This window comes from Ensifer sp. NM-2 (genome assembly GCF_003024455.1).
Classification (GTDB): Bacteria; Pseudomonadota; Alphaproteobacteria; order Rhizobiales; family Rhizobiaceae; genus Ensifer; species Ensifer canadensis.
The window spans coordinates 1-46,488 of sequence record NZ_PVZR01000038.1; the positions used below are offsets into that span (position 1 = coordinate 1).

General features: G+C 61.0%; 42 protein-coding genes, 1 tRNA gene and 1 pseudogene. 22 read left to right on the plus strand and 22 right to left on the minus strand.

All coding sequences use genetic code 11. From position 1 onward, the window contains the following. Nucleotides 1-17 precede the first annotated feature (17 nt). Nucleotides 18-94 (plus strand) — tRNA-Met (locus C6558_RS37175). 267 nt (nucleotides 95-361) lie between these two features. Here C6558_RS37175 and C6558_RS37185 read toward each other — a convergent pair. From C6558_RS37185 to lysA, 9 genes are all read right to left on the minus strand, one after another. Next, the gene (locus tag C6558_RS37185; protein WP_057208415.1) at nucleotides 362-754 is read right to left on the minus strand and encodes a hypothetical protein; all 393 of its coding nucleotides are present in this window, start codon (nucleotides 752-754) and stop codon (nucleotides 362-364) included. A gap of 225 nt (nucleotides 755-979) precedes the next feature. Further along, entirely contained in the window at nucleotides 980-1,393 is a 414-nt protein-coding gene (locus C6558_RS37190) for a hypothetical protein (protein ID WP_057208413.1), read from the minus strand. Then, a complete protein-coding gene (locus C6558_RS37195; protein ID WP_025431471.1) occupies nucleotides 1,347-1,862 on the minus strand; it encodes a L,D-transpeptidase in 516 nt (171 codons plus the stop codon). Before C6558_RS37195 ends, C6558_RS37190 begins: the two co-directional genes overlap by 47 nt. A gap of 25 nt (nucleotides 1,863-1,887) precedes the next feature. Next, nucleotides 1,888-2,862: an ABC transporter ATP-binding protein gene (locus C6558_RS37200; protein WP_025431470.1), complete on the minus strand. Its 975-nt coding sequence runs from the start codon at nucleotides 2,860-2,862 to the stop codon at nucleotides 1,888-1,890. Beyond that, on the minus strand, nucleotides 2,859-3,857 hold the full coding sequence (locus C6558_RS37205; RefSeq protein WP_107028704.1) for an ABC transporter ATP-binding protein: 999 nt from the start codon (nucleotides 3,855-3,857) through the stop codon (nucleotides 2,859-2,861). The genes C6558_RS37200 and C6558_RS37205 overlap by 4 nt, the downstream gene beginning before the upstream one ends. 11 nt (nucleotides 3,858-3,868) lie before the next feature. Next, nucleotides 3,869-4,759, minus strand: coding sequence for an ABC transporter permease (locus C6558_RS37210; protein ID WP_025431468.1), 891 nt, complete (start codon nucleotides 4,757-4,759; stop codon nucleotides 3,869-3,871). Beyond that, nucleotides 4,756-5,694 (minus strand): ABC transporter permease, encoded by a 939-nt coding sequence (locus tag C6558_RS37215; RefSeq protein ID WP_057208409.1) that lies wholly within the window; start codon nucleotides 5,692-5,694, stop codon nucleotides 4,756-4,758. The genes C6558_RS37210 and C6558_RS37215 overlap by 4 nt, the downstream gene beginning before the upstream one ends. Nucleotides 5,695-5,826: 132 nt before the next feature. Continuing rightward, nucleotides 5,827-7,413, minus strand: coding sequence for an ABC transporter substrate-binding protein (locus C6558_RS37220; protein ID WP_057208407.1), 1,587 nt, complete (start codon nucleotides 7,411-7,413; stop codon nucleotides 5,827-5,829). A 106-nt stretch (nucleotides 7,414-7,519) separates the two neighbouring features. Next, a complete protein-coding gene (lysA, locus tag C6558_RS37225) occupies nucleotides 7,520-8,911 on the minus strand; it encodes a diaminopimelate decarboxylase (protein WP_082523644.1) in 1,392 nt (463 codons plus the stop codon). A 184-nt stretch (nucleotides 8,912-9,095) separates the two neighbouring features. On the opposite strand from lysA, the gene C6558_RS37230 reads away from it, so the two are divergent. Further along, on the plus strand, nucleotides 9,096-10,019 hold the full coding sequence (locus tag C6558_RS37230) for a LysR family transcriptional regulator (RefSeq protein WP_025431465.1): 924 nt from the start codon (nucleotides 9,096-9,098) through the stop codon (nucleotides 10,017-10,019). A 154-nt stretch (nucleotides 10,020-10,173) separates the two neighbouring features. On the opposite strand, the gene C6558_RS37235 is transcribed toward C6558_RS37230, so the two are convergent. After that, nucleotides 10,174-10,398 (minus strand): hypothetical protein, encoded by a 225-nt coding sequence (locus C6558_RS37235; protein ID WP_057208405.1) that lies wholly within the window; start codon nucleotides 10,396-10,398, stop codon nucleotides 10,174-10,176. A gap of 19 nt (nucleotides 10,399-10,417) precedes the next feature. Further along, entirely contained in the window at nucleotides 10,418-10,678 is a 261-nt protein-coding gene (locus C6558_RS37240; RefSeq protein ID WP_234908109.1) for a hypothetical protein, read from the minus strand. Nucleotides 10,679-10,901: 223 nt separating this feature from the next. On the opposite strand from C6558_RS37240, the gene C6558_RS37245 reads away from it, so the two are divergent. The 3 genes and pseudogenes from C6558_RS37245 to C6558_RS37255 all read left to right on the plus strand — a co-directional run bounded on the left by C6558_RS37245 (nucleotide 10,902) and on the right by C6558_RS37255 (nucleotide 12,214). Beyond that, the gene (locus C6558_RS37245; protein ID WP_057208403.1) at nucleotides 10,902-11,204 is read left to right on the plus strand and encodes a hypothetical protein; all 303 of its coding nucleotides are present in this window, start codon (nucleotides 10,902-10,904) and stop codon (nucleotides 11,202-11,204) included. Beyond that, nucleotides 11,201-11,632 (plus strand): PIN domain-containing protein, encoded by a 432-nt coding sequence (locus C6558_RS37250; protein WP_057208401.1) that lies wholly within the window; start codon nucleotides 11,201-11,203, stop codon nucleotides 11,630-11,632. Before C6558_RS37245 ends, C6558_RS37250 begins: the two co-directional genes overlap by 4 nt. Nucleotides 11,633-11,668: 36 nt before the next feature. Further along, nucleotides 11,669-12,214: pseudogene (locus C6558_RS37255) on the plus strand (DUF5131 family protein). 165 nt (nucleotides 12,215-12,379) lie between these two features. On the opposite strand, the gene C6558_RS37260 reads toward C6558_RS37255, so the two are convergent. The 4 genes from C6558_RS37260 to C6558_RS37280 form a co-directional block, all read right to left on the minus strand. Further along, nucleotides 12,380-14,059 carry a GMC oxidoreductase gene (locus C6558_RS37260; RefSeq protein ID WP_082523643.1) on the minus strand — a complete coding sequence of 560 codons (1,680 nt, stop codon included), beginning with the start codon at nucleotides 14,057-14,059 and terminating at the stop codon, nucleotides 12,380-12,382. A 731-nt stretch (nucleotides 14,060-14,790) separates the two neighbouring features. Continuing rightward, entirely contained in the window at nucleotides 14,791-15,711 is a 921-nt protein-coding gene (locus C6558_RS37270) for a carbonic anhydrase (RefSeq protein WP_107028706.1), read from the minus strand. A gap of 249 nt (nucleotides 15,712-15,960) precedes the next feature. Next, nucleotides 15,961-17,013: a D-alanyl-D-alanine carboxypeptidase family protein gene (locus tag C6558_RS37275; protein ID WP_057217331.1), complete on the minus strand. Its 1,053-nt coding sequence runs from the start codon at nucleotides 17,011-17,013 to the stop codon at nucleotides 15,961-15,963. Between the two features lie 165 nt (nucleotides 17,014-17,178). After that, nucleotides 17,179-18,048: a LysR substrate-binding domain-containing protein gene (locus C6558_RS37280; protein ID WP_057208390.1), complete on the minus strand. Its 870-nt coding sequence runs from the start codon at nucleotides 18,046-18,048 to the stop codon at nucleotides 17,179-17,181. Nucleotides 18,049-18,179: 131 nt separating this feature from the next. Here C6558_RS37280 and C6558_RS37285 point away from each other — a divergent pair, with 131 nt between their 5' ends. Further along, nucleotides 18,180-19,541 (plus strand): aspartate aminotransferase family protein, encoded by a 1,362-nt coding sequence (locus C6558_RS37285; protein ID WP_107028707.1) that lies wholly within the window; start codon nucleotides 18,180-18,182, stop codon nucleotides 19,539-19,541. Nucleotides 19,542-19,737: 196 nt separating this feature from the next. Here C6558_RS37285 and C6558_RS37290 read toward each other — a convergent pair whose 3' ends face one another. Beyond that, nucleotides 19,738-20,649, minus strand: a complete 912-nt coding sequence (locus C6558_RS37290) for a LysR family transcriptional regulator (RefSeq protein ID WP_057217325.1) — start codon at nucleotides 20,647-20,649, stop codon at nucleotides 19,738-19,740. Nucleotides 20,650-20,762: 113 nt separating this feature from the next. Between C6558_RS37290 and C6558_RS37295 the strand changes: the two genes are divergently transcribed. From C6558_RS37295 to nuoG, 16 genes are all read left to right on the plus strand, one after another. After that, complete coding sequence (locus C6558_RS37295) at nucleotides 20,763-22,115, plus strand: MFS transporter (protein WP_107028708.1); 1,353 nt, start codon at nucleotides 20,763-20,765, stop codon at nucleotides 22,113-22,115. A 44-nt stretch (nucleotides 22,116-22,159) separates the two neighbouring features. Next, a complete protein-coding gene (locus C6558_RS37300) occupies nucleotides 22,160-22,558 on the plus strand; it encodes a nuclear transport factor 2 family protein (RefSeq protein ID WP_107028709.1) in 399 nt (132 codons plus the stop codon). A 181-nt stretch (nucleotides 22,559-22,739) separates the two neighbouring features. Continuing rightward, nucleotides 22,740-23,240: an NADH-quinone oxidoreductase subunit J gene (locus C6558_RS37305; RefSeq protein WP_025431456.1), complete on the plus strand. Its 501-nt coding sequence runs from the start codon at nucleotides 22,740-22,742 to the stop codon at nucleotides 23,238-23,240. After that, nucleotides 23,240-23,542: an NADH-quinone oxidoreductase subunit NuoK gene (gene nuoK / locus C6558_RS37310; protein ID WP_025431455.1), complete on the plus strand. Its 303-nt coding sequence runs from the start codon at nucleotides 23,240-23,242 to the stop codon at nucleotides 23,540-23,542. Before C6558_RS37305 ends, nuoK begins: the two co-directional genes overlap by 1 nt. A gap of 4 nt (nucleotides 23,543-23,546) precedes the next feature. After that, entirely contained in the window at nucleotides 23,547-25,010 is a 1,464-nt protein-coding gene (locus tag C6558_RS37315) for a monovalent cation/H+ antiporter subunit D family protein (RefSeq protein WP_025431454.1), read from the plus strand. Beyond that, entirely contained in the window at nucleotides 25,007-25,261 is a 255-nt protein-coding gene (locus C6558_RS37320) for a hypothetical protein (RefSeq protein WP_057217318.1), read from the plus strand. Before C6558_RS37315 ends, C6558_RS37320 begins: the two co-directional genes overlap by 4 nt. After that, the gene (locus C6558_RS37325) at nucleotides 25,254-27,014 is read left to right on the plus strand and encodes a Na(+)/H(+) antiporter subunit D (protein ID WP_107028710.1); all 1,761 of its coding nucleotides are present in this window, start codon (nucleotides 25,254-25,256) and stop codon (nucleotides 27,012-27,014) included. Before C6558_RS37320 ends, C6558_RS37325 begins: the two co-directional genes overlap by 8 nt. Nucleotides 27,015-27,022: 8 nt before the next feature. Beyond that, complete coding sequence (locus C6558_RS37330) at nucleotides 27,023-28,498, plus strand: NADH-quinone oxidoreductase subunit M (protein WP_025431451.1); 1,476 nt, start codon at nucleotides 27,023-27,025, stop codon at nucleotides 28,496-28,498. Continuing rightward, the gene (locus C6558_RS37335; RefSeq protein ID WP_107028711.1) at nucleotides 28,495-29,937 is read left to right on the plus strand and encodes an NADH-quinone oxidoreductase subunit N; all 1,443 of its coding nucleotides are present in this window, start codon (nucleotides 28,495-28,497) and stop codon (nucleotides 29,935-29,937) included. The genes C6558_RS37330 and C6558_RS37335 overlap by 4 nt, the downstream gene beginning before the upstream one ends. A gap of 149 nt (nucleotides 29,938-30,086) precedes the next feature. Next, nucleotides 30,087-30,452, plus strand: a complete 366-nt coding sequence (locus C6558_RS37340) for an NADH-quinone oxidoreductase subunit A (RefSeq protein WP_025431449.1) — start codon at nucleotides 30,087-30,089, stop codon at nucleotides 30,450-30,452. Beyond that, nucleotides 30,440-30,943, plus strand: coding sequence for an NADH-quinone oxidoreductase subunit B family protein (locus C6558_RS37345; RefSeq protein WP_025431448.1), 504 nt, complete (start codon nucleotides 30,440-30,442; stop codon nucleotides 30,941-30,943). Before C6558_RS37340 ends, C6558_RS37345 begins: the two co-directional genes overlap by 13 nt. Continuing rightward, nucleotides 30,940-31,476: an NADH-quinone oxidoreductase subunit C gene (locus C6558_RS37350; protein WP_107028712.1), complete on the plus strand. Its 537-nt coding sequence runs from the start codon at nucleotides 30,940-30,942 to the stop codon at nucleotides 31,474-31,476. The genes C6558_RS37345 and C6558_RS37350 overlap by 4 nt, the downstream gene beginning before the upstream one ends. A 29-nt stretch (nucleotides 31,477-31,505) precedes the next feature. Then, nucleotides 31,506-32,720 (plus strand): NADH dehydrogenase (quinone) subunit D, encoded by a 1,215-nt coding sequence (gene nuoD / locus C6558_RS37355; RefSeq protein WP_057208367.1) that lies wholly within the window; start codon nucleotides 31,506-31,508, stop codon nucleotides 32,718-32,720. Nucleotides 32,721-32,737: 17 nt separating this feature from the next. Further along, nucleotides 32,738-33,250, plus strand: coding sequence for an NADH-quinone oxidoreductase subunit NuoE (gene nuoE, locus C6558_RS37360; protein WP_107028713.1), 513 nt, complete (start codon nucleotides 32,738-32,740; stop codon nucleotides 33,248-33,250). 4 nt (nucleotides 33,251-33,254) lie between these two features. After that, nucleotides 33,255-34,520 (plus strand): NADH-quinone oxidoreductase subunit NuoF, encoded by a 1,266-nt coding sequence (gene nuoF / locus C6558_RS37365; protein WP_107028714.1) that lies wholly within the window; start codon nucleotides 33,255-33,257, stop codon nucleotides 34,518-34,520. A 30-nt stretch (nucleotides 34,521-34,550) separates the two neighbouring features. Beyond that, nucleotides 34,551-37,169, plus strand: a complete 2,619-nt coding sequence (gene nuoG, locus C6558_RS37370; protein ID WP_107028715.1) for an NADH-quinone oxidoreductase subunit NuoG — start codon at nucleotides 34,551-34,553, stop codon at nucleotides 37,167-37,169. Between the two features lie 22 nt (nucleotides 37,170-37,191). Here the strand turns inward: nuoG and C6558_RS37375 are convergent, their stop codons facing one another. From C6558_RS37375 to C6558_RS37400, 6 genes are all read right to left on the minus strand, one after another. After that, complete coding sequence (locus C6558_RS37375) at nucleotides 37,192-37,632, minus strand: CBS domain-containing protein (protein WP_057217299.1); 441 nt, start codon at nucleotides 37,630-37,632, stop codon at nucleotides 37,192-37,194. A gap of 45 nt (nucleotides 37,633-37,677) precedes the next feature. Beyond that, nucleotides 37,678-38,244, minus strand: coding sequence for an NADH-quinone oxidoreductase subunit I (locus C6558_RS37380; RefSeq protein ID WP_057217297.1), 567 nt, complete (start codon nucleotides 38,242-38,244; stop codon nucleotides 37,678-37,680). A 10-nt stretch (nucleotides 38,245-38,254) separates the two neighbouring features. Beyond that, nucleotides 38,255-39,256 carry an NADH-quinone oxidoreductase subunit NuoH gene (gene nuoH, locus C6558_RS37385; protein WP_057208356.1) on the minus strand — a complete coding sequence of 334 codons (1,002 nt, stop codon included), beginning with the start codon at nucleotides 39,254-39,256 and terminating at the stop codon, nucleotides 38,255-38,257. Nucleotides 39,257-39,594: 338 nt separating this feature from the next. After that, a complete protein-coding gene (locus C6558_RS37390) occupies nucleotides 39,595-40,770 on the minus strand; it encodes an ABC transporter substrate-binding protein (protein ID WP_158269007.1) in 1,176 nt (391 codons plus the stop codon). Between the two features lie 53 nt (nucleotides 40,771-40,823). After that, entirely contained in the window at nucleotides 40,824-41,189 is a 366-nt protein-coding gene (locus tag C6558_RS37395) for a hypothetical protein (RefSeq protein WP_057217293.1), read from the minus strand. 78 nt (nucleotides 41,190-41,267) lie between these two features. Continuing rightward, the gene (locus tag C6558_RS37400) at nucleotides 41,268-46,454 is read right to left on the minus strand and encodes a VCBS domain-containing protein (RefSeq protein WP_210205724.1); all 5,187 of its coding nucleotides are present in this window, start codon (nucleotides 46,452-46,454) and stop codon (nucleotides 41,268-41,270) included. Nucleotides 46,455-46,488 lie beyond the last annotated feature (34 nt).

Consider the following 46,488-nt stretch of genomic DNA (forward strand, 5'->3'; position numbering starts at 1 on the left):
GCGGTTTACCGAGATGGCGCGGGGTGGAGCAGCCCGGTAGCTCGTCAGGCTCATAACCTGAAGGCCGCAGGTTCAAATCCTGCCCCCGCAACCAAATCAAAAAAAAAGCCCGCGAGACCGAAAGGTCGGCGGGCTTTTTGTTTGTCTCGTAACGGCGCGACGAGTTGAGCGCCTCAAAAGCGGCCCGCAAGCAGGCGCAAGCCGACGAAACGGCACAGAAATGAACGCGAAACCAACTCTGTGTTTCGGCCGTCGGGAGTGAAAGTGCCGGTCATTCTGCCATCAGGCCCGAACCGCACGGCGACACCAAGAAGATGACCGACGATATCATCAAGGCCCTGCACGCGGCAGGCTTGTGCGATCACCGAACGCGTTGGTAGCTGATCTTTCGTTGGAGCCAGCAGCCGACGGTCAGGTCGGTCACGATACCGCCTGCGTCCCGATGGGCCTGAACCGACCAATCGCCAGGCGGGGCGGCGTCCATCAAGCGCCTTGTCGTTATTGTCCAGATTTCGTCGGAGAGCGGATATATCGGCTCCATCGGACCAGTGCCCAACATGCCTTCGAAGACCGCGTAGGTGGCGCCGTCGCGGGTCTCGATCCCGAGATAGGTTTCCAGTTCCTCCGACCAATAGCGTCCAGCAATCCCGCCTCGGCCGGCCCATTTGACAGGGGGAAGCGAGCGGGCGACCACGTCTAGGTTTTCGCTCTGGCGGCGCATGACCTTCCTTTTGAAGCGTGAGCCCTTGGTCATGGGCGACACCGTCTGCGGTGACCATAACCCCTGCCGCCGACGGCGCATAATGGAGCTTGACGCCGGGCGGATCCTGAACGGTTATGACGACCAGCCCTTGTTCGTCATTCAGTCAAAGTCCGTCCCAATCTTCGGCGCGGACAGGCTGGGGACTGGTAACGCGGCCGGGAGCCGCGTCCAGAAGGGCTGTGGCGGCCGAGAGTGTGCTGGTGTCATGGTTGAACATCAACACCACCGAAAGCCGCTCCGCCGCCGCGTGCAGCCACTGAAGCCGCGCAGACCGCTGCCAAGATCGGTCACCTTGATGCCGCCGACGTCATCCCAGCGCAGGCCATACCCGTAGCTGGCGGGAGATTCGTCGCGAAAAGTCACCGGGGCCGACAAGCGGTTGTAGAGGCAGCTCGGGTCGTCGATATGGGTTTCCCAGGTCTGCATGTCGTCGAGCGAGGCCGCAATACCGGCATCGCCGAACCCGTGGACGCCGTTCTCAGCCGACAGGAAACCGTCGTCGTTGCCCTCCGTGAGAGTAGGCAGCCCATGCGCGGTCGGGATGGGAACGGGTGCGGGTGTCTGAGATGGCTGCTGACCGAGATCATGCGGATCGACGGTGAAAGCACAGATGCGAGGTAGGTTCGGCAATTGCCAGAAAGGCGAGCAGATCCTCTTTCGAGAGCGCGGCGCAACCCGCAGTCGGCGAATAGGTCGGTCGGGCGACATGCAGAAAGATCGCGCTGCCCGCGCCGGCGACCGGCGGGTCGTCATTGTGTCCCAATACGACAACAACGTCATAGAGATCGTCCTGTCGCCAAAGCTCTTCATGGCTCGCGGCGAAGGGTAGCTTCACCTGGCGATTGTAGTCTGGGTGCGAGGGGGCGTCGCACCAGCCGTCCAACCTGTCGATCTCATGGCAGGGGAACCGCGTTGTCGGCTTGGCCATCCGGTCTGCCCGGTAGAAAATCTGGCGGATCGGCCAACGGCCCATGGGGCTGACGCCATCGCCCTCGACCTTGTCTGTATGCAAGCCGCCGCGGCCAACGGCGCAGCGCCAGCGCTTGTCTCCAAATGTGGCCTGCCAGCCGTCCCCGTCTCGCGAAACGATCAGATCCACGCTCAGCTCCTTCCTTCTTGAAATCTCACAGACCCAGGGGAAAATGACACGCGACTGGCCGGCCGCCCTGATCGGACAGGGCCGGTTCCTCCGTCCTGCAGATCGCCTGAGCGTAAGGACAGCGCGTCTGAAATCGACATCCGGTCGGCAAGTTCATCGGGCTCGGAATGTCGCCGACGAGCAACGGCTTTTCGCGGTTCCGCTGATGTGGATCGGCGCGCGGAACCGCCGAAATTAGAAACATCGTGTAGGGGTGACGCGGATTGGAAAATATCTCCTCCGTCGTGCCGACCTCCACCATCCGCCCCAGGAACATCACGCCGACGCGGTCAGCGAACTGGCGAACCACGCTCAAATCGTGCGTGATGAACAGATAGGTCAGCTTCAGCTGCTCCTGAAGATCGCGGAGCAGGTTCAGGACCTGCGCCTGAATCGAGACGTCCAGCGCCGAAACGGCCTCGTCGCAGACCACGAATTCAGGGCTGTTGGCGAGAGCGCGGGCGATGCCGATGCGCTGCCGTTGCCCGCCGCTGAACTGATGCGGGTAACGGCGCAACAAGGTTCGCCGCAGCCCGACCATGTCGAGCAGTTCGCCGCAGCGTTCCTCGATCTGGGCCTCTGTTCCGAAGCGGTGCGTGCGCAGCGGTTCGGCCAGAATGTCCTTGATCCGCATCCGGGGATTGAGCGAGGCAAACGGGTCCTGAAAGACGATCTGGAGCTTCTTGCGCATCGCCCGCATCGCTGAATCGTTCAGCGCGTGAAGGTCCTGGCCGCGATACCGCACGGTGCCTGCGGTCCGGTCGAGGAGCCGCAGCATGACACGGCCAAGCGTGGTCTTGCCGCAGCCCGACTCGCCCACCAGCGCGAATGTCTCTCTCTCGTAGATATCCAAACTGACGCCGTCCACGGCACGGATCACCTGATCCCGTCGGCCGAAGAAACTTGTACCGATAGGATAGTGCTTGCTAAGCCCGTCGGTTGAGATGAGGACTTCGCTCACAGCTTTCCTCCCTGTTTGTCGTGAAGCCAACAGCGGGCCTTGTGACCATTGCCGAGATCCGTCAGTCCGGGTTGCTGCACCCGACAGATGGGCATCGCGTCCCCGCATCGGGGATTGAAACGACAGCCCGTGGGAAGTTTGGCGAGGTTGGGCACCACACCCGGAATGCTGTTCATGCGTTCCGCCGAGCGCTTTTCCGTCGCCTTCGGGATCGATGCGAGAAGTCCGCGCGTATAGGGATGCGATGGCCGGTCGAAGAGGTCGAAGACGTTGGCTTGCTCGACGATTTGGCCCGCATACATCACGTTCACCTCGTCGCACATCTCTGCGATGATACCGAGATCATGGGTGATCATGACGATCGCGGTGCCGACCCTGTCGCGTAGCGCCATCATCAGCCGCAAGATTTGCGCCTGTGTCGTCACATCCAGCGCGGTCGTCGGCTCGTCCGCGATGAGAAGCTTCGGTTCGCAAATCAGTCCCATGGCGATCATCGCCCGTTGCCTGAGACCGCCCGACAGCTGGTGCGGATAGACGTCGAGACGCGCCGCAGGTTCCGGTATGCCCACCGTTTCGAACATGTGCAGAACCTTGTCGCGGATAGCACGCCGACCGAGATTCGTGTGAATCGAAAGAGGCTCTCCGACCTGCTGGACCATGGTTCTCACCGGGTTCAGGGATGTCATCGGCTCCTGGAACACCATCGATAGTTGACGGCCGCGGTTGCGCCGCAGTTCTTCGGCGTTCAGCCGTGTCAGGTCGGTGCCGTTCAGCATAATGCTGTCGGCGCTTACCTTTCCCTGGGGGGATGCCACCAGCCCCATCAGCGACAGCGCCGTCACGCTCTTGCCGGAGCCGGATTCTCCCACCAGTCCCACTATTTTGCCACGGCCGACGTCGAACGACACGCCGTCGACAACCTTGACGGAGCCGCGCTGGGTCTGGAATTCCGTGCGCAGGTTGCGCACGCTTAACAATATGCTCTGATCTGTCATCGCAGCGCCCGCTAGTCTTTCATGTAGGGATCGAGCGCGTCGCGCAGCCCGTCACCGACAAAATTGAACGCCAGCACCGCGACCAGGATTGCCACCCCCGGAATGATCGCGACCAGCGGTGCCGAGAAGAGGTATTCCTTGCCCTTTGCCACTAGCAACCCCCAGCTCGCTTCGGGTGGCTGGACGCCCACGCCGAGGAAGCTGAGGCTCGATTCCCACATGATCGCCTCGGGAATGCTGAGCGAAAACAGGACGATCAGCGTCGGGATGACATTGGGGAAGAGGTGGCGAACCATGATCGTCACTTTGCTCGTGCCGTTCGCGCGCGCCGCCTCGATGTATTCCTTCTCCTTGAGGGCGAGCGTTTGGGAGCGCACGACCATCGCCACACCTGCCCAGCCGACGAGGCTCAACGCGATGAAGATGTTGAAGAGGTTTGCGCCCAGCGTGTACATCACGACCATCGCCAAGAGCAGCGACGGGAAAGCGAGCATGGTATCGGCCAGGCGCATGATGAGGACATCGGTCTTGCCTCCGAAATATCCGCTGATGATGCCCATTACGGCCCCGATCACCAGAGAGATGAAGCTCGGCACGATGCCGACGACCAACGAGATCCGGGCGCCATAGAGAATCCGTGTCAGAAGATCCCGGCCAAAATTGTCTGTCCCGAGCCAATAGGTGGTGGACGGCGGCAAGAACTGTTCGTCCAGCGCGACGCGATAGGGATCGTGGGGGCTGATAAGCGGAATAAAAATCGCAACGAAGACCAGAGCGCCGACCAGGATCAGCCCGATCACCGCCATGCGGTTTCTGCAAAAGACCCTGACCGTCTCACGAAAGAAGCTGTCGCTCTCGCTCGTATCGGCAAAGTCTTCCGTTGTTTCGGAAAATTGCGTCACTTCGATCCTCCCTTCATTTGGTATCGAATGCGGGGGTCGAGAATGGAGTAGAGAATATCGGCAATCAGATTCCCCATAATGACAAGGGTAGTCGCAAAGAGGACCGACCCTTGTAGAAGCGGCATATCGCGCGCCTGAATGGCGTTGACGGAGATGCGGCCGACGCCGGGAATGCCGAAGATCGCTTCGGTGATGACCGCGCCGGACAGAAGGGTGGCAACCTGGATCGCCATGATAGCCACCACGGGAATGAGCGCGTTCTTGAGTGCATGCCGCTGAATTACCAGGATCTCGCGAAGTCCCTTGGCCCGGGCCGTTCGGATATAGTCAAGGCGCATCACTTCCAAGAGGCTGGATCGAGTCAAACGGGCGATCACGCCTGCGGAGCTCCACCCCAGAACCATGGCGGGCATGATCACATATTCGAAGCCGTAGAACCCCGATACCGGCAGCCATTTCAGTTTCAAGGCGAAGATGTACTGCATCAGCAGGGCGGACCAGAAGATCGGCATCGACACGCCCAGAAGCGAGAAGCCCATGAAGAAATGGTCGAGCTTGGAGCCCCGCCGAACCGCCGACAGAATCCCCACGGGGATGCCGATGACCCAGGAAACGATCGCCGCGCTGGCTGCGAGGAGGAGCGTATTCGGGAAGGCGTGGAGTATGAGTGTCGTCACGTCCCGGTTGAGCTTGATCGACACGCCGAGATCGCCCTGCAGCGCGGCGAAAAGGAACCTGAAATACCGCGTGAGCAGCGGATCATCGAGGTGCATCTGGGCACGTACGCGGTCGATCACGTCGGCGCTCGCATGTTCCTTCATCATCAGCGCAATGGGATCGCCGGGGATCACATTGAGCATGATGAAAAGCAACGCCGTGATGGCGATCAGAACGGGGATCGAAATCGCGATGCGCTTTATCACGAAGATCAGCATCGAAAGAAATCTTTCATTGGGTCTCACTGAGGCGAGAGCTGCAAGGAGATACCTGCCAGAGAAGGCGCACTGGCGACAAGCGCGCTCAGATGGGGCGGGCACCGATGAACAACGCCCGCCACCTCGAATGCCTTATTCGACTTCCATCTTATAGTAGCTCATGTCGCTCCAGCCGTTCCACGGCACCACGAAGTTCTTCACCCGCGGCTGCACGACGTAGGCGTGATCGAGGCTGAACATCGGCACCCAGGCCGCGTCTTCCTGCACGATCCGATCGGTCATCTTCTGATAGAGTGCGCAGCGTTCCTCGGGATTGGTCATCGACCGTGCCTTGTCGAGAGCCGCGAAGACTTCAGTATCGTTGTTGTTGTAACCACGAACCGCTGTCCCGCTCTTGCTGAAGAACGTGTAGAAGAAGTTGTCCGGATCGTTGAAGTCAGCGGACCAGTTTTGCGTGTAGTTGTCGACCGTCCCGGCCTTGCGGCTCGCAAGATAGGCCGACTCGTCCATCGTGTTGATCTGGACGTTGAAGCCGGCTTCCTTAATCTGGGCCTGAATGATCTGGTTCATGTCAGACCATTTCGAAGACCAGCTGCTGACCTGCGCAAGCTTGATGTCCACGCCGTTGGGATAACCCGCTTCGGCCAGAAGTTGCTTGGCCTTGCTCGGATTGTATTCGATGGGCGTGGCGGCGGCGTAGCAGGTAAGGCCACGCGGCATCACGCCGTTTTCAACCATGCCCTTGCCGTAGAAATTCTTCTGGAGAATTTCCTCGCGGTTGATGGCCATCTGGAATGCCTTGCGGACGCGCACGTCGTCAAAGGGCTTCAGCGCCTGGTTGATGTGATAGTAGTACATGCCGACGCGCGGACCCGCCCGGACCTGGCCCTTCCACTGATCGCTGCTGGTGAAATAAGGCAACTGCGTCGGAGCGTAGTCAACGTCGAAGACGTCCAGTTCGTCAGATTCAAAGAGAAGCCGCAAGGTCTCCGAATCTGCGACAACGCGGATGATGATCTGGTCGAGCTTGGGACGACCACGGTAGTACTGGTCGTTGGCTTCGAGAACCTGATTGTCGTTCAGATTGTATTCCGTCAACTTGAACGGACCAGTGCCGTTGGTCGTTTCAGGCGTGAGACCGTACTGGTCGCCCAACGGTTCGGTGAACTTCCGATTGTAGATCGAGGCGGCCGGGGCGGCCATAAGAGCGGTGAAGGCCGCGTAGGGGTCGCGCAGAATGATCTTGACAGTGTATTTGTCTACCGCCTGCAATCCACGGACGGTGGTGGCCGTGCCGTCCAGACGCTCCCTGGCGCCATCGACGAAGTCGAGAATATCGGTGCTAAGGGCCTTGGTCTTGGGGTCGAGCATCCGGTCGAAGGTGTAGACGACGTCATCGGCCGTCAGTTCCTCGCCATTGTGGAAAAGGACTCCCTTGCGCAGATGGAACGTATAGGTCTTGCCATCCTCCGAAACTTCCCAGCTCTCGGCGAGGCCGGGCACCAGCTTCGATTGGCCAGGGCCGCTCGTTTCCGCTTCGATAAGCCGGTCGTAAACATTCAGCGGCAGGGTGTAGAAATCCTGCGTCATCTGCACGTCGACGGTCTTCGGATCCTCTTGGTAGGCGATTCGCAATACGTGATCTGCCGCCAGTGTGGGCGAGGCCAGGGCAAGCGTGACCAGCCCCGTCGCCATTAGAAATTTGACCTTATTAAGCATTTGTCCGTCCTTCTTCCTTTTTCTTGGTTCCCCATCCGGGTCGACGTGCACGACGAATGTCGCCGCGTGCCTCCCCGACTGTTCCGTTTCCGGATCAGTTTCCAGTTCAGTTTGTGCCGATTGTCACCGGCGTCCTGAGCGCCTCGTCCGAGACCGGTTGAGCTGACCTGGTCGCTTCCTGCCCTTCCGGAACAGGAAACTGCCACCTTCCCGCTTGCTCGAGCCTCAGCATCTCGCTGATATTTTGCCTACGCCGTATCGTCCGGAACCGGCTGCCCTCCACGAGGACCTCGGCCACGAGATCACGGGAGTTGTAGGTCGAGGCCATCGACGCGCCATAGGCGCCGGCGCAATCGAACGCCAGCAGATCGCCCGCGCGCATCTCGCCAAGTCTATTATACGTCCCGAATTTGTCGGAGCTTTCGCAGATCGGACCTACGAGGCTGTAGTGATGGGAGGCCCGATCCGTGCGCGGCACGTGAAGGGTTAAAACGGGATGCTGCGCGTCGTAAAGCGCCGGACGCATCAGGTCGTTCATCCCGACGTCCAGGATGGCCATGGGCCCGCTTTGCATTTCCTTGAGGTAAAGAACCTCCGTCACCAGTAACCCCGCCCGTCCGACCAGCCATCGACCGGGCTCCACAGTCAGTTGGCAGCCAAGGTGGCCGACTGTCTCGGCAATGATTGCAGCATATTCTGCGATGTCGGGACCCGGCGTGTCGTCCGAGGCGATGCCTATCCCGCCGCCAAGATCCAGACGCGGCACGACCAGTCCTCTCCCGCGCATGAACATTACCAGCTCGGCCATTGCCGAAAAGGCACGTCGGAACGGCGACATGTCGTGAATTTGCGATCCGATGTGAACGGCGACGCCCAACACCTCGAGTTCCGGCATCGCCGCTGCCTCGGCATAGAGGTCGGCTACATCGCCGATCGGGATTCCGAACTTACTGTCCTTGGTTGCCGTCGTGATCTTTGCGTGTGTCTTTGCATCGACGTCGGGATTCACGCGAAGCGTGATCGGCGCGCGCTGGCCAAGTCCTCGAGCAACCTCGGCCACTGCGGTGATTTCAGCGGCCGACTCGACGTTGATCTGGTGGATGCCGACCTCAACTGCGCGGGCAATCTCGGCGCGCGTCTTTCCAACCCCGGAGAAGATGATCTTCGATGCCGGCACTCCCGCGGCGAGGGCGCGCTCAAGCTCTCCGCCGGAAACGATGTCCATGCCGCAACCAAGTTCCGCCAGCAAGCCAAGCACGGCGATGTTGCTGTTGGCCTTGACCGCGAAACAGATCGAAACGCCGATCGGGTTAACGGCAGACGCGAGATACTTGTACGCCGATCGGATGGCATCTGCGGAATAGCAGTAGAAAGGGGTCGGCACGGCCCTTGCCACGGCGCTAAGACATACATCCTCGATATGCAGGCCGCCAGCCTGATAGACGAGCCACTTCCGGTCTTTTCCCAGGCGATTCGGCGGTTCCGTATGTTTTGTCATCAGCCCATCACGAATAATTGCATCAGCGGTTCCTAATGAGCGGATGATTCCAGACCTCGCGATGCTTGGGAAATAATTGCTAAAGCCGTCTTATTCAGATTTGATATGCAAATTGCTGGAACCTCGACCGGTCAACGACGGGAACGGTGGTATCTCCGAGGCGGGAAAGAGAAAGAACGGAACGATGCGGCTCAATCAGCGTCAGATGGAGATTTTTAACGCCATCATGATCAACAAGAGCATGACCGCGGCTGCGGCGGCCTTGGGGACATCGCAACCAACGATAAGCCGCGAGTTGCGGGATATGGAACAGCGGATCGGATTCGAGCTGTTCTTGCGCTTCGGCAAGCGCCTGACACCGACGAACCAGGCGCTGCTGCTGCATGAAGTCGTGCGCCGCGCCTTCGTCGGCATGGAAGAAATTAGTCGGGCCGCGTCCGCGATCCGAACGCACAATGCCGCGAACTGCCGGGTCGCGACCATCCCCGCCTATGCTGAGGCGATCCTGCCCCGTGTGGCGCAACGGCTCCTGAAGCATCGCCCCGCGGTTCATTTGTCCCTTCATTCCCTCGAGGAATTGTCGCTGCAGCATGAGATGACCACGACCGTGTTTGACCTGGGGGTAACTGAAGGCCGGTTCGAACATCAGGGAGTTATCTCGCAGCGCATCGAAGTTGGCGACCTGGTCTGCGTCTTGCCGATTGGTCATCCGCTTTCGTCCAAACCGGTTCTCGAGCCTGCCGATTTCGATAGTGTCCCGTTCGTCTATTTTTCGCAGGATGACCCGTATAGACGGAAACTGGACGACATCTTCTTTGCAGCGGGCATCTCGCGTAGCTACGCGGTTGAAACAACGACTGCGGCAAGCGTCTGTTCAATGGTTTCAGCCGGAGTGGGCGTATCAATCATCAATCCGCTGACCGCCGCGAACTATTTGGGCAAGGGCGTGGTCCTGCGAAGGTTCAGCGTCGGCGTCCCCTACGCGCTCGCCGTCTGGCGTCCGGCCCGAAAAACGGGTTCGGCAGTCGCGGAAAAATTCACCGCAATCCTAAAAGACGTTGCCAACGAGATGCGAGCAACCTTGCAGTCTGCGATGGACAAGGGCTAGGCAACCGCGTTCTCATCGAAACGATCTGAACCGCACGCGACAGCGCCGGAAGAGCCGCACCGATAGGGTGACGAAGCGAATGACCGCTGGACCGTATAACAGAATGGTTGCGTAAAGCTCAGGCATGGCGCTGGGATTGCAAGTCTCGGTGCGATCAGGCCCCCGCAACCATCTTTACTTGCGATGACCCCGCCCCTAAGGCGGGGTTTTTCGTTTGTGCGGAAATCGTAAGGATTCCAGCAAGATCGCCCTGAACGTCGATCTCCACCTTGCCCTCCACCGGCCTCAGCACGATCGTGTCCACCACGAAGCGCAGTATGCTCGCCGCCTCGATCCGCTTCTCCTTCTCTTTGTAGCGGGCGTAGATCGCGACCTTCAATGCACCTCTCCCTTCGGCATCAGGAGGTGCGTTTCCCCCGTCGCCTCATCATCTTCACTTCTTCCGCGAAGCACTCCCGCGCTGCCTGCCGTGCCAGAAAGTCGACCAGACCCAGAAAGCGCGGATCGGGGTTGCCACGAGGTGTAAAGGTAAGTTCCAGTTCGTCGATCAGCAAGGATTCGAGGAGCTCTTCGCGCTCTCTTCTTGACATCTTCGCTTTGTTGCCGGGTGGGTGCAAGGTCATGCCCTGCAGAATTCGCGTGAGGATCAGTATAAGCAACTGAAATTAAAGGCGTATATTCGGCGGTGGACGGCGTGCCTTCGGCGGCTACGGCAAAGCTTGGCGCACTTCCGCGTGCCGCAGCATATGGAAAATACTGGCGCCAACGCGCAGTATTGTTCTGCATTACTGCTTTATGGCGCGAGTCTCGTGGCATCGCTGACATCCCTTGTTTATGATGTTAATATCGGCTATATATCAGGATATAGAACGGAGACCCGTCATGAGCAATGCCGCACAGAAGAGAGCAATCGAGAATTATCGCGCACGGCTGACGCAGCGCGGCTTCAAGCGCTTCGAGGTCCTGGCGCTAGAATCCGACCGCGAACTGATCCGGTCGCTTGCCCGCCAACTAGCTGAAGAGGGGCCGGAAGCGGAGCAGGCGCGGGCGGCGGTCAAGGCCCTCGTCGCGAGTGAGCCGCCGAAATCCGGCGGTATCCTGTCCGCCCTCCGCCGCTCGCCTCTGGTCGGCGCTGATGTCGATCTGTCGCGCCCCCGCGAGGAAGGGCGCAGGGTCGAGCTGTGACGCGTTATCTCCTCGATACAAACATCATCAGCAATATCGTCAAGCCGCAGCCCTCGGAAGCGCTGTTGGCATGGTGGATCGAACAGAAGGATGAGAACCTGTTCGTCGCTTCGCTCACCATCGCGGAAATCCGGCGCGGCATTCTGGAGAAGCCGCGCGGCAAGAAGCGAGACGCCCTTGATGCCTGGTTCTCGGGGCCGGAAGGTCCGCAGGAGTTGTTCGCCAACCGTATCCTTACGTTCGACGACAAGGCAGCTTTGATCTGGGCGCGATTGATGGCCGAAGGCAAAGCCGCAGGTCGTCCGCGCAGCGCACTCGACATGATCATCGCTGCCGTCGCCGGTGCTAACGACTGCGTGGTGGTCACGGACAACGGAAAAGATTTCGCCGGTATCCAATTCGTCAATCCTATGAGGGATGGCAACTGATGTCTTCGTTGGGTGACAGATTCTCGGGAGAGAGGCATGGCTGAAACGCAGATCGAGTGGACGGATTCGACTTGGAATCCAGTTGCCGGGTGTTCGATTGTGACCGCTGGCTGCACGCATTGCTATGCCATGGAAATGGCTAAACGCCTCGAGGCGATGGGCGTGGAGAAATATGCGGGGCTGACCCGCAAGACTGGACGGTGAACTGTCTAAAATGGCGTGGTACGCGAGGATCGGGAGGCGCTGTCGATTCCGCATCGCTGGTGCAAACCCCGAAAGATCTTCGTAAACTCGATGAGTGACCTGTTTCATGAGCAGGTCAGCGACGCCTTCATTCTCGAAGTTTGGCAGGTGATGCGCGAGACGCCGCGCCACAACTATCAAATCCTCACGAAGCGGCCCGACCGAATGACGGAGCTGGTTTCCGGCAAGATTGGCGAAGTCCTGCCAAACGTCTGGCTCGGCACCAGCATTGAAAACGCGGATGTCGTCAATCGTGTTGAGCATCTGCATAGGGCGCCCGAGTCGGCGGGCTTTTTTGGCGTTCTGGGGCAGAACAAAGCAACGGCCGGTGTCAATTAGGAGTCAAGAGGGTGTTTGATTAGTAAGATTAGTATTGTAACGGGTGGCGGTTAATGTCCTGTCTGGGGGCGCCAAGTTGATCCTATGTGCGGACAGCTTCCCCCTGACCGGCGCCAGGGTCGCCGGCCTTCGAGCGGGGAGCTTCCCACGCAACGCCCCCGAGCGTCAGAGTGAGGACAGGATTTCCGTGACGGGTTGAGGGCCGGAAGAGAGGCTTCCGCAGCTGCTCGTCGACAAACTCGCCGCCGTCCTTTGATGGCGGGCCTCGCTGGCGAGATGTTCGGCGAGTCTGATGGCCAAGGCGACGGCGGGAAGCGTGGGGTTCGCTTGTCCGGACGTAGCGAAAACGGAGCTGCCGGCGATATGGAGGTTAGCGATGTCGATGACGCGACAGTTGTGGTTGACGATGGCGTGGTTGCGGTCCACGCCCATCTTGGTCAACCCGATCTGATGGTATCCGTCTTTGGCTTGCGCGGCGATATGCTCTTCGAGGTTTTCGGGGGCTGCGTCGAATATCAGCTTGCCTATCTTGCGCTCCTTGAGCCAGCGATCCAAGGCGACATGTGCTTGGAGCGTCCCGCGAAAATCCTGAGGCAGATATCGGAATGAGACGTCGAGCTTGAACTGGCCGTCCGCATCTTGCTCTGGCTTGAGGAAGACGCGGCTTGAACTGCTTGGAATTTGCTCCCCATGGTAGCGAAGGCCGTATTTCATGTCTGGCCTGCGCAGCAGAACATATGGTTCGGCAAAGCTGAATTTTTGGCGAAGCAGCCCCAGCGCGGAAGAGGTCGCGCCAAGGGGATTGCGCAGTACATTATGCAGAGCATTATAGTAACGGAATCGGTCGGCTTCGCCCCATGTCGCCTTGTGGACGAAGGACTTCCGACTGTTCCAGAGATGTAGCAGCGAGAGCGCCGTGTCGGCCTCACCGAAAGCGGCCCTACGGTTCGTCGGCCAAAAAGCGATATTCGGCAGCTCGTGTGCCCGTTGCAATTGGGGGGCGGGTTGAAACCGGTTACACACGAAGGTTCCGGTGGATGTGCGCTTAAAAAGATACCGTTCGGCATGCTCTTTGGTGGCGAATTCGATCTGCGCGATCTGTCCAGCGAGGTGTCCCATGTAGAAGCGCCCGAGCGGCCCATCGCTTCCGCCGAACAATTGCGGAAACGCCAGCTGGAGGTTCAGTAGGAGCCGGGTATTACCTCTGCCGCCACAGGCCAGCACATATTGGTCTGCGCACACCTTGTACGAACCACCGCGGCAGGCAATCGACATGGAATGTACGCGCGCCTCAACCGGATCGAACGCCAGAGCTTTGATCCTCGCGTCCAGGGCGACGAAGAGGTTCTTCGAAGAAGCGAGCTCGGCGCTGTTGGCCTTCGCTGTGTTGCGTATTCGTGTCCAGCTTTCCCGGGATGATGGGAAATCAGTCTCCGGTTCCGGCTCCGATCGCTCGCCGGCGACGTTGCTGCTCAAAAGAGCCCGTGCCCGCTGATAAAAAGGCGAAATCTCTTCGTGAGCAATAGGCCAACCGGAGTGTGCGACATAATCTCTTGCCTCGAAGTCTATATCATCCAGCTCAACGCATTGCCCACCCCATCGTTCGGACGTGCCGCCAAGTCCGGTGGCCGAAGTAAGTCGGTCCGCAGCGTGATAGATATCGTCTTCTATGTCGAAGCCTGTTTCGTTTCGTTGGGGTCGCTTCGATCGTTTCGGCCCCGCTTCGAGAAGCAGCGTTCGCATGCCGCGCCTGCTCAATTCAAGCGCAGCGGCAATACCGACCGGGCCAGCGCCCGCGACGCACACGTCAAACGCCTGTTGAAAGACCTCTAAACCCGCAAACATCTGCCCCCCACTTTTGAGCCAGCGCCCTTTTAGCCGCCACCGCAATCACCCTTCCGTCCCCTCGTGGCACTGCGGATCAGTCTTGGCGGGATCGCCAGCGGATTGAAGACGGAGGCGCCAACTGACACGGCACGCTAGAGTTTCACTATCCGCAGAACAACTTCGCCTAAAGTAGGATGATTTTGCTCGTCACCTCGATCAAAAGGATTAGTGGCAGCTTCCGCCAACGCATTGTCCGGCGTGAAATCCGTTGGTCTCCCGTCAGGAACTCGACCGGGATGTCCGGAAATCGACGCCGGGCTAGGGGCGCGCGGCGTCGAGCTCGTCTCGCTGCCCGACGGCGCGTGCCGGAGGACAGGCTGAGGCGCGAGGTGGCTGAAGCCGACCTCCTGCTCTTGTGCTACACGCCGATCACCGCCCGCATCATCGCCGCGGCTAGGCGCCTCAAGGTGTGGCGGCGACGTCGTAATATGAGCGAAATTCATATAGCGTCCCGAAATCACAAGTCTCTGCGTGATCAAGCCCCGCAACCAAATCAAAAAAAGCCCGCCAGGCGAAAACCGGCGGGTTTTTTGTTTGCCGCGCAACCGCACGACGGCTTGAGCGCCTCGAAAGCGGCCAGCAAGCAGCCGCCCCATGCGCCGACGTGCGACATCGCATCCTCAATCCATTGTTCAGATTGAGAGAATCGTAATTCAACACGCCAGTCCAGACACCCGCGCACAGGTCTCCTAGTGCCGCACGGGCTTCGGGGTGGTAGCGAGCAGGTCCATTACCCGAGGGCACGACACTAGGAGGTCACACAGTATGACGAAGTCATCCGGGTCCCTTGGTGCCGCCGACAAATGAAACCAGTCCGGGTTCTCTCCTCTTGGTGACCACACAAGTCGCTCCTCCAGAAGATAGACGCCGTAGATGACTTCAATTTCGCCGCGGGCCGCCAAGTTCAGGCGCGAACGAATGCCATATCCGGTCAGCGCCGCGTTTAGCGCTATCGCCACCTCAATCAGTGTGGTCCGATATCCCGGCCGGCGGACGACCTCGGTCCCATACACCCTCTCCAGCCAGGTCGCGCCAAGCTGGATGACGATCAGTATGCTGTCCAGGATTTGACGCAGATCCTTCTGCGTCATGATTTGCATATATTTTGCTGGCTCCAGATAGACGTCGACGGCCGCCGAAACGGCCCCGCACCCGCTGTGGCCGAGGATGACTATCGTGCGCAGGCTATCCTTGAGATGATCAACAGCATAGCTCAGACTGGCCGTGACGTCGTCGCCCATGCCATTGCCGGCCACCCTGACGACAAACAGGTCGTTCGGGCCCTCGGAAAAGATCAGCTCGACCGGAACACGCGCATCGGCACAACCGACAATTGCCGCAAACGGTTGCTGTTTGGGTGCCGCGCTGCGCCCGGGAAGAAGGCCGACATCATGCGGGTCGACAGCGATGTTCAGCTTTGCGGGTGGTGATGAGGCGATCCGGTCAAGGAGTTCGGCGAAGGCCCGGTTTCCAGCCTCGAGTCTCGACCGGGCAGCGTTCGCATCCGGTGGTAGGGGCCTATACACAGCATCGAACGCGAACCGGTATGTCACTTCGGCCAACCAGGTCTGATCCTCCTTCGAGGCGCCTTCGAGCAGCTTCTTTGCCATCTTGCAGTCTCCCTCGACAGTGATCGAAACAGGGGCGGCAATGCAAATCCGTGACTTTCCACATTAACACTTTCACGCGTGGGCGCACCTCTAAACCAAACTGCGCGTGTCATACGGCTAAGGCCGTGCATCCAGACGGGAGCCGGCGTGCCGCCGGCGACCCATGAACGGCAGGCCGCGGCTCTGGGCAGATCGCTGGGGACTTAGGCCGAAGGTGTATCGCACCATACAGCCGGCTCGTTGTTGTGATTATGATGGGCGTGGTGTGGGTGTTGGTACATCCGTGACGTTATCGTTGGCCCATGTCGTGATCGCGTGGACCTGCCCGGTGATATGATCTCGCAAGTAGGTTTCCTGACCTGCCAGGCCCATTGGATAAAGCTTATTTCGGCTGGCCTCGTAGTCAGCACTCTGGTCGGTACAGAGGCGAATGCGCATATCCTGCGGCGTGACACCGGTCCGGTTCGGCAGATGATCCACAAGCACTGCATCTGGGGACAGCGTTCCATCGAAGGCGTGCGTCAGATATTGCGCGGATCTTTCGTTGCGTTCCCGTTCTGTCGTGGCGCCCAAGATGACCACCATCACGCGCCTTCCGTTTCGAGTGGCGAGCCCGACGATATTTCGTCCAGATGCACATAGGAAACCAGTCTTCATCCCGATGGTGCCGCTGAAACGCGTCAACAACAGATTGTTGGACTTGATCTCTTTACCGTCGATCGTGACTGCCGAAGCCAGGAAGAAGCGGCGATATTCAGGAAACATCCGGTCCACTTCCAACCCAAGGATCGCAAGATCGCGGGCAGTCGTGTAATTCTCTCTGTCAAATAGACCGTTTGGATTGGTAAAATGCGTGCCCGTAAGCCCGATGCGGGCCGCCGCTTCATTCATTCGCCGAACGAAAGACGTTTCGCCGGAAGCGACTACTTCTGCCAAGGCTACAGCGACGTCATTTGCTGAAGCCGTAATCGTGGCAAAGAGCGCGTCTTCGAGGGTCATTGTCCGGCCGAAGGTCAGGCCGGATTCGACAAACGCCTGTTTCGTTGCGTTGCGGGTCATGGTGACCGGCGTCGTCAGTGTCACCTCGCCAGACCGAAGGGCTTCAAACACGACGAACGCGGTCATGAGCTTGGTTGTCGAGGCCGGATACCAGGGTACGCCGGCATCTTCCTGATAGAGAACTTGATGGCTGTCGGCATCCACGACGAGTGCCGGCGTTGCATTCGCCGGTGTCCACAAAAAAAGGGACGCCATAAACACCAATCTTTTCAAAGGTTTTCCGGCGATTATGTTTTTCGTCATCTGCCAGTCTCCGGGGAAGGCGTCCTAATGACATGATGTGCCACGGGGCACAAGCGTTCGCTGCGGCGCGTCGGACGCGCGTTGCTTCGCTAGGTAACGCGACGCTGCCGAAGGCGAGGGATCTTCGCGATTGGCTATCGATGGTCATGCGGGGTGGGGAACGCACTAGCCTTGCGACAGTGCGCGCGCAGTCGCGAAGAAGGCCTGTATTGACTTGCTGCTACGGCGATCCTTCAGGCAGATCAGCTTTTCATGCATCGAAAGCGGCTGGTGTTCGAGCGCGATTTTCACCAGCCTCGGATCGTTGTCGAACTCCGCTTCGGACACAACCCCGAGACCCATGCCCGCGGCAACGATCCGCCGGACGGCTTCGCGTCCTTCGGCCTCGATTGCGTAGCGGAGGGTCACCCCTTGCGCCCCCGCGAGCTTCTCCAGCATCTGCCTGGTGCGTGAACCCTGCTCCCTCATGATCAGGGGCCATGCGCTCAACGCCTCAAGCGGAATGCTCGTCCGCGTCGCCAGGGGATGCGATTTCGCGGCGAAGAGCACGACAGGCGAGACATTGAGCGAAAAGACTTCGAACGGGCGCTCATCAGCCAATTCGCCAAGGACGCCGACGTCCACGTCGTAGGCAAGCAAATCCTCCACGATGCTGTTGGAATTGCCGCCGACGATCTTGATCTGAATGCCGGGAAACCGCGCCTGGAAGACGGTGAGCACGTCCAGGACGTGATCCACCGAATCGGCTGCGATCCTGAGCATGCCTGCCCTCAGCGATCGCTCCTCCTGCAGGACCTCGAGGGCTTCGCCTTCGGCATCGAACAGGCGGTGGGTCGCCGCCAGGAGCCGGGAACCTGCCGGTGTCAGCTCGATCTGACGGCGCTTTCGAACGAATAGGGCGACGTCGTATTCCTCCTCCAGCCAGCGCACCTGGTCGGAAATGGCAGGCTGCGTGAGGTGCAATGCTCGGGCAGCTTGCGAAAAACTGCCGGCAAGAGCCACGTGATGGAAAGCCCGAAGCTGGACATAGCGCATGACAGGCGGAAGCCCCCTAGGTGATGCATGGGCATCGAAGAATTCTTAATTTGTCTCATTAATATCGATTTTGTTCACTCTCCGATAGATGCGATAGCTTGCACGCAGCTGCACGATGATCGGAGAAAGCGATGAAAGCCACAGCATCCGCCCTGGTTCACACGGAGGGCGAAGCCAACACATCGGCAGCGCGCGGGGCCTGGAACGCCCGGATGGGCGACGAACGGACGAACTCCCTTGTGGCGCGCGACGCCGCCGCCTTCCTGCACCAGAGCCTGTCAAGCCCCTGCCTGACCGCCATCGCCAAGGCGGAGGGCATCTGGATCGAGGACACCTCTGGCCGGCGCTACATGGACTTCCATGGGAACAGCGTTCACCACATCGGCTATGGCCATCCCCGGCTGAAACAGGCAATCAAGGCCCAGATCGATGATTTGTGTTTTGCACCGCGTCGTTTCACCTGCGAACCTGCCGTCGAGCTTGCCGAGATGCTCGGCCGTCTTGCGCCCGGCGATCTCGGCAAGGTCTTGTTCACCACGGGTGGATCCGATGCGATCGAAGTCGCGCTGAAGCTGGCGCGCGCCGCGACCGGCCGGTTCAAGACGCTTTCCTTCTGGGATGCCTTCCACGGCGCCGGCTTCGGCGCGTCGAGCGTCGGCGGCGAGGCGACCTTCCGCTCGGGCATAGCCGGCCCGCTCCTGCCGGGCGCCGAACACGTCGCGCCCTGGGCGAACCGCCACTGCGGCTATGGCCAGGACAATCTCGAAAGTTCCGCGCGCGCCTGCGCCAACATGATCTCCTACGTCCTCGCCCGCGAGGGCGATTTTGCAGCGCTGGTCGCCGAACCGATGCGGGCGACGCCCAATCCACCGGCGCCGGGTTTCTGGAAACAGGTGCGTGAGGCCTGCGACCGGCACGGAACCTTGCTGATCTTCGACGAAATTCCGACCGGCCTAGGCAAGACCGGCCGCTTCTTTGCCTGCGAGCACGACGACGTCGTTCCCGACATCCTCGTGCTCGGAAAATCGCTCGGTGGCGGCATTTTGCCGATCGCGGGCGTGGTCGCCAGGCGCGATCTCGACGTGGCGGGCGACTATGCCATCGGCCACTACACGCACGAAAAGAACCCGGTGACGACGCGCGCGGCGCTGACCACCATTTCCATCATCATCGAGGAGGGGCTTGCGGAGCGCGCCGCCGAACTCGGCGGCTATGCGATGGACCGGCTCAGCACTTTCGGCGAACGCTGCGCGGCGGTCGGGGATGTGCGCGGCCGCGGCCTGCTTTTCGGCGTCGAGATCGTATCCGACCGGACGGATTTCACGCCGGACAATGCGCTGGCGGAGCGGGCCTATTATCGCTGCATGGAAGCGGGGCTGAGCCTGAAGATCAGCCAGGGCAACGTCATGACGCTTTCGCCGCCCATGGTGGTCTCCCGCCAGGAACTCGACCGGGCGCTGACGATCGTCGAGCAATCGATCCTCGCGGGTTGAAGCGCCGGACATCGGATAAGGCAGGAGGAATTGCTACGACCCACATGTCGACGCATCGGCGATGACCGGACACGGTATCGAGAATGTCGATGATCTTCACGAGGTGGTAGTTTGAATCTGTCACGCTCCGCCATGTAGGAATGTAGGGTTTGGTCGAGAACTTCCGAGCAGAAGTCCGGCGTACCGTGCCAGGAAATCAACGACGGACATGATCCTTGAGGAAAAGGAGCCAGGCCCGGATTTTCTGCGGGACCATCTGCATGGGCAGGTGCATCGCGTAAATCTGGTGATCGGGGAAGCGATAGGACGGCAGGGCGTCGGCCAACGTGCCCTTGGCAAGTTCTGGCGCGACGAACCAGTCAGGCAGAAGCGCAACGCCTGCGCCGGCAACCGCCAGCGCCTTCACAACCGATGCGTTGTTGGCAAGTAGCCGGGACGGACGAGGCACCTCGAACGCGCATTCGCACCCGTCTTCGTCGAACATTGTCCAGCTTTTCACATGGTCGACGGTGGCATTGCTGATGTGCGGCAGCGCGCTCAGCATCTTGGGCGCACCAACGACAGTTCGATCAACGCGGGCGAGGATGTCCGGCGACGCGACTGGCCTGAGCTGATACGTCCCCAGGTGCACACCAGCATATGGCGACGTCTGGAATTGCTCGTTGCGCCCCAGCCGGATTGCGACGTCAAAGCGGTCGCGCAGGAGGTCGACATTCGTCGGATAGGCTTCGAACTGGACGTCGAGGTCTGGATGCAGCGCAGTGAATTTCTGAAGCGCCGGAGCGATCACCGCGACGCCATATTCAACCGTCGATGTCAGGCGCAAGCTGCCGCTCAGCACCGTTTGCTCCGTGCGCGCTTCGGCAATCGCCTCATCGGCTTCCGTGAGAATGCGAAGGCAGCGCGCATAGAACCGTTCGCCGGCATCGGTCAGAGCAAGGCTGCGCGTGGTGCGATGAAGGAGCGTGACGCCCAATTCGCTTTCGAGCTGCTTGATGTTGAAACTGACGGCGGCCCTGGCCTGATTGAGTTGCTTGGCGGCCGCAGTGAACGATCCTGCTTCCACGACGGCTCGCAAAGCAGTCAGGCGATCAAGACTCACCGCCATAACGCACTCCAATTGGTAAATAGAGTCGACAAGTGTTGTCGAATTGTATCGCCTTATTCGACGATATGAAAGGGAATACCCTGCGGGCGTCATTCCTATCAAAGGTTTTCCCGGTGTCCGCCCGCTCCCGAATTGCCACCCTCTATCTTCTCGGCTTCGCCGTCGATCTCGCGAATATGTTCATCTTCAATGCCGCCCTGCCGGCGTTGCAGCGGGAGCTGAGCGCATCCGTCGTGCATCTCGCCTGGGTCGGCACGATCTACATGCTCGGCCTGACTGTCGCCATTCCGCTGGGGAGCTGGCTTGCGCGCCGGATCGGCGAACGCCGCGTGTTCATTGCCTCTCTGCTCATTGTGGCGGTGGGAAGCTTCGGCGGGGGTATGGCCACTGGGATTGCGACGCTTCTCGCCTGGCGGCTCGTTCAGGGTCTCGGCGGAGGACTGCTCGTGCCGGTCGGCCAGAGCATGGCCTATCGCGCCTATCCGCCGGAAGACCGCGCCCATCTGACGGCCGTGGTCATGACGGTTGCGCTGCTGGTGCCGGCACTTTCACCCGCCATCGGCGGGATCGCTGCCGATCATGTGTCCTGGCGCTGGGTGTTTATCGGTGTTGCGCCACTGGCAGCGGCGATAGCAGCATTGGCCCTTGCCTGGGCGCCGGTCGATCGGTTGGCGGAAGCGAAGCCGGCGCTCGACATTGCCGGCTTCCTGCTGAGCGCCATCACCCTGTTTTGCCTTCCCCTTGGCCTGACGCTCACTAGTCAGGCGGGACGTGGCGTTCATGCCGCGATTGTCCTTGCCTTGGCGATTGTCGCGGGCGCCGCCTATGTCCGCCATGCGCTGCGTTCGCGCGAACCGCTGCTTGATCTGCGTCTGCTCTCCGATCCGATGCTCAGGACTGGCAGCATCATCTACCTGTGTGTGCCGGGCGTTTTCACGGGCGTAAACCTGATCGCCTCCCTGTACTTGCAGGACCGCCTTGGTCTGACGGCCACACAAACGGGAATGCTTATGCTCCCATGGGCAGCCGCATCCTGCGTCGCCATCATGTCCACGCGGCGGATGTTTGCGTCCCGAGGCCCGCGCTCGCTCTTTCTCGTCGGCATGACCGTCACCAGCGCCGGCGTGCTGCTGTTGGCCACACCATTCGCCGGAATGTTCACCGTCAGGATCACGTCCTTTGTTTTGATGGGTTTCGGAGCGAGCCTTTGCACGAGCACGGCCCAGACGGCAGCCTTTACGTCGGTTCCAACGGAACGGATGGCAGAGGCAAGCGCGCTGTGGAACATCAACCGTCAGCTCAGTTTCTCGCTCGGTGCGAGTGTGCTGGGAGGCTTGCTGGGGCTCTTCCTCGCGACCAGCGGCGGTGCGGCCGATGCCCTGGCTTACCGCTACTGTTTTGTGATCGCTGCCGTTCTGATCGTGTTTCCGCTGCCCTTCGTTCTGCGCCTGCGGCGAGCCGATTAGCGCGCGTAGCTCATTCTTTCACACTGTCCGACAAGGAGCCGAACGTGACCGATACTAAAAGATTCTTCCGTGAGATTGTCGATGTCCACGTCGCGATCGAACGCTGGTTCATCGGGGCGGCTCGGCCTGCCGATCTGGTGCAACTGCTCGAACGCTTCTCGCCTGAGTTTCGCATGATCTCCATGCAAGGGACCGCGCTTGGCAAAGAGGGCGTGGGCGAATTGTTCGGACGTCTGCACGGGAAACGCCCGGAGCTGCGGATCACGGTCGACGAGATGCAGATCTGCCATGAATGGTCGGGCGGAGCCTGCGTCACCTATCGCGAGACGCACGCGGATGCGGGCGGGGTTCAAACCGCAAGACGCTCGACCGTCGTTTTGGAAGCTTTAGCGGATGGCTCGCTCCGATGGCGGCATCTGCATGAAACGCCGGTTGCGGCTTAGGCACGTCTACGATGCCCCTTGTAAAGTTTCCCTCCGAAGGTCGCCCCTCTAGCCGACCGCCGACAATAATCTTGTGAAAAATCCGATACTAGGGCACAATTTGTGAACGCATCTGAAGTGCGGCGCTACTCCAATCCGGCCGTCTCGCCGAGTGACAGTTCGCGCCCGAGGGGCGGCGTCGATGGATCAGGGGTTCTTTCTTCTGTTCGCTACGGTGGCCGTGGTCGCGGCCCTGATGGTCGTCGTGGCGCGGAATCCGGTTCACAGCGCATTGGCGTTGATGGCTTGTTTTCTGCAGATCTCCGCAATCTTCATCATGCTCGAGGCGCCGTTGCTCGCCGTCATCCAGATCTTCGTCTATGTCGGCGCGATCATGGTGCTGTTCCTGTTCGTGATCATGATGATCGACGTGCGCGAAGCCGTCTTGCAGCGGTTCTTGCCCGGCGGTAGCCTTCCAACTCTCGTGCTGCTCGTCCTGCTTGGGATCGAGATGCTCGTGCTGGTGCTCCGGAGCGACCGCTTTTCCGTCGTCGAACCGGTCGCGACGCGCGACGGCGACGCGATCAGACAGCTTAGCACGACGCTTTTCTCCGACTATCTCCTGCCGTTTGAAGCCGCCTCCGTGATCCTGCTGGCGGCCCTGGTGGGCGCCATCGTGCTGGCGCGGAAGGAGTCGGGGTGATGGTTCCGCTCTGGTGGTATATTTTGCTCGGAGTGGCCCTGTTCGTGATTGGAGCGGCGGGCGTCTTGCTCAGACGCAATATTCTGGTTGTGCTGATGTCGCTGGAGCTGCTGCTCAACTCGGTCAACATCAACTTCATCGCTTTCGGCCGTCAGTACGGCGATTTCCGCGGGCAGATCTTCGCGATCTTCGTCATCGCAATCACTGCGGCGGAGGTTGCCGTCGCCCTCGGCATCTTGGTCGCCCTTGTGAGGAACAAATCCACCCTCAAGGTCGACGATGTGACCATGATGAAAGGATAGCGGCTTGGACCCGGAGACAACGATCCGGCCGCTGCTTGCCGTCGCCGTCCCGGCTCTGGCGGCCCTGGCCGTTGTCCTTCTCAACAACCGCGAGAAACTCCGCGACATCGTCTCGCCGTTGGCCGCGATCGCCCTGTTCGCGATTGTCGCATCGATGGCGCCCACAGTACTGGCGGGCGGGACCGTCGATTTGCGCCTTTTCGAGATACTACCGGGGATCGACTTCGCTTTCCGCGTCGATGCGCTCGGCATGGTCTTTGCCACAGTATCGTCACTTCTATGGATCGTGGCCGCGATCTATTCCATCGGCTACATGCGGCACCTGAAAGAGCATGCGCAGACCCGGTTCTTCGCCTGTTTCGCCACCAGCCTGGCAGCGGCCGTCGGGGGCGCCTTCGCGGCCAATCTGTTTACGCTGGTGATCTTCTACGAGGTACTCAGCCTCGTTACCTATCCGCTCGTCTACCACCACGAGGACGAAGAGGGATGGAAGGGCAGCCGCAAGTATCTCGTCTATCTGATGGGCGCGTCGAAAAGCGTGCTGCTTGCCGCGCTGGCGCTGACCTATCACATTGCGGGGTCGCTGGACTTTGTGGCGGGGGGACTGCTGGCGGGGGCCGATGCCTCGGCGGCGCTGCTGACAGTCGTCTATTTCTGCTATCTTTTCGGCTTTGCCAAGGCCGCCGTGATGCCGGTGCACGCATGGCTGCCTGCCGCGATGGTCGCGCCGACACCAGTCAGCGCGCTCTTGCATGCGGTGGCGGTGGTCAAGATGGGCGTATTCTGCGTGCTGCGCGTGGTGTTCCACGTCTTTGGCGTCGGGCTGGTCGGCGAACTGGGCCTCGGCACAGCCACGGCCTATCTGGTCTCGTTCACCATCCTGATGGCGTCGGTCTACGCCCTGACCCGGGACGATCTGAAGGCCAGGCTCGCCTATTCGACGGTGAGCCAACTGTCCTATATCGTGCTGGGCGTGGTTCTGTTGTCGCCGGTCGCAATGGTCGGCGGGATTATCCACATTGCCGCGCATGCCTTCTCGAAAATCACACTCTTTTTCTGCGCCGGGTCGATCTATTGCGCGTCTGGCAAACGGAACATCAGCGATATGGCCGGTATCGGCCGTAGGCTGCCCTGGACGATGGGGGCATTCTTTGTCGGCTCGCTCAGCATGATCGGGGTGCCGCCGACCGCGGGCTTCGTCAGCAAGTGGTATCTGGCGCTGGGCTCTGTGGAGGCGGGGGAGATTGCATTCCTGATCGTGCTGTTAGTGAGTTCTGTCCTGAACGCCGCCTACTTCCTGCCGGTCAGTTATGTCGCCTTTTTCGGGACCGAGGTGCAGGAGAGCCCGGCGACGGTCCGTGAAATTCCGATGATGACGATCCCGCTGGTCGCAACCGCCATCCTTTCGGTGCTGATGGGCATCTTTCCCGGCTATTTTCTCGCTCTGGCGGACGGAGTGGTCAAATGATCAAGCGCGTCGTCAACTTCTTTGGTGACGAAGAATATGCGAGGCAGCGCCGCCGATTGTTCTATCTGGTGCTTGCCCTGATCGTCGTCGCCGACTTTCTGGTTTCTCGCGAACACGCCGAATACCTGTGGGACCGCCTGCCTGGTTGGTCTGCCGTTTACGGCTTCGGCTCCTGCATGGTTTTGATTTTCGTTTCCAAGTTCCTCGGCCACCAGTGTGGGCTCATGCGGCGCGAGGATTACTATGATTGATTTTATCCATCCGAGCCTGATCTTCATTCTCGGCGCGCTGCCGATCCCGTTGCTCAATGGGTCGATCCGCAAGGCCTATCTCCTGCTGGTTCCGGCGCTGGCGATCCTCGCCGTGCTTGCGATGCAGCCGGGCAGCTATGGCGAGATGCAATTCATCGGGCAGGAAGTCCTGATCGCGAAGGTCGACAAGCTGAGCATCGTCTTCGCCACCGTTTTCACCATCATGGCGCTGATCGGAACCGTCTACGCGCTGCACCTGCCTCACGCCGGCCAGCATGTCGCAGCGTTCGTCTACGTCGGCAGCGCGCTCGGAGTGGTATTCGCCGGTGACTACCTGACCCTGTACCTGTTCTGGGAGGCCATGGCATTTGCCTCTGCCTATCTGGTCTTCGCCCAGGGCAGCCGGCAGGCGATCGCCGCCGGTTTTCGCTATCTCATGGTCCACATCACCGGCGGGGTTGCCCTGCTCGGCGGCGTCATTCTCCACGGGCTGGCCACCGGCTCGCTGCTTTTCGGTCCGATCGAGGGTGGGATGGGCGTCGGCGCCTACCTGATACTTGCCGGGTTCCTGCTCAACGCGGCGGTACCGCCGCTCAACGCCTGGCTGACCGACGCCTATCCGGAGGCGACCGTCACCGGGGCGGTGTTCATGAGCGCTTTCACCACCAAGACCGCCGTCTACGTGCTGGCGCGGGCGTTTCCGGGCACCGAGCTTCTGGTCTGGCTCGGCACCGCGATGGCGCTCTACGGCGTCATCTACGCAGTACTGGAGAACGACTGCCGGCGACTGTTGGCCTATCACATCGTCAGCCAGGTGGGCTACATGGTGGCGGGCATCGGCATCGGGACCGAGATGGCCGTGAACGGGGCCACCGGCCATGCCTTCGCGCATATCCTCTACAAGGCGCTTTTGTTCATGGGGGCCGGGGCGGTCATCTACGTCACCGGCCGTCGCAAGCTCACCGAGCTAGGTGGGCTCTACAAAACCATGCCGATGACCGTGGCGCTCTATATGGTCGGTGCCTTGGCGATTTCGGCATTTCCATTCTTTTCCGGCTTCGTCACCAAGTCGATGGTGGTGGCCGCCGCCGGTCAGGATCATCGGGCGCTGGTGGTGCTGGCGCTGACGATGGCGTCGTCAGGGACGTTCCTGCACACCGGACTGAAACTCCCGTACTACATGTTCTTCGGCACGGATCAGAAGCTGGAGGCGCGCGAACCGCCCGGCAACATGCTGGTCGCGATGGGCATGGCGGCGGTGCTGTGCATCGCGATCGGGGTGTTCCCCCAGATGCTTTATGCGCTGCTGCCCTATCCGGTCGACTTCGAACCCTACACTGGCGCCCATGTCACAGAGAGCCTTGGCGTGCTGATGTTCACCGCGTTGGGGTTCGTGTTGTTCCTCAAGGCGCTCGATCCCGAGAATACGATCAGCCTCGACACTGACTGGTTCTACCGCAAGGGCGCACGGGTCTTCATGTGGATCGCCGAGAAACCGCTGGCGCGCTACGAGAAGGCGGTGAGCGACGTGTCCGAGACCGCGGCGCTGCCCTTCCTGCATGGGGCAGCACGGGCGGGACTGCGGATCGATCTCACCGGCGTGGACGCCATCGTGAACGGCGTTGCCCGCTCGATCCTACGCTGCGGCGCGGCGCTGCGTCGGCTCCAGACCGGCGTCGTGACCCACTACGTGCTGGCGATGATTGTCGGTGTGATCGCAGCCGTTGCCGTCTTCGCCGTGGCGTGGCGGTAGGAGGCGCGATGGGATTCCCGCTACTCAGTCTCATCGTATTCACGCCCGTCGCCGGTGCAGCGGTTCTGATGTTTTTGCGCCGTGACGATGCAGTGCGATGGACAGCACTCGGTGTCACCATCCTCGACCTAGCTCTCTGCTTGGCCATGCTGGCCAGCTTTGACACCACTACCCATGAGATGCAGTTCATCGAGAGGCACCCTTGGGTGCCCGCGCTTGGGATCACATATGCGCTCGGCATCGACGGAATAAGTGCGCTCTTCGTGTTCCTGACTGCGCTGTTGGGCTGGATCTGCGTGCTTGCCTCCTGGGCCGCGATCGACCGCAAGGTGAAGGAGTTCATGGTCAGCCTGCTGGTCATGCAGGCGTTGATGCTGGGCGTGTTCTGCGCGCTCGACCTGTTCTTGTTCTACGTCTTCTGGGAGGCGATGCTGATCCCGATGTACCTGATCATCGGCGTCTGGGGCGGCGAAGGCCGGGTCTATGCAGCGTTCAAGTTCTTCCTCTACACGCTGGCGGGAAGCCTCCTGTTCCTGATCGGTGTCATCGTGCTCTATCTCCACGGCGGCAAGACCTTCGACATCCTCGCCCTGACAGCGCAGGATTTGCCGTTCCAGGTCCAGTCCTGGCTGTTTTTCGCCTTCCTGATCGCCTTCGCGGTCAAGGTCCCCATGGTCCCGGTCCATACCTGGCTGCCGGATGCCCATGTGCAGGCGCCGACGGCGGGCAGCATCATCCTGGCGGGCGTGCTCCTGAAAATGGGTGCGTACGGATTCCTGCGGTTCTCGCTGCCGATGCTGCCTGAAGCGTCAGTGCACTATTCGACGCTGATGATGGCACTTTCGGCGCTTGCGATCGTCTATGGCGGGTTGCTTGCGCTGGCGCAGGATGACCTGAAGAAGCTGGTGGCCTATTCGAGCATCAGCCACATGGGCTTCGTGACGTTAGGGATTTTTGCGCTGAACCTGCGCGGGCTTGAGGGCGGCATCCTGCAAATGTTCAATCATGGCGTAACGACGGGAGCGTTGTTCCTGTTCGTCGGCCTGATCTACGAGCGGACACACACGCGCAGCATGGCGGAGTATGGCGGGTTGATGAAGGCGGCGCCGGTCTACACCGCGTTTCTTGCGTTGTTCGTCCTGTCGGCGATGGCGCTGCCGGGAACGAATTCATTCGTGGGGGAGTTGCTCGTGCTGTCGGGCGGGTTTGCCGCCGACTTGGCCGTCGGCGCGACCGCTGTTTTGGGCGCATTGCTGGGCGCGGCCTATCTGCTTGGCATGTACAGGAAAGTCGCGCTTGGCCCGGCCAGCGTCGGCGCCCGGTTCAGCATACGCGATGTGAATGCCCGCGAGATGGTCGCAATCCTGCCCCTGGCCGCCTTCGTGCTTTGGGTCGGGCTCTATCCGAAACCCTTTCTCAACATTATCGATGCCTCCGCGAAGCATCTGCTGATGCAGGTGCACAGTAAGGGGAGCGGCCAATGACCGCCGCCGCGCTCTTCCAGTCGGTGCTGGCGAGCCTGCCCGAGATCGTGGTGATCACGGGGGCCTGCATCCTGTTGATCCTGGGACAGTTTCTGCGGAAGGGGCAGGCCCCTGTCCTTGTCTGGGCTTCCGTCGCGGTCGTGGTGATTGCCGCCTCTGTGACACTCATGCGCGCCGGCGAGGCGCAGCCGGCCTATGCGGGCATGTTCATCGCTGACCGCTTCGCGGTCTTCTTCAAATTCGTGTTCTACCTAGCCACCGTTCTGACATTCCTGCTTTCGCGGCGATATGCCGAGACCGAAGGGATCGGCAGCAGCGAATACTATGTCCTGCTGCTTCTTGCGCTTTCAGGAATGATGATCATGGCCTCGGCGACCGACCTCCTGTCGGTCTATGTCGGCGTCGAACTGATGGCGATCTGCACCTATGTGCTAACCGGCTTCCTGCGGCGAGAGCAGCGGTCGAACGAAGCGGCGCTGAAATATGTGATCCTGGGCTCGGTCTCGACCGGGATTTTCCTGTACGGCGTTTCGCTGGTCTATGGGCTCACCGGCACCACACAATTGGACGCGATGGCTGCGGCGGTGACCGGCGATCCACTCGATCCCGGATTGCTGCTGGCTGTTGTCTTCATCGTCGCGGGGCTGGTCTTCAAGGTCGGCGCGGTGCCTTTTCACATGTGGATCCCGGACGTCTATGAAGGCGCACCGACGACGATCACGGCCTTCATGTCGGTAGGCCCCAAGGCGGCGGGGTTCGCGGTGATCCTGCGGGTGTTCCTCAATCCGCTGGTCGCGACCTCGGACGTTTGGATTATCCTCGCGGTCCTTGCTGTGGTGACGATGGCGCTCGGCAGTTTCGTGGCGCTGGTGCAGGATAATTTCAAGCGACTGCTGGCCTATTCGAGCATCGCCCATGCCGGGTTCGCCATTTTCGGCGTGGTGGCTGGCGGCGCCGACGGGATCGCCAGCGTGATGCTCTATCTGTTGATCTACTCTTTCATGAATCTCGGCATTTTCGCCACCCTCATCATGATGCGGAACGGCGATTTCTCGGGCGAGATCATCGAAGACTACGCGGGTTTCGCCAAGTCACGCCCCGGATTGGCGCTTCTGATGCTGCTCTATCTGTTCTCGCTGGCCGGCATTCCGCCGACGGCCGGTTTCTTCGCCAAGTTCTACGTCCTGGTCGCGCTGGTCGAGCGCGGTTTCGTCATGCTGGCGGTGATCGCAGTGCTGCTGAGCGCCATCGCTGCCTACTTTTACATCCGCATCGTCATGGTGATCTACATGCGGGAGCCGGAACGGGCGTTCGAGCCGGCACTGACGCCCTTGGTCCGCGTCACGCTCGCGTTCACCGCCGTCGGCACCATCGGCATCGGCCTATTCCCGGCGTGGTTTCTGAGGCTTGCCCAGCATTCGGTTTTGGGGGCTAATTGATTGGATTTGCAATGATCCGCCCGGGGGAATAAACTGGAAGTTCAAGAAAGGATAGCCCAAGTCCCTTCCCTGGGCGACGCATTACCGGTCCGAATTGGGTCGGTCGCGGCCTGAGGAAAGCCCTCGGCGGGTGAACGGGGCAACGCGATATGACTGCGATGGAGTTCCTCCCGGTTCTTGTCATGGTCGCCGGAGTTGTTCTGGTGGCGGGGGCGACGCTGTTTGTCTCTTCGCTGCTGCGTCCGTCCAATCCTTATCCCGCGAAGAACATGCCCTATGAATGCGGCATGGACCCGGCAGGCGAGGCCGCCGGAGGCCGCTTCCGGGTGCAGTTCTTTGTTCTCGCAATCCTGTTGGTCGTCTTCGATGTCGAAACGATGTTCCTCTTTCCCTGGGCCGTCGTGCTGAAAGACATCGGACTGGTCGGCTATGTCGAGATGTTCGTCTTCATAGTGCTGCTTCTTGTGGGCTTCGCCTACGCCTGGCTGAAGGGAGCGCTGGAATGGGAGGCGTAAACAATGCGATCCGCGACAGCGTGCTGTTCACCACCGCCGAGAGCGTTATCAACTGGAGCCGAAAATCGGCGCTGTGGCCCGAGACCTTCGGTATTGCCTGCTGCGCCATCGAGATGATTTCGGCGGGTTGCGCCCGCTATGATCTCGACCGGTTCGGCGTGGTGTTCCGGCCATCACCGCGCCAGTCCGACGTGATGATTATCGCCGGTACCATAACCCGGAAATTCGCGCCCGTTGTACGCCGGCTCTATGATCAGATGCCGGAACCACGCTGGGTTATCGCAATGGGCACCTGCGCAATCTCGGGTGGGGTCTACAACACATACGCCGTGGTGCAGGGAGCGGAGACCTTCGTGCCAGTGGACGTGCATGTTCCCGGCTGCCCGCCACGGCCCGAGGCGCTGATGCATGGCATCCTCCTGCTTCAGGAGAAGATCAAGAAATCCCGAGCGCTGGCCGGAACGCCTCTGGACCGGATCGCGGTGCCATGAGCGTGGAGACACCCCTCGATCTCATCCTGATCACGGAGCGCTTCGGCAACGTAATCGACGATCTTGGCTTCGCGCATGGCGTTCACGCCTTCGCCGCTCGACCCGACATGGTCGTCGAGCTTTGCCGGTTTCTGAAGGAACACCCGGCGCTGCGGTTCAATTTCCTGTCGGACATCTGCGGGGTCGATCATTACCCCGAGTTGCCACGCTACGAGGCCGTGTATCACCTCTATTCGTTGCCGAACAAATGGCGCGTTCGCATCAAATGCCGCCTCGACGATCCGCCGCGGGTCCCGTCGGTGACGGGCGTCTGGCGGACGGCCAATTGGCATGAGCGCGAAGCCTGGGACATGTACGGGATAAGGTTCGAGGGTCACCCCGACTTGCGGCGGATCTACATGTGGGAAGGGTTCGAGGGCTTCCCACAGCGCAAGGACTTTCCGCTCCGGGGCTACAAGGACGAGCTGAACCCGTTTGGCGCCGAAGGCCCGCCGCCGACACAGCCCGACCTCGCGACCAAGGACATTCCATAAGGGAGGCCGCTCCACGTCGGGAATTTGAGATGACCGAAGTCACGGAACTGAGCAGGCCGGAAGGCGAGGCGCTCGACACCAAGGAGGTGCTCCTCAATCTTGGCCCACAACATCCCAGCACGCACGGGGTGCTGCGGCTCGTCCTTGAGCTGGACGGCGAATATGTCGCTCGCGTGGACCCGCATATCGGCTACCTCCACCGCGGCACGGAAAAACTGGCCGAGAGCTTCACCTACACCCAGATTTTTCCGCTGACCGATCGGCTCGACTATGTCTGCCCGCCGTCGAACAACCTGGCCTTCGCGCTCGCGGTGGAGAAGCTCCTGGGCATCAAAGCGCCGATCCGCGCGCAGTATATCCGCGTGCTGATGGCCGAACTGGCGCGGATCTCCGGTCATCTCCTGATCACCGGCGCGCTGCCGCTGGATCTGGGGGCAATGACCGCGCTGCTCTACGCCATGCGCGAGCGCGAAATGATCATGGACTTGCTGGAGATGATCAGCGGCGCGCGGATGCACACCTCCTTCTGCCGGGTCGGCGGTGTGCGCGAGGACCTGCCCGACGGTTTTTTCCCCAAGATCAGGGAGTTTTGCGACATCTTCCCGAACCGGATTCGCGACTATGAACGGCTGATCGAGAACAACCGGGTGTTCCTGAAGCGAACGCAGGGAATCGGCGTGATCACCGCCGAAGACGGCATCGATTTGGGCCTGAGCGGCCCGAACCTGCGCGCCTCCGGCGTCGACTGGGACATCCGCCGCGACGAACCTTACGAGATCTACGACCGTCTCGACTTCAACGTTATCACCCGCGAAGAGGGCGATTGCTATGCACGCTGGCAATGCCGGGTGGAGGAGATGCGTGAGAGTATGCGCATCATCGAACAATGCCTCGAGCAGATGCCCGAGGGGCCGTTCCAGATCGACATGCCGACGGTCGCTTTCCCCGTGGACAAGGACAAGGTGCATTGCTCGATGGAGGCACTGATCCAGCACTTCGACCTGTCGGCGTATGGCTTCAAGGTGCCGAAGGGCGAGGTCTATTCGGCGATCGAGGCGCCAAAGGGTGAACTCGGGTTCTACATCATCAGCGACGGGTCGGAAAAACCGTTCCGCATGAAGGTGCGGGCACCGTCGTTCGTCAACCTCCAGGGCCTGTTCGGGACGAGCAATGCGCACTACCTGGCCGACATGATCGCCGTTCTGGGCAGCCTCGACCCGGTAATGGCCGAGGTGGACAAGTAGCGGGAGATTTGGACGCGATGAACATGCGCGAAAAGATCGAAGTGGCGGCGGCGCGCTATCCGAACCAGCGCTCGGCGATCATGCCCGCCCTTCTGATCGCGCAGAAGGAGCATGGCCATCTGCCAGGCCCCGTATTGGAAGAGGTCGCCGACATCCTCGGCGTCGAGCGGATCTGGGTCTACGAGCTGGCGACGTTCTACACGCTCTTCCGCACCGAGCCGGTGGGGATGTTCCACTTGCAACTCTGCGACAATGTCTCCTGCATGCTGCGTGGATCCGAGGATTTGCTGAGGCACCTGGAGGCGGTGCTGGGGATCAAAAAGGACGGCACGACCCTGGATGGGCTGTTCACGCTTTCGACCGTCGAATGCCTCGGTGCTTGCGAGATGGCCCCGGTGATGCAGGTCGGCGACGACTATTGTGGCGGCCTCGACATTGCGCGGATCGACGCGCTGTTGGAACGGCTGCGGGCGATAGCGGGGCAGGCGATTGGCGCCGATCCCGCCACCACAGCACCGCCCGGAGAGTAGTGTCATGATGGAACCCGTCCTTCTCAGGAATGTGGGCGTGCCGGACGGCCATCAGCTCGCGACCTACGAGGCCGGCGGTGGCTACCAAGCGCTGGCAAAGGCGCTTCGCGAGCACACGCCCGACGAGATCATCGATCTTATCAAGGAATCCAACCTGCGCGGGCGAGGTGGGGCCGGATTCCCAACCGGCATGAAATGGAGCTTCGTGCCGAAGCGCGTCGGCAAGCCGAAATACCTGTGCTGCAACGCTGATGAGGGCGAGCCGGGCACCTTCAAGGATCGGATCATCATGGAGCGTGATCCGCACCAGTTGATCGAGGGGATGGCTATCGGCGGTTACGCGATCGGGGCTGAAACCGCCTATGTCTACATCCGCGGGGAATATGCGCTGGCGATCCGGCGGCTCGAGCAGGCGCTCGCCGAGGCGCATGCGAAGGGATATCTGGGAAAACGCATTCTCGGCTCGGATTTCAATTTCGCCGTGCATATCCATTGCGGTGCCGGTGCCTATATCTGCGGCGAGGAGACAGCGATGCTCGACTCGCTAGAAGGCAAGCGGGCGCAGCCGCGCTTGAAACCGCCGTTTCCGGCGGTCGAAGGCCTCTACGCCAGCCCGACCGTCATCAACAACGTCGAAACATTGGCCTGCGTTCCGCATATCGTGGCGCGAGGGCCGAACTGGTTCCGCAGCATCGGTCCGGACAAAAGTCCCGGTCCGAAGCTCTACTGCCTCAGTGGCCAGGTGCGGAAACCGGGCCTTTACGAGCTGCCGATGGGCATACCACTGCGCGAACTGGTCGAGGACCGCGCCGGCGGGCCGCTGCCTGGACGCAAGATCAAGGCGGTGATCCCAGGCGGCGTCTCGGCGCCAGTGATCCCGGAGCATGGGTTCGACGTTGGGATGGATTTCGACTCGCTGGCGGCTGCCGGCTCAATGCTCGGTTCGGCCGGGGTCATCGTAATCGACGACTCGACCTGCATGGTCAAGGTCGCCACCCGCATCATCGAATTCTTCCACCATGAGTCCTGTGGCAAGTGCACCCCGTGCCGCGAAGGGCTCAACTGGGTTGTAAAAGTGCTACGCCGGGTCGAGGCGGGGCAGGGGGCGCCGGGCGACCTCGAACAACTGCAGGCACTCTGCAAGGGCATTTTCGGCAACACGTTCTGTGCTCTGGGCGATGGTGCGGCCATGGGGCTGCGGGCGGCGCTGACGCATTTCGAGCATGAATTCGTCGCCCATATCGAAGCGGGCAGGTGCCCGTTTCACTGAGGAGCGCAAATAGAAGGCCGCAGGAAGGCAATGGTTAGCATCACGATAGACGAACAAACACTGGAAGTGGAGGCAGGCTCGACCGTGCTGCAGGCCGCCGAGCGTTTGGGCATCGACATCCCGACCTTCTGCTACCTGAAGCGGCTGCCGGCGCTGGCCTCCTGCCGCATGTGCCTGGTGGAGATCGAAGGGCAGCGGCGGCTGCAACCCGCATGCGCGACCGCGGTCACAGACGGCATGGTGGTGCGGGCAAACACGCCGCTGATCGAGGAAACACGCTCTTCCATGCTCGACATGCTGCTCGCCAACCATCCCCTCGATTGCCCGATCTGCGACAAGGGCGGCGAATGCGAGCTTCAGGACCTGGTGATGGCGTACGGGCCCCGCGAAAGCCAGTTCCGTGACGCCAAACGTGTGTTTCACTCCAAGGACATCCGCCTCAGCCCGGTCATCATCATGAACGTCAACCGCTGTATCCAGTGCCAGCGTTGTGTCCGGATGTGCGAGGAAGTGGTCGGCGCCGTCGCCTTGGGCACGGTTGAAAAAGGCATGGATACCGCCGTGACCGGCTTCGAGGGCAGCCTCGCGAGTTGCGACCAATGCGGCAATTGCGTCGAGGTCTGCCCGGTCGGTGCGCTGATGAGCTTTCCCTATCGCTACAAGGCGCGGCCCTGGGATCTGGCCGAGACCGACACGGTCTGCCCGCATTGCGGTACTGGTTGCCAGCTGACCGTCGGCACGCGCAAGGGCGAGTTCATGCGGGTCCGCTCGAAGCAGGAATATGGGGTCAACCGCGAAACCCTTTGCGTGCGGGGGCGCTTCGGCCTCGACTTCGTCGGGAGCCGGGACCGGATCAAACGGCCGATGGTCCGTCGTGATGGCGCCCTTGTCCCGGCTTCCTGGGAAGAAACGGGGGACTATCTGCAGCGGCGGTTGTCGGCCGTCGAGGGAAAGGTCGCGGGCGGCCTAGCCTCGCCGCGCCTTCCCAACGAGGTTCTTTACCAGTTCCAGAAAGTGATGCGGACGGTGTTCCGGACCAACAACATAGACTGCGGGTCGCGTTGGGCCACACCTTTCGATGCGCTTGGCCCATTGCTGGCGGGTTTCTACACACGGGCGCCATTGCAGGATGTGATCGGCAACGATTGCGTGCTGGTCGTCGGTGGCAACGTGACCGAGGAAAACCCGGTCACCGAATATCTGTTGCGGGACTGCGCGCGGCGACGGCAGACGGGCTTGCTCATGCTCTCGGCGCGGCCATCCCGTCTGGACGCCGATGCCCGGGCGGTCGTTCGCGTTCCTCCTGGCGGTGAGGCGGCCGGCCTTGCGGCGGTGGTGGACGGTCTCGTTAAGGCGGCCGGTCAGGCCGTGCCGGGCGAAGTTCCCGCGGATATCGGCACACCAACCGGCAGGCTGGGCGTAACCGATGGTGACGGGGCGGACCGCCTCGCTGCTGCGCTGCTGGACAGTGGCAGCGTCACCGTTCTTGTCAGCGTTGACCTCCTGAGATCGCCACTGGCGCGCGCAGCATTGCAGCAGATCAACAAGCTGCTGCGGCTTCTCCGCGCCCTCGGCAAGGACCTGGCGATGCAATTCCTGTTCGACCGTGCCAACCAGCTGGGCGCCTGGGACATGGGGATTCTGCCGGCAGCGCTACCGGGACTACGTGCCGTCACCGATGATGTTGCGCGCGCAACTCTCAAACAGGCCTGGGGCGCCGCGATCCCGTCTGAGCCGGGCGCAGATTTCGGGACCATGCTTGAGCTCTGTGACGGCGGGCGGATGGGCGCGCTCTATATCGTTGGAAGCGACCCAGTGATGAGCTATCCGGACCGGAAACGCGTCACGCGGGCGCTTGGCGCCGCTGATCTCCTGATCGTACAGGACGCATTCCTCACGGACACGGTGGGGCTTGCCGATGTGGTGCTGCCCGCAGCGAGTTACGGCGAAGAATCCGGTACCTTCACCAGCAATGAGGGCAGAACCCAGAAAGTCTGCAAGTTCCGCGAAGCCACCTTCGAGGCGCGGGGCAATCTGGCGATCCTCGACTTTGTCGCGGCGCTTCGAAATCAGCAGTTACGGCCGTCGACGCAAGCGGAAATCTTCGACGAGATGACCCAACTGGTACCGGCCTATCAGGGGCTGACGCTGAACGGGCTTGGCATTGACGGAGCATTTACCCGATCGGTGCCGACACCGCCGGCCGATGAGTTCCTCGCGCCGCCGCCTGCCATTCCGAATGCCGGCGACCGGCTCATGCTGATCACCGGCAACTGCCTGTTCCACAACGGATATCTTTCCGAACGCTCCGCGATCCTAAATACGGTCGCAGCCGACCCATATGTCGAGATGAGTGAGCGCGATGCCGCGCAGCTTGGTCTTGCGGATGGTGATCACGTGGCCGTGCGATCCACCCAGGGTGAACTGAGAGCGCAGCTCAAGATCAACAGGCACTTTCCCAGCGGGCTCGTGTTCGTGCCGGAAAATTACCGAGACCTGCGTCTCAACAGCCTGATGCGGCAGGGCGAATACCCTTGTCCGGTGGAGGTTGAAAAGGTGCGCGCCGCCTTCGATGCGGCGGCGGGAGTCGGGGCAGCAACTGAAAATCCCGGCCGAGGCATTGCCGAGCTTCCGGGCAGTCCACCCTAATTCCCGCTCCCGGTTTGCGCCCTCAGTGATAGGCGGTGCCGGCAATGTACTCGTGCATCGCCTGTTCATTGCGCAGCGCTTCTTCGAGCCGGTGCTTGACCACGTCGCCGATGCTCACCACGCCGACAGGCGCGCCGCCTTCCATGACCAACACATGGCGCGTGCGCCAATTGGTCATGATCGCCATCACAAAGGGCAGCAGATCCTCTGTCGAGCACGTCGCCACATTGCGGTTCATGATATCGGCGACACGCATCGTGGGCGCCCCGTTTCCGTATTCAGCCACTGCATTGCAACAGTCCCGTTCTGACAGCGTGCCCAGGCATTCCCCGGGCGAACGGCTGACGACCACGAAGCCGATATTGTTCGCTCGAAACAGCCGCAGGACTTCTTCCATCGTCTGATCCGGCGTAACCGAGATGAGGTTGGGAGACTTGGTTTTCAAAATCTGGCAGACATGCATCTGAGCCTCCTGTCTGCGCGTTCCGGCTTGGCGGCGGACGCGCACTCACGTTTGCCGGATATTCCGCCACCAGTTGTACCCCTGCAGTTCGCTCGTCTCGACCAGAACGTCCCCGTCGGTGTTCAGGTGCGCCGCGACCACACCGCCGCCGGTCGTCGCCTTGCCCGGCTTGGCAAGCAGATCGTCACGCCCGATCACCAGGTCACGCGAGGAAAAACTCGAGAATTCGTATTGCTGGCCAAGCGCGATCGCGTCCGCTGGGCAAGCGTCCTCGCACAGCCCGCAGAATAGGCATCGGGCCGTATCGATCTCAAATTTTGCCGGCCGACGGTTGCCCTTCTCGTCTTCGTAGGGAACGACTTCGATGCAGTAGCAGGGACAGATCCGCGCGCAGAGTTCGCAGGCCACGCATTTGATCTCGCCCTGGTCGTCGCGCTTCAGGAAATGGTGCCCGCGGTAACGCGAATAAGGCAACCATTTTTCCTTGTCCGGATACTGCATGGTCACGGATTTGGAGAACATGTAGCCGAATGTCAGAGCCAAAGCTTTCGCTAGATCGGCGAAGAACACCCAACCGATCCATGTTCCAACTCTGTCTCCTGCGTGCGACATCGCCGCCCCGCTACGGAGCCCCTGCGGCTCCCAAAAGAACACCGGTTATAATTATGTTCGCCATCGACAGAGGAAGCAAGACTTTCCATCCGATGGCCATCAGCTGGTCGTAGCGATAGCGTGGGAAAGTGAAGCGGAACCATATGAATACATAGATGAAGAAGGCGACCTTGAGCACAAACCAGAGAAGCGGCGGCAAGGGGAGCAGCACGCCGTTCCAACCGCCGAAGAACAGGATCACCACCAGCACCGACACCAGCAACACAATGGCGTATTCGCTGACCATGAAGAATGCAAAGCGGATGCCGCTGTACTCGGTGTGGAACCCGGCCCCCAGATCGCCTTCCGCTTCCGCCAGGTCGAAGGGAATGCGCTGCGCTTCGGCCAGCCCGGCGACGAAGAACACGAAGAAGCCGACGGGTTGGTAGACAATGTTCCAGACATCGGCTTGCGCCCGGACGATCTCGAGCAGGCTCATGGATTGCGCCAGCATGACCACGCCGATGACCGCGAACCCCATCGGGATTTCGTAGCTGATCATCTGCGCGCAGGTCCTGAGGCTGCCCAGGACAGCGTATTTGCTGTTGGCGGCCCAGCCACCGAAGATGACGCCGTAGACCTCAATCCCGATCACCGCGAAGACGAAGAGGAGCGCCACATTCATATTGGAGACGTAGAGCGTAATTTCGGTGCCGAGGACCGAGACGCTTTCACCGAAGGGGATCGCGACGAACACCACGAAGGGTGGGGCAAGCGCCAGGATCGGCGCCAGTTTGAAGAGGAAGCGATCGGCCTCGGCCGGGATATGGTCCTCTTTGGTTAGCAGCTTGATACCGTCCGCCAGCGGCTGCAGCAGCCCGTGCCAACCCACGCGCATTGGCCCCATACGCTGCTGGATGTGACCGGCGACCTTGCGCTCCACCCAGGTCAGCGGCAAGGGCAGCAGTAGCAGGATCGCAATCAGAAATGCGACCTTGAAGACGATCAGGCCAAGAGCGACGATAAGTTCCATGATCGCGGCTACTTATTCATCGGGTTGAAACGACGCCCGGACGTTGGCTCCAGCTATACGTTGAACACTACGCTTGCCAGTATTTACGGTACAGCGGTGATGCATTACTTGCAAAGCGGAAATCGTTTCCGCATCGCTGTTGGGCGTTTGGCGCAAACGACTTCGCCCAAAACTTGAATTCAACTGGGTCGTACAAGTCTCAGCGCAATCGGCTTCTGGCAGCATAGTGCCTGTCGGCGCCGGCTCCTCCAAGATCGATGCGAGGCCGTTTCGTCGTTGCGGTGGGCAAAACCCTTCGTTTTCGATATCAGGACTCGCACAGGGTCCAGCCGCCCGGCTCAGAACGACCGTGGGGCCGGATCCAGGAGCTTCACGCTTCCGCCCGTAACTTGATGGATTGCGCAGGTCCGCCGCACGGTGCCGTTCTTTTCGAAGCGGAATGCCGCCGCTGCGCCGATGAAGCCGTTCGGAGAACGGATGTTCTCCTGGTTGATGGCGTCTTCGCCCTGGGTACGGACGAGACCGGCTGCAAGCGCAATGATGTCGAAGCCATAGGCCGCGTCGGGGCTGGCAGCACGCTCGTAGCGGTCGATATAGCGCGACGTCATCCGCGAACCGTTCTCCGGACCGAAGAGACAGAGATGACTTCCGGAAAGCTCTGGGCGCTTGTAGGCGGCCGCGCTCCAGCCGGAGCTTCCAACGACCATCGCGTTTGGTTTCAGATAACCGTTGGCCTTGAGTTGCGACAACGCGCCGACGTCGGAACCTCCCGCACCGACCAGGATCACTGCATCGACGTCCTTCAGCTTGGCCTTGGTAACCGCGTCGGCGGAAAACGCGGTCGTGCCTGTCACAGCAACGAGGACCGGCTTGATGCCATAGCCGGCAAGCTCGCGCTCGAGCCTTTGCCGCTCGGCGGCAGAGACATCGCTCGGCAAAAGCACGACAAGCCGCTTATGGCCGGAAGCCACCGCGTATGACGCGCCCTCGACGGCGCTGTCGATGCGGTCAGATACAAAGGCGAAGGTGCCTGTCGGCCGCTCGGCGCCGTTGTTGCGTAACACCAGCAGTGGCGCGCGAGCATTGCCGAGGCCCTGGCGGACGGTGCTGACCGGCACGTCAGCAACGGAAACGGCGACGAGCGCGACGTTCTGGCCGGCGAGCCGCTTCGCGGCGTCCTGGATCTGCTGTGGTGAGCCGTCGGTATTCTCGACCAGCAGCGAGAGCTGGCCACCGCCAACCTCATCCACGGCGAGCGACGCGCCATCCCGGATGTCGCGTTCGCGCACCGTTTCTCCGGTCGGCGACATGAGGGCTGTGATGAGCGCGATCCGCGTCGCGCCGCTGCCGAAGGTTTCCTGCGGTTTCGCCGCATGTTCTGCCGCGCGCCGGGCATGCATCGCCTGCGGTGATTCCACGTCGAGCACGTCTTGAGGGGTGGGGGTGCCCTGGCAACCGGCAAGCACGCCGAGCGCGAAGATGCAGAGGGTTAGCCATTGCCGACGAGGCGACACACACGTTGCTGATGAAATGACAGCGCGAGACATTGACGATCAAACCGCCTGTTTCAGTTCATGAAGCGACGCATTTTGGCGTGGAAGCAATCGCACTTGGCGAGATAGTCCTCGTCGCGCCAATTGGCTCGAAGGTAACCGTAGGCCTTGCCGCAAGCGACCTTGGTCTCGGACGCCCAAACGAAAGCGGGGCGCGTCGAGAAAATCCAGCGCGGATCATCGGCAACAGCGATCGCCTCGTCCATGCGCGACACGACCTCCTTCGTCAACGTGGCGACGTTCTCCTCGACTGTCAGCGAGGATTGGCTAAGCTCGGTGCACTGTCTGGCAACCGGTGCATAGTCGACGATGAGATCGGCCGCGAAACCTGAAAAGGGCATTAGAGCGACGATCGCGCCCGCCAGTATGCTTCTGATCATGAAAAAGATTCCCCCCTGGAATATGCGGTTCCCGGATGATTGCCGAGAACCGCGGAGCTGTCGAGATCGACTTTGCGTTTAAGGAACGTCTTGTGTCTTCGGCGCACCGTTTTCGTTGAACAGGACCTTCACCACCTCGGTCGACACTTGGAAATCTTCCAGTACGGCGACTGTATGCCATGCCGCGCCATTGCCGGCGCTGCCGTCCGTGTCCACCTGCAGGTTGGCGTTCTGGCCATCCTGCACGACCTGGACGTAGTTGCCATCGAGATTGGTACCCGTCGGCAGGTTGCCGAGCAGGGCGGACAGGTCGACGTTGTCATTCTCCGCGTAGTTGTAGTCGGTGATCACATCGTCGATACCAAGCTGGAGCGAGTCGAGGTCAACCACGAAGGTATCCTTGCCCGAACCGCCGGTCATCGTATCCGAGCCGGTGCCGCCATAGAGGAAATCGTCGCCCGTACCGCCGACGAGAATGTCATTGCCCGAATTGCCGTAGAGCGCGTCGCTGCCCGAATCGCCGATGAGCGTATTGCCTAGGCTGTCGCCGGTCAAAACATCATTGTATGAGCTGCCTACGAGCCCTTCGATCGCCGTGTAGCCATCGCCGGCCGCATCGCCAGAATTCGCAGCAGGCGCCGCAAGGCTGGCAACTACGCCAGCGGAGGCCGACTGATAGGAAACCATATCCATGCCGCCGGCGCCGTTGAAACTATCGGCGTGAGACGTGGCGGCAAAGACTTCGTCAGAAGCGGACCCTGCCATCGCCTGACCATCCGGCTCGAAAGTCAGATCGATTGAGGCCCCACCAGCCTTGTCGCCATCCGCGTCGACCAGTTCGACTGGGATAGAGATGCTTACGGGATCGGTCGCAACGACGGCGCTACCGAATCCTGTCAGTGCGAACGAATCGTCCGCGTTCGCGAACGTGTCACTTCCTGTGCCGTAATAAACATCAAGGGTTGTGTATTGATCTGCGGTGTAAACGGCTACGGTCGTGTTGTCGACAAGTCCTTCAACCTTAACTTCATTTGTCAGCAGGTTTCGCGTAATGCGGTAGCTGAGGCCATCGACGGTGATCGATTGCGTATTGCCGGTTGAGAAATCGACAACGAAAGTGTTATCCGAAGGGTTGGCGTTGTTGCCGGAATGGCTGATGATGACCCTGGTTATCGGTTCGGGTGTGCTATCGTTTATGCGATTGTCTTCACTGGCATCGCCGAAGTCATTGTCATCCGAAGCAACGAATACCGCGGTGGAGCGACCATTGCCTATGCTGCCGAATTTGACGGAAGCGCCGTTGACCAGATAATGCTCGTCGAATGTGTGGCCCGGCGAGACGGAATTGTAGTTAGTCGCAGTAGGAGTTCCCGTAAGATCCGAAACGAAGTTCAGTCTCACCCCTTCGTCTGAGCCGATTTTCTGGCCGCCGTCACCTCCCGAAACACCAACAGAATTGGCCGTCCCGTTAATTCTTTTAGCGTCATCACCAATAGGAGTGATCAGCAGGTCTGGCGAATCATCATTTTGGGGACTGTTTATTTGCCCGTTCGGCACGAAGCCCACCCAATTGGTGTTTCCACCCGAGAATGCGTAGCTCCCACCATTGAAGTTAACGTTGCTGGCGGAATCGACCTTCCCGTACATGGTGACACCATAACTGTCGTTCGAACCGGCCAAACTTCCGTCTTGGTTGATTTCAACTTCGAAGACCCACTTGGTATTGTCTGCCGCACTGGTCGACGACGTGGACGCAATCAGGGTATTCCCGACAACGTAGTAGTAGATCGCCGCCCCGCTTGACGTGAAACCGCTATTCGAGCCATTGAGCGATGAAGCGAACCTCACGGTTCCACCCTGATCCGCGCCGACATTGTCATCAACGTTGCGATCCGCATCGAGATAGGCAATCGCCTCGGTCCCCGCCTTGTTTGTCAGATGGAGATGGTCTGGATCGATTGCCGAAGGCGTATCGTCGGTGATCTCGACATTGAGCACCGCACTGGTGCTCGAGCCGTCCTCGTCCGTCACCGCCACGGTGAAGTTGTCGAACACGCCGCCGTCGGGACCGGCCGAGGTGTGTCCCGTGCTGTTGTCCTGCAGCAGATAGCTGTAGGTGAAGGTCGCACCCGTCACCACGCCATTGACCGTCGTAGGTGTGTAGCCGGTGATCGTCAGAAGCCCGAGCGCCGTGTCCACCGTCTGGTTGGCGGTGAACACGCCAGCCGTCACAACCGCAGTGCCGTTCACTGTCAGCCCGGCAAGACCATCCGGCGTCGTCACCGAGAAGCTGCCGGTCTGCGTCAGCGCCGCTGCGTTGGGCGAGGAACCGTCAGGGAGATTTTTCTCATACATCGTAACTTCGGTGCTCGACGACAGCCCATTCACGCTGACACCGTCGTTGGTGCCGGTGATCGTGATGGTAACCGTCTGCGTCGCCGTGCCACCATGACCATCATCGACGGTCACATCGTACTTCTGCGTCAGCGTCTCGCCTCCATTTAGCGAGTCCAGCACGCTGTCTGCAACCTGGAAGGTCCAGCCGACCGAGTCGCTCGCCTGGTTCAGCGCGCCGAGTGAGAAGGAGCCCAGATAGCTGGCGCCCTGTGCGGTGAAGGTGGCGCTGTGGGTGTCGAGCGTGTCGACATCGGCAAAGGACACCGCGCCGCTCTTGGCGTGCGTCGTGGCATTCTCGCCCGCAGCGCCGTCGGCGATCTCCGTCACGGTCGCGCTCTGCGTGCCCGACGTGATCACCGGTGCGTCGTTGGTGCCGGTGATCACGACCGTCACCGTCTGTGTCGCCGTGCCACCATGGCCGTCGTCGACGGTCACGTCGTACTTCTGCGTCAGCGTCTGGCCGGCCTGCAGGCTGTCGAGCACGCCGTCGGCGACCTGGAAGCTCCAGCCGACCGTATCAGTCGCCTGGTTCACCGCGCCGAGCGAGAAGGTGCCGAGGTAGCTGGGGCCCTGTGCGGTGAAGCCGGCGCTGTGCGTGTCGAGCGTGTCGACATCGGCGAAGGTCACCGCGCCGTTCTGCGCATGCGTTGTCGCATTCTCGCCCGCTACATTGTCGGCGATCTCCGTCACCGCACCGCTCTGTACCGCAGAGGTAATCACTGGAATGTCGTTGGTACCGGTGATGGTGATCGTCACCGTCTGCACTGCCGTGCCGCCAGGGCCGTCGTCGACGGTCACGTCGTACTTCTGCGTTAGCGTCTGGCCGGCCTGCAGACTGTCGAGCACGCCGTCGGCGACCTGGAAGCTCCAGCCGACCGTATCAGTCGCCTGATTCAGCACGCCGAGCGCGAAGGTGCCGAGGTAGCTGGGGCCCTGGGCCGTGAAGCCGGCGCTGTGGGTGTCGAGCGTGTCGACGTCGGCAAAAGTGACCGCGCCGCCCTGCACATGCACAACCGCATTCTCACCGACCGCGTTATCAGCTCGTTCCGTCACCGCACCGCTCTGCACCGCAGAGGTGATCACTGGAACGTCGTTCGTGCCGGTGATGGTGATCGTCACCGTCTGCACTGCCGTGCCGCCATGGCCGTCATCGACGGTCACGTCGTACTTCTGCGTCAGCGTCTGGCCGGCCTGCAGGCTGTCGAGCACGCCGTCGGCGACCTGGAAGCTCCAGCCGACCGTATCAGTCGCCTGGTTCACCGCGCCGAGCGAGAAGGTGCCGAGGTAGCTGGGGCCCTGTGCGGTGAAGCCGGCGCTGTGCGTGTCGAGCGTGTCGACATCGGCGAAGGTCACCGCGCCGTTCTGCGCATGCGTTGTCGCATTCTCGCCCGCTGCACCGTCGGCGATCTCCGTCACCGAACCGCTCTGCACCGCAGAGGTGATCACTGGAACGTCGTTCGTGCCGGTGATGGTGATCGTCACCGTCTGCACTGCCGTGCCGCCATGGCCGTCATCGACGGTCACGTCGTACTTCTGCGTCAGCATCTGGCCGGCCTGCAGGCTGTCGAGCACGCCGTCGGCGACCTCGAAGCTCCAGCCGACCGAGTCACCCGCCTGGTTCAGCGCGCCGAGCGCGAAGGTGCCGAGATAGCCGCCGCCTTGCGGTACGAAGCCGGCGCTGTGGGTGTCGAGCGTATCGACGTCGGCAAAGGTTACCGCACCATTCTGTGCATGCGTTGTCGCATTCTCGCCCGCTGCATTGTCGGCGATCTCCGTCACCGAACCGCTCTGCACCGCAGAGGTGATCACCGGAACGTCGTTCGTGCCGGTGATCACAATCGTCACCGTCTGCACTGCCGTGCCACCATGGCCGTCATCGACGGTCACGTCGTACTTCTGCGTCAGCGTCTGGCCGGCCTGCAGGCTGTCGAGCACGCCGTCGGCGACCTCGAAGCTCCAGCCGACCGAGTCACCCGCCTGGTTCAGCGGGCCGAGCGAGAAGGTGCCGAGGTAGCTGGGGCCCTGGGCGGTGAAGCCGGCACTGTGGGTGTCGAGCGTATCGACGTCGGCAAAGGTTACCGCACCATTCTGTGCATGCGTTGTCGCATTCTCGCCCGCTGCATTGTCGGCGATCTCCGTCACCGAACCGCTCTGCACCGCAGAGGTGATCACCGGAACGTCGTTCGTGCCGGTGATCACAATCGTCACCGTCTGCACTGCCGTGCCACCATGGCCGTCATCGACGGTCACGTCGTACTTCTGCGTCAGCGTCTGGCCGGCCTGCAGGCTGTCGAGCACGCCGTCGGCGACCTCGAAGCTCCAGCCGACCGAGTCACCCGCCTGGTTCAGCGGGCCGAGCGAGAAGGTGCCGAGGTAGCTGGGGCCCTGGGCGGTGAAGCCGGCACTGTGGGTGTCGAGCGTATCGACGTCGGCAAAGGTTACCGCACCATTCTGTGCATGCGTCGTGGCATTCTCGCCCGCAACACCGTCGGCGATCTCCGTCACCGAACCGCTCTGCACCGCAGAGGTGATCACTGGAGCGTCGTTCGTGCCGGTGATGGTGATCGTCACCGTCTGCACTGCCGTGCCGCCATGGCCGTCATCGACGGTCACGTCATACTTCTGCGTCAGCGTCTGGCCGGCCTGCAGGCTGTCGAGCACGCCGTCGGCAACCTCGAAGCTCCAGCCGACCGAGTCACCCGCCTGGTTCAGCGGGCCGAGCGAGAAGGTGCCGAGGTAGCTGGGGCCCTGTGCGGTGAAGCCGGCACTGTGGGTGTCGAGCGTATCGACGTCGGCAAAGGTTACCGCACCATTCTGTGCATGCGTCGTGGCATTCTCGCCCGCAACACCGTCGGCGATCTCCGTCACCGAACCGCTCTGCACCGCAGAGGTGATCACTGGA

What these genes read in the sequence shown, in the direction of transcription:
- C6558_RS37185 (WP_057208415.1), bottom strand. Translation starts at nt 754, where the DNA reads ATGACCAAGGGCTCACGCTTCAAAAGGAAGGTCATGCGCCGCCAGAGC.
- C6558_RS37205 (WP_107028704.1), bottom strand. Translation starts at nt 3,857, where the DNA reads ATGACAGATCAGAGCATATTGTTAAGCGTGCGCAACCTGCGCACGGAA.
- C6558_RS37215 (WP_057208409.1), bottom strand. Translation starts at nt 5,694, where the DNA reads ATGCTGATCTTCGTGATAAAGCGCATCGCGATTTCGATCCCCGTTCTG.
- C6558_RS37220 (WP_057208407.1), bottom strand. Translation starts at nt 7,413, where the DNA reads ATGCTTAATAAGGTCAAATTTCTAATGGCGACGGGGCTGGTCACGCTT.
- lysA (WP_082523644.1), bottom strand. Translation starts at nt 8,911, where the DNA reads ATGACAAAACATACGGAACCGCCGAATCGCCTGGGAAAAGACCGGAAG.
- C6558_RS37230 (WP_025431465.1), top strand. Translation starts at nt 9,096, where the DNA reads ATGCGGCTCAATCAGCGTCAGATGGAGATTTTTAACGCCATCATGATC.
- C6558_RS37245 (WP_057208403.1), top strand. Translation starts at nt 10,902, where the DNA reads ATGAGCAATGCCGCACAGAAGAGAGCAATCGAGAATTATCGCGCACGG.
- C6558_RS37260 (WP_082523643.1), bottom strand. Translation starts at nt 14,059, where the DNA reads ATGTTTGCGGGTTTAGAGGTCTTTCAACAGGCGTTTGACGTGTGCGTC.
- C6558_RS37270 (WP_107028706.1), bottom strand. Translation starts at nt 15,711, where the DNA reads ATGGCAAAGAAGCTGCTCGAAGGCGCCTCGAAGGAGGATCAGACCTGG.
- C6558_RS37275 (WP_057217331.1), bottom strand. Translation starts at nt 17,013, where the DNA reads ATGACGAAAAACATAATCGCCGGAAAACCTTTGAAAAGATTGGTGTTT.
- C6558_RS37280 (WP_057208390.1), bottom strand. Translation starts at nt 18,048, where the DNA reads ATGCGCTATGTCCAGCTTCGGGCTTTCCATCACGTGGCTCTTGCCGGC.
- C6558_RS37285 (WP_107028707.1), top strand. Translation starts at nt 18,180, where the DNA reads ATGAAAGCCACAGCATCCGCCCTGGTTCACACGGAGGGCGAAGCCAAC.
- C6558_RS37290 (WP_057217325.1), bottom strand. Translation starts at nt 20,649, where the DNA reads ATGGCGGTGAGTCTTGATCGCCTGACTGCTTTGCGAGCCGTCGTGGAA.
- C6558_RS37305 (WP_025431456.1), top strand. Translation starts at nt 22,740, where the DNA reads ATGGATCAGGGGTTCTTTCTTCTGTTCGCTACGGTGGCCGTGGTCGCG.
- nuoK (WP_025431455.1), top strand. Translation starts at nt 23,240, where the DNA reads ATGGTTCCGCTCTGGTGGTATATTTTGCTCGGAGTGGCCCTGTTCGTG.
- C6558_RS37320 (WP_057217318.1), top strand. Translation starts at nt 25,007, where the DNA reads ATGATCAAGCGCGTCGTCAACTTCTTTGGTGACGAAGAATATGCGAGG.
- C6558_RS37325 (WP_107028710.1), top strand. Translation starts at nt 25,254, where the DNA reads ATGATTGATTTTATCCATCCGAGCCTGATCTTCATTCTCGGCGCGCTG.
- C6558_RS37330 (WP_025431451.1), top strand. Translation starts at nt 27,023, where the DNA reads ATGGGATTCCCGCTACTCAGTCTCATCGTATTCACGCCCGTCGCCGGT.
- C6558_RS37335 (WP_107028711.1), top strand. Translation starts at nt 28,495, where the DNA reads ATGACCGCCGCCGCGCTCTTCCAGTCGGTGCTGGCGAGCCTGCCCGAG.
- C6558_RS37340 (WP_025431449.1), top strand. Translation starts at nt 30,087, where the DNA reads ATGACTGCGATGGAGTTCCTCCCGGTTCTTGTCATGGTCGCCGGAGTT.
- C6558_RS37345 (WP_025431448.1), top strand. Translation starts at nt 30,440, where the DNA reads ATGGGAGGCGTAAACAATGCGATCCGCGACAGCGTGCTGTTCACCACC.
- C6558_RS37350 (WP_107028712.1), top strand. Translation starts at nt 30,940, where the DNA reads ATGAGCGTGGAGACACCCCTCGATCTCATCCTGATCACGGAGCGCTTC.
- nuoD (WP_057208367.1), top strand. Translation starts at nt 31,506, where the DNA reads ATGACCGAAGTCACGGAACTGAGCAGGCCGGAAGGCGAGGCGCTCGAC.
- nuoE (WP_107028713.1), top strand. Translation starts at nt 32,738, where the DNA reads ATGAACATGCGCGAAAAGATCGAAGTGGCGGCGGCGCGCTATCCGAAC.
- nuoF (WP_107028714.1), top strand. Translation starts at nt 33,255, where the DNA reads ATGATGGAACCCGTCCTTCTCAGGAATGTGGGCGTGCCGGACGGCCAT.
- nuoG (WP_107028715.1), top strand. Translation starts at nt 34,551, where the DNA reads ATGGTTAGCATCACGATAGACGAACAAACACTGGAAGTGGAGGCAGGC.
- C6558_RS37375 (WP_057217299.1), bottom strand. Translation starts at nt 37,632, where the DNA reads ATGCATGTCTGCCAGATTTTGAAAACCAAGTCTCCCAACCTCATCTCG.
- C6558_RS37380 (WP_057217297.1), bottom strand. Translation starts at nt 38,244, where the DNA reads ATGTCGCACGCAGGAGACAGAGTTGGAACATGGATCGGTTGGGTGTTC.
- nuoH (WP_057208356.1), bottom strand. Translation starts at nt 39,256, where the DNA reads ATGGAACTTATCGTCGCTCTTGGCCTGATCGTCTTCAAGGTCGCATTT.
- C6558_RS37395 (WP_057217293.1), bottom strand. Translation starts at nt 41,189, where the DNA reads ATGATCAGAAGCATACTGGCGGGCGCGATCGTCGCTCTAATGCCCTTT.